Raw genomic sequence first — 57,671 nt, forward strand, 5'->3', positions numbered from 1 at the left:
GCTTGACTTCCCTGCCGAAGCCCTCGCTGCGCGTTTTGCAGATCATTTCATTGCGGTCGCCGTAGTGCGGGGTGCGGTAGCCGTAGCGGATGCCGTCGTACCGCCCGAGGTTGGAAGAAGCCTCCGCGCACGCCAGAATATAATACACCGGCAGGCTGTATTTTAAAGCGGGCATATCGAAATAGACGATCTGAGCGCCGAGCGACTCGCAGACCTTCAGCGCGTTCTGTACCGCGCCGTTCACATCGTCGCGGATGCCGTCGAAGTATTCCTTTGCAATTCCGATTTTCATGCCTTTGACGCTGTTGTTCAGGCTCTCGCTGACCGGTTTTCCGGTATTGCCGCGGCACGTCGAATCCTTTTCGTCGTACCGGGAAATCGCGTCGTAAATTAGCGCGGCGTCCTCCACCGTCGCGGTGATCGGCCCGATCTGGTCAAAGCTGGACGCGTAGGCGATCAGCCCGTACCGGGAAACGGCGCCGTAGGTCGGTTTTAAGCCGACCAAGCCGCAGAAGCTGGCGGGCTGACGGATAGAGCCGCCCGTGTCGGAACCAAGCCCGTAAACGGCAAGGTTGCCGCCGACCGCGGAGGCGACGCCGCCGGAGCTGCCGCCCGCCACGCGGGAAAGGTCGTGGGGGTTCAGCGCCCCGCCGAAGCAGGAGGTTTCGCAGGAGGAGCCCATGGCGAACTCGTCCATGTTTGTCTTTCCGAGCAGTACGGCGTTCTGCCGCTGCAGAATGTCCCATACCGTCGCGTCATAAATCGGGTAATAGCCCTTCAGAATGTTGGAACAGCAGGTGGTTTCGATTCCTTTGGTGGAGATATTGTCCTTGAGAGTCATCGGAATTCCCGCGAGGGGGGAAAGCTCTTCACCGGAAGCGATTTTTTTGTCCACAGCCTTTGCCGTTTCCATTGCCAGCTCCGCCGTGGGGTTGACATAGGCGTTGATTTTTATATTGTCGCGTTCCATCGCGTCGAGATAGTTCTGTGTAAGCTCCTGACAGCTGATCTGCCGGGACTGCATCAGCCCGTGCAGCTTTTTGATCTGACTTTCCATCCGTACCTCCTACACACGTTTTTTGACCAGAAAATATCCGTCGTCCCGGCTCTCGGCGTTTTTCAGGATCTCTTCCCGGTCGTAGGAGGGGACGACGGTGTCCTCCCGGAAGACATTGGAGAGGTTGTTGATATTGTCAAAATCGGAAGCGTCGGCGCTGGCGGCGTTGATCGTGTCGGCAAAGCCGATGATTTCGCTCATATCCTTCGTCAGTTCGTCCAGCTCTTCGTCACTGACGGAAAGCTTCGCCAGATTGGCGATATTCAATATTTCCTCATGGGTAATCATGAAAGCCCTCCTTCGGTCCGGGCCAAAAACAGGCTCCGGGCTTATTTTCTCAGCTTAATGTGAACCTCGCGCAGCTGCTGCTCGGTGACTTCTCCGGGGGAGCCCATCAGCACGTCCTGCGCGTTGGAGTTCATCGGGAACGCGATCACCTCGCGGATGTTATCCTCGCCGGTCAGCAGCATCAGCATCCGGTCCACGCCCGGGGCCATGCCCGCGTGCGGGGGCGCGCCGTACTGGAACGCGTGGTAGAGCGAGGTGAATTTGGTTTGGATATCCTCCTCGGTGTAGCCCGCAATTTCAAACGCCTTGACCATCACGGCGATGTCATGGTTGCGCACCGCGCCGGAGGAAAGCTCCACGCCGTTGCAGACGATATCGTACTGGTAAGCCAGAACCTCCTCCGGCCTTTTGGTCGTCAGCGCCTCCATTTCGCCCTGCGGCATGGAGAACGGGTTGTGGGTGAAGACGTAGTTTCCGGTGTCCTCGTCGATCTCGTACATCGGGAAGTCCACGATAAAGCACAGCTCAAACGCGTCCCTGTCGATCAGGTCAAGCCTTTCGCCAAGCTCCGTGCGGATCTGTCCCGCAAGCTTCGGTGCTGTCTCGCGGTCGTCGGCGATGAAGAAGATCACACAGCCGGGCTTCAGCCCCGCACGGCGGGCCAGCTCCCCGCGTTTATCGTCCGGCAGATATTTGTTGATCGGGCCCTTGTACTCGTTTTCAGCGGTGACGCTGATATACCCGAGGCCCTTCATGCCGATTCCTTCCGCGAATTTCAGCATGTTCTCGAAGAAGCTCTTCGGCTGGGCAACACAGTCCGGCACGTTGATCGCGCGGACGGTTTTGCCTTTGAACGGGGTAAAGGCGGTATCTTCAAACAGGTCGGTAATATCGAGAATGGTCAGCGGGTTGCGCAGGTCGGGCTTGTCGGTGCCGTATTTCAGCATGGATTCTTCGTAGGGAATGCGCAGAAACGGCGCTTTGGAGACCCTTTTATCGGAAAATTTCTCAAAGGTTGCGCCCAGCACTTCCTCCGCAACCGAAAAAACGTCCTCCTGCGTGGCGAACGCCATCTCAAAGTCGAGCTGATAGAACTCGCCGGGAGAACGGTCGGCCCTCGCGTCCTCGTCGCGGAAGCAGGGGGCGATCTGGAAATAGCGGTCGAAGCCCGACACCATCAGCAGCTGCTTGAAAATCTGCGGCGCCTGCGGCAGGGCGTAGAATTTACCCGCGTGCCTGCGGCTGGGAATCAGATAGTCGCGCGCGCCCTCCGGAGAAGAGGCGGTCAGAATCGGCGTCTGGATTTCCAGAAAGCCCATTTCCGTCATCTTGCTGCGCAGAAAAGAAATCAGCTGGGAGCGCAGGACGATATTCTGATGCACCTTCGGGTTGCGCAGATCGAGAAAGCGGTATTTCAGACGGACGTCTTCCTTGGTTTCCTTCGACAAATCCACTTCAAACGGCAGGCTGTTCAGTGTTTTGCCCAGCACGGTGAGGGCGGAGACCTTTACCTCCACCGTGCCGGTATTGATTTTGGGATTAACGGTGTCTTCGTCGCGCAGTATAACGGTGCCGGCGGCGGTAATGGTGCATTCTTTCGCTACATTTTCCAGCAGGCTTTCGTCGTGAACAACGATCTGGACCACGCCGTAGTGGTCGCGCAGATCCAGAAATTTTACGCCGCCGTGGTCGCGGATGTTTTCCACCCAGCCGGCCACGCGCACTTCGCTGCCAATGTCCTTTTCGCTGACTTCCCCGCACAGATGGGTGCGGTACTGGTTCACACAAATCATAATTCCGTTAATCCCCTTTAAGCACTTTCTTAATTAAAGCATAATTATACCATAAAATGCATTTTTCGGCAACGGGAACCCCGCCGTTTTTCCGCCGATTTGCACTTTATCACTTTACTATATCATATTCTGCAGGGAAATGCGATACAAAATTCATTCCGCCTTTACAATATTCAGGAGTACCTCCGCCATGCTGTCCATGGACTGGACCGGAACGTACTCGAACCGGCCGTGAAAATTGTGGCCGCCGGTGGAAAGGTTGGGGCAGGGAAGACCCATGTACGAAAGCCTCGCGCCGTCCGTGCCGCCGCGGATGGCTACGATCTCCGGCTCCACGCCCGCGTCCTTCATGGCTTTTTTTGCCTTTTCAATGATAAACATATGCGGCTCTATTTTTTCCTTCATATTATAATAGGAATCCCGCAGGGTGAGTTCAATGGTATTTTCTCCGTATTTTTCGTTGAGATAGCGGGCGATTTTTTCAAAACGGGCTTTTTTCTCCGTGAATTGCTTCATGTCGTGGTCGCGGATAATATAGCGCAGAACGGTTTTTTCCTCGTCGCCCTCCATGTGGCTCAGGTGGTGGAAGCCCTCGTAGCCCTCGGTACAGGCGGGAATTTCGTTCGGAGGAAGCATGGAATTGAATTCAATGCCCATCAAAAGCGCGTTCTTCATCTTGTTTTTCGCGTCGCCCGGGTGGATGTTCACCCCGTTTACCGTGACTGTCGCGGCCGCCGCGTTGAAGTTTTCGTACTCGATTTCCCCCAGCCTTCCGCCGTCCACCGTGTAGGCGTAATCCGCCCCGAAATGTTCGACGTCGAATCTGTCGGCACCGCGCCCGATTTCCTCGTCCGGAGTAAAGCCGACCGCGATTTTTCCGTGCTTTACCACGCCGCCGCTCAATTTTTCCAGAAGGGTCATGATCTCCGCCACACCGGCTTTGTCGTCGGCGCCCAGCAGGGTGGTGCCGTCGGTGACGATTAAATCCTTGCCCTTGTAATCGCGCAGGCTTTCAAATTTCGCGGGGCTCATCACGATCTGTTTTTCCTGATTGAGGACGATGTCCCCGCCGTCGTAATTTTCCACGATTCTCGGCCTGATCCCGGCGCCGCTCGCGGACGGGCTGGTGTCCATGTGGGAAATCAGCCCGATCACCGGCAGCTTTTCCGCACAGTTTGCGGGAAGCGTCCCGTAGACGTAGCCGTTTTCGTCCATGTGGGCGTCGGAAAGGCCCAGTTCCTTCATTTCCTCCACCAGAAACTTTGCCAGCGCCTTCTGTTTTTCGGTGCTGGGGCAGACGTTCTCCGGGGCGTTTTCGTCGGAGGTGGTGTCAAAGCCGACGTATTTCAGAAATCTTTCATATGCTTGCATGTTATGCTTCTCCTTTATCCGATGGAAATCCGCCGCATCGGCGGGATGCGGACTAGAGCGTGTATGCAAATCGGAAAAACGACGGATATTTCGCTGAGAAGGAGGGACTTCAAGGAAAAAAGCACACGAATACTTTCCGTATTCGGAGCATTTTTGACGACGAAGGAACCCTTCTCAGTAGAAATAGACTAGATTTTGGAGTTTGCATACACGCTCTAATTCCATTATTTGTTAATGTACCCTATTTTACTACGATAAGCCGGAAAAAACAATCAGGACCACGCGCTTTTCAGGCAGTCCACCGCCGCGCCGATCTCCCCGAGGGGAATCCCCGCGAAGCCGAGCCTGATTCTGGAGGTGCCTTCCTGCGGCGGCATGGTCCGGACGCCCTTCTCTGCCGCCAGGGCGCAGAGCTCCTGCGATGATAGCCCGGTTTTCACGTCCAGGATCAGGTACAGAAACGTCTCCTCCAGCAAAATATCGACGCTGTCGCCGAAAGCGCTTTTCAGGGCTTTGATCAGCGCGGTGCTCTTGGCGGCGTACAGCTTTCTCAGCCGGCGCAGATGGCGCTCCAGCTGTCCGCTTTTCACGTACCCGCTCAGAGCCAGCTGCTCGATTTTGGAAGCGGTCTGGTTGTAGCGGCTGGCCCGCGCGCGGTAGCGCTCCAGAAGATTTTCCGGCAGCACCATATAGCCGATACGCACCGAAGGAAGCAGAAGCTTGGAGAAGGAGCCGATGTAAACGATGCTTTCTCCGCCCGCCATGCTCTGCATGGCCGGAATCGGGCGCGCGTTGTAGCGCAGCTCACCGTTGTAGTCGTCCTCAAGGATGATCGCGCCGGTTTCCCGCGCCCAGCTCAGCAGCTCGGCCCGCCTGCCCATGGGCAGGCTCGTTCCCGTGCGGACCCGGTTGGAGGGACTGACGAACAGCAGCCTTGCGCCGCTTTTTTCCAGCGCGTCCATCCGGATGCCGCTTTCGTCCGCCGGCAGCTGCAGGACATCCAGCCCGCAGTCGGAGAAAATCTGCTCGGCCTGCAGAAATCCCGGCTCTTCCATGGCAACGCGCGTATCCTCCCTGTTTAACAATCCGCATAATATGGTTAACAGCGGCTGCGTGCCCGCGCCGATGACGATCTGCTCCGGGGAAGCGACCACCCCCCGGACGCTGTAGCTGTAGGCGGAAAGCGCTTCGCGCAGAGCGCGTTCCCCCTGATGCTCGCCGTACCCGGCGATGACCTCCTGACGGTTCAGCACGTCGCGGATATGGCGCCGCCAGGCCCTGATGTCGATATTGTCGCTGTCCACACAGTCGCTGCCGAAATTGTAGCGGATGGGAGGGGCGCTCGGCAGGGGGGTACCGACGCGGCGGGGCTTCTGGCGCCCGTCGCCGTGCGCCACGGTCAGGACAAAATAGCCGCGCTGCGGCCGGGATTGGATATAGCCTTCCACGCAAAGCTGCTGATACGCGTTTTCCACGGTCGTGCAGCTCAGTTTTAAATCCTCCGCCAGCTTGCGGATGGAGGGAAGGCGCTCTCCCTTCGCGAGATGTCCGGCCTCAATGGCGGCTTTCATGGTGAGGTAAAGCTGCTGATAAAGCGGGGTGCCCGAATCGGCGTCCAAAATCAGATAATCGTAGGTCATGGTTTCCTCCAAAAACTGTACTGGTTATTTTTTTATTAACTGTATATTTCAATACGAACAGTTATACGCTATTATTATAGCACAGCTTGAAAGCAAAGCAATCATCATTCATAATTTGGGGGCATCATCATGAAATGTAATACAAATCAGCAAAAGACGACGGTCAATGTCGCGCTGACCGGCCTGATGGGCGCGCTTGTACTGGTGGGAACATACTTGAACGTTCCGATTCCCGTGCTTGGCGACAAAACCATGATCGGTCTCGGCAACGTGTTCTGCATCCTGTCCGGCCTGCTTCTGGGGCCGGTTTACGGCGGCGCGGCGGCGGGAATCGGTTCGTTTATCTTTGACCTGATCGGAGGCTGGGCTTCCAGCGCGCCTTTTACGCTGGTTTTTAAGTTTATGATGGCGTTTGTCTGCGGCACCATCGCCTGGGGCGGGGACAGATCCGCGAAAAAGCTTTCCCGCCTGATTCTTGCGGCGGTCGCGGGTTCCTTGAGCTACTGCGCCCTGTACCTCGGCTATTCCTATGTGAAGGAGCTGCTCATCGGCTCCGCGGTGCAGGTCGTCAATATTAAAATCGCGACCAAAGCCGCCGCAACCCTCACGAACGCGGTGATTGCGGACGTGGTGGCCGTACCGCTGTTCCTCACCATTCGGAAGGCGCTCGACAGAAACCATGTCGGCGGAAAACTTCAGGAATAACCGCTGCAATATTGTTAATTTTTTGCGATCATGCTATAATATACTCCTTGTTAAAAAGTACAGCGGCAGATATTGGAGTATAGGATAGATGAAAGAAAAAAAAGACCGTAAAATCAGAAGTTCCATCGTGCGCGACGCGCTCAGCACCTTTGGCACAACCGCCTTCGGCGCGGTCATGGGGTTCGTTTCCTCCCTTGTGATCACGGGGGTACTGGACCCGGCTTCCAAGGGATATATTACGCAGCTTCAGTATGTGGGAACGCTTTTGGTCACCTTCCTTTCCCTGAGCGTCAGCTCCGCGGTGATTTACTATACGTCGCGCTACGGGCTGAAGAACGTGAAAAAAGCGCTGACAAAAATCTGCGCCGGAATCGTTGTCCTGATCGTCGTCATCGGCCTTGCGAGCGTTTTTGTACTGCGCGACAGCTATTTTGAGGACACTCCTCTTTTATACAGCGTGCTTGCGGTGGTTTACGGCGTCTTTTCCTTTTTATCCACCGTCTACACCTGCATTCTGCGCGGGGAGAACAAGTTCAGCGCCTATAACATCATCACCCTGGTTCAGCGCGTGCTGACCACCGTGTTTGCGTTCAGCGTGTTTTTCTGGAAAACGCCGCTGGTGATTATTCTTTCCAGCATTCTGATTATGGTGGCCATGATCGGGATGTGTGTTTCCGTGCTGCGCAGGAGCCCGGAACAGGCGGTCAGCGAAGAGGACGATGTGCTGGTCGGCGCCGGTACCATGGTAAAGTACAGTCTGAAATCCCATGTTTCCAACATGCTGACCTATGTGAACACCTATGCCGCCAATTTTATTGTCAAGGGATATTACAAGGTCGCCGCGCTCGGCGTGTACTCCTTCGCCTCCACACTGATGGAGCAGGTCTGGCTTTTGCCGAATGCCGTCAGTATGGTCATCATGTCGCGGATCGCCGGGATGAAGGTGCAGGAGGATAAAGTCAAGCTGACGCTGATGTCCTGCAAAATCGTTACCTACATTACTTTTGTGTGCGCGTTCCTGCTGACCTGGATGGCGCAGGTTTTCGTACCGATTGTTTTCCCGAAATATGTCGAAGCCATTCCTGCGCTGCGCATCCTGATTATCGGCTCCATCTTTATTACTTACGCGAAGGTGCTGGCAAACTCGATTGCGGCGTACGGAAAACCGGAGCTGAATATCATCTCCACGGTGATCGGCGTGGCGTTCAACATTGTCCTCAGCTTTGTCCTGATTCCCGGCATGGGCATCAACGGCGCGGCGGTGTCGACGTCCGTTTCACTGACGGCGCAGGGACTGACCTCGATCATCATTTTCTGCAGGTTTACTAAAACGCCTTTCTACAGGCTCCTGATTCCGAGCAAAGAGGAAATTTCCATCGTACAGAAAATTATCAAACGATAATGTCATAATAGAAAAAAGTCTGTGGGCCTCAGCCCGCGGGCTTTTTTCATTTAGCTTTAAAATAAAGAACATACAACCGTCACATTGCGCCAATATAATAACCATACGTCAGGAAGATATTTCCAATTTTTTAGAATGGAGATGCAAATCATGAAGGATCGTATGGTAAAACGGGTGGAAGCGGTGCTGCTGGCCGCCGTTTGTACTGTCGGACTTGCGGCATGTTCCTCACAGACAACGGCCGCGTCCGCAACGGCGTCACAGTCCGCTTCCCGGCAGAGCGCGGACAATCAGACGACCGTGTACGGAAAGGTGACAGCGGTTGACGGCAGCAAAATCACTCTTGCTCTGGGGACCTTGAACCGCGGAGAGGGCGGCGGGCGCCAGGAAAGCGGAAAAGACGGCGCTTCCGGCAGTGAACAAAAGGGCGACTCTCCGTCGAAAGACGATACCGCGTCGGGTGCCGATTCCGAAGGAAAAAATCAGGGGCAGCCGGGTTCCGGCGGCGCAGACGGATTTGAAATGCTGACGCTCACAGGCGAAACGAAAACCGTTACCATCTCTGACGAAAGCATCCTTACCAGACAAAGCATGCGGGGAAACCGGCAGGCTCCGGACGGAAAGACGGAACAGGGGGCGGGTTCCGCCGTTTCTTCCGCAGGGGATACAAGTGATACATACAGTACAAAAGGAGTAAAAAATACAAATGGTAATGAAAGCGGAACGTCCGCTTCCCTCAGCGACATCACCGTCGGCAGCGTGCTGAAGGTCACCAGCGAAACGGGAACCGATCAGCTGGTTTCCGTACAGATTCTGGGCGGGGGTACGCGCGAAAAACCGGAAGAGTCGGGCAGTTCAAGCCGGTCCTGAGGAAGCGGGACGTAAAAACTTCCTGCCGGAAGCAAATATTCCCGGCCGCCGCAAAAAACCTCTGAAAACAAAAAGCGCTTTGATACGGCCCTGAAAAGGACTGCTCAAAGCGTTTTTTTCATACAGTAAGATGGACATTCGGCAAGAGCCTTCAGACCCGGGACAAAGGCACGATTTTTTGCAGTCTGCTGCCTGAGTGTTATTGATTGCGGAAACGGGACAAAAACTCCCGGGTGCTTTCCTGCTGAGGATTGGAAAAGAGCTCTTCCGGCGTGTTTTCTTCCGCCACCACGCCGTCCGCCATAAAGACCACGCGGGAGGAAACGTCGCGGGCAAAGGCCATTTCATGGGTCACGATCACCATGGTCATGCCTTCCCGCACAAGATCGCGTATCACCTGCAGCACTTCGCCGACCATTTGGGGATCGAGCGCGCTGGTCGGTTCGTCGAACAGCAGCATTTCGGGCTCCATGGCCAGCGCGCGCGCAATGGCGACACGCTGCTGCTGCCCGCCGGAAAGCTGGTGGGGCTTCGCGTTGATGTATTCGCCCATACCGACCTTCGTCAGGTATTTCATCGCGGTTTCTTCCGCGGTTTTCTTATCCTTCTTCAGTACTTTCGTCGTGCCGGCCATGCAGTTCTGGAGCACGGTCATGTTGTTGAACAGGTTAAAGGACTGGAACACCATTCCCACCTTGGAACGGTACACGTTCACGTTGCTCCCCTTGGAGGTGATGTCTCTGCCGTGAAAGAAAATCTGGCCGGAGGTCGGCGTTTCCAGCAGGTTGATGCAGCGCAGGAGCGTGGACTTGCCGGAACCGGAAGCGCCGATAATGCAGATGACGTTCCCGTGATAGGTTTCAAAGTCGATATCCTTCAGCACCTGATGGTCGCCGAAGCTTTTGCTCAGATGGTTTACCCGCAGGATCGGGGCGTTTACTTCTTCCATGTTTGACTGCCTCCGTGCTTCTTAACAGGATTGTGGCCGCAGGGGTCGGCCATCATATCGGTCTCTACCAGAGAGTAATAGCCGGAGCCGTCGATCTTGCGCTCCATCCAGCGCAGCAGGCGCGAACAGGTAAAGGTCATGATAAAGTAGATCACGCAGATGATAAAGAATACTTCAAAATACCGGAAGTAGGCGCCGGCGGCGGAGTTTCCGGAAAAGAACAGCTCCGTGACGGAAATGATGTTCAGTACGGAGGTATCCTTGATGTTGATAATCAGATTGTTGCCGATCTGCGGAAGGATGTTGCGCAGGGTCTGCGGCATAATGACGCTTACCATGGTCTGCCAGTGCGTCATGCCGATCGCCTTTGCGGCCTCCGTCTGACCCGCGTCGATGGAGTCGATGCCGCCGCGCACGGTTTCCGCCATGTAGGCCCCGGTGTTGATGGATACGATGAAAAACCCGGCGAACATCGCGCTCATATCCACGCCGAACATCTGCTTGGAGCCATAATAGAGCACCATGGCCTGAACGATCATCGGGGTTCCGCGAAAGACTTCTATGTATACGGCTAAAATAAACTGCAGGACCTTATACAGGATTTTGACGACCGGATTGGCTTTTTTGTTGTAGGGCAAGGTCCTCAGCACGCCGACCAGAAGGCCGATCAGACATCCGATCAGGGTGCCGACCAGCGCCAGCATCAGCGTTACGCCCGCTCCGCGCAGAAAAATCATTCCGTATTTGCCGAGCAGATACAGTACCCAGCCGAAAAAATCGGTTTCGTTGGGAAGATTCATAGATTACACTCACTTCCTGCCTGCAGCCATCGTTATTGGGCCATCGGCTGCTTTGAAATCGCGTCCTGCATGATTTTGTCGCGGTCGGCTTCGCTGATTTCCGCAAGGGCTTTATTGATGGCCTCTTTTAAGTCCGCAGCGGATTTTGAAACCGCAATGCCGAGGTTGACGGCTTCGTCAGACGCTTTGAAGTCGTCTCCGCCGGCGGAAAAGTCGAGCATGACAAGATTTTTATTCGTAGAGGAAGCGGCCATGGCCGTCGGCTTGTCCGTCACAAAAACCTCGGTCTTGCCGGAGGTCAGGGCCACGATCAGCGCGGGAACATTCTTCATGGCCGGCTGGATTTTTGCGTCCGGGATCTGTTTGAGCATATCGTACCAGATGGTGTTCTGCTGGGAGGTGCAGGAAGCGCCCTTCAGGTCGGCCACACCCTTGGCGGAAGCGTATTTGCTGTCGGATTTTACAAGAGCGTAAATGGAGGCTTTGTAGTAAACATCCGTGAAATCGACGGTCTGCAGACGCTCCTTTGTAATGCTCATGCCCGCGATCGCCGCGTCCAGCTTGCCGGAGGATACGCCGGGGGCAAGGCCGTCCCATTCGGTTTTGACGATTTGCAGGTCGTATCCGATTGCGTCGGCAATCTTTTTGGCCATCATAACGTCGTAGCCGTTGGCATACTCGCCGCTGCTGTTGGAAATCGGGACCGCGCCGTTGGAATCATCCGCCTGTGTCCAGTTGTACGGGGCGAACGCGCACTCCATGCCGACCCTGAGCACCTTTTTCGAAGCGGTGCTCTGCGCGCCGGACGCGGCGGGAGCGGGGGACTGCGCGTCGCTTTTGGAACAGCCCGTCAAAGAAAACAGGCTGATCGCCATCGCCGCACAAAGCACGGCGGATAAAATCCTTTTTGTCTTTTTCATCATAATACCCCTTCCGTTAAAAAAAGCAATGCCGGAAAACCGCCGGTGAAATTCGAAATGAAGCAGATTGGCATGCAGGAAAAATGGATGAAGACTGCAGAAAAACACCAATTTATCTGTCGAACCTGCTGAATTATTGCAAATTATAATCTGATTACAGGGAAATGTCAATGGATGTTTTTTGAAAAATCATGCATCGGATCGAGCCGTTTTATGCATTTTGTATCTTGTCAGAGCGTGAAAGCAACATCTCCCCTGAAAAATGTTTTTATGTTGACGGCTCAACCCTCTCTCCTGAAACCGCACTGTTGAAAAACAAGCGCAAAAATGCGCCTTGCCGGGGCTTGAAAAAGCCTGTTCAGGGCGCATTTTTTGCTTTTCCGGATTTTCCGATTGATTCCATTTGCGCCGTCCGTTCATTCCGAAGCCTTTTCATTATGTAAAACGGATGTTCAGAACAGCTGCTTGGCCAGAACGCAGAAGAAAGGCATTGTCGCCACGGAAAACAGGGTCGTCAGCGCCACGGCCTTGGAGGCGAGCTTTGCGTCCCCGCCGAACCGGACCGCAAACATCGCGGTGACGGTAGCCGACGGAGCGGCGCAGAGCAGTAAAACGGTGGAGGCCACGGTTTTGTCAATACCGAACGGGAGCATCAGCAGAAGGGTCAGCCCCGGGATCAGGACCAGCCTCAAAACGGAAAGCAGGTAAAGGTCGCGGTCTGTAAACAGCTCCTTCAGATTGATTCCGGAAATATAGATTCCCACCACGATCATGGCGAGCGGCGTGTTCATCGAGGCGAGGGAGTCGATCGGGGACGCCAGGATTTCCGGCAGTCTGACGGAGAACGCAAAAAGCGGGAAAGCGACCGCCAGCCCGAGGATTCCCGGATTGGTGGCGATCTTTTTCCAGTCCGGGGCGCGTTGGCTGCTTACACTGGCATAACCGTGCGTCCACATGAAGAAACTGAACACGGCGTTGTACATGGCGGCGTAGGCGACTCCCGTGCTGCCGAAGACGGCCTCCACAAGCGGGATTCCCATATATCCGCTGTTGGAGTAAGCGGCCGCGAAACGCAGAATTTTTTTCTGGCCGTCGGGATGCTTCCGAAAGAAGAGCATGCTGGCCAGAATTGCCAGGATCATGGCAAAAGCCGACCAGAACACGGCGGAAATCAGCGCTTTGATCCCGATCTGCCCGATGATGCTCTGCAGCGAGGAGATAATCAGGCACGGCATGACGGCATTCAGCAGAATGGAGGTGATCTGCTGTGCGCCGCGCTTCGTAACCAATCCGGTTTTCCCGCAGAGATAGCCGATGAAAATCATAATAAACAGAATCATGACCTTCTCAAAGACGGTCAAAAAGGAGGTAAGCATCAGAAATCCGCCCCGATCTTTGTCAGATGGGTCTTTGCGCGGGCCGGTTCGGCGGTGTAGAAATGATTCAATTCAAACGTCCTTTCCGCAGAGATATGGTATTACAGCATTTCCGGTTGATTCTGCAACAAGGCTGCGTTTCTCCCCCTCCGAAGACGGGGAGGAAGGGGTTAAGGCAGCTTTTTGGCATGGAACAACTTTTCCATGGCCCTGACGACCGCGTCGCTGTCCTGGCCGCCGATGATCCGCGGCGCGGCTTCCTTCAGGCTGTCCGTCGCGTTGGCGACCGCGTAGCCGTAGTCCGCCGCCGCGATCATGCCCGCGTCGCTCTCATCGTCGCCGAAAGCGGCGACCTTTTCCATCCCGTACCGCCTTTTCAGTTCCAGTACGGCGTTTTCCTTGGAGGCTTCCACGCTGTAGATCTCCAGAAAATAGTGGCCTTCGTTGTTCCGGTCGGGGTAATAGACCGCGCTGATTTGCCCGGCGCAGCTCAGGCTCAGAATTTCTTCGCGCAGCTTCCGGACGGTTTCCAGCCGGTCAACCGCCATGATATAGACCACGTCGCGGTTTTCGGGCAGCGGGTTGCAGATATAATTTTTTAAGGGCCGCAGCTTCTGTTCGTGGTAAAAGCGCTCCTCCGCCGCGTTGGTAAAATCGCCGTAATAAATATGAAGGATATCGTTGATGATCGTGTGCACAAAGCAGTTCAGCCCGTATTTGTCAAATACCCCCAGCACCTCCTTCGCCGTCGCGTAAGGGATATTTTTGCTGTAGAGATAGGTCTTTTTCCTGATATCATACAACGCCGCGCCGTTCATGGCGATTACCGGAAGCGAAAAAGAGATTCCTTTCAGGATCGGCTCCATGGAAGAGGACGAGCGTTTGCTCGCCACCGTGATCATGGCGCCCCTTTGCAGGAGCTGGTTCAGCTTGAAACGGGTGAAATCGCCGATCTGCCCGTCGGAGTTGGTCAGTGTGCCGTCCAGGTCGCTTACGAACAGCAGGCTGCCGTTTTTCCTGCGGGGAAGATGGAACGCATTCACGCCCAGCGACACGAAGATGCCGATCAGCGTGTCTAAAATTCTGTTCAGCGCGAACAAATAAGGACTCGCGTCCTGACCGTGGGAAACGGTGATGCTCATAAAGACAACGCAGGTAATATAGGAAGCGGAAGTCTTTTTCGCCAATACGGTAAGATAGATCAGCGGGATGATGACGGCGGAAATCAGCAGATATTTCAGCACCGGCGCGTCCGGCGGGATAAAGCTCTTTTCCGCCATCATGACCAGCATGCCGGCGGTCCCTCCGATCAGGGTGCCGATGATGCGGTTAAAGGCTACCTTCCGGCTGTTGGAGACGTACGGCTGCATGCACAGGATGGCCGCGATCGCGGAATAAAACGGAATTCCGTCGCCGCGGAGGAGATAGATCGCAAAGCAGAGGAAAACCGCCGCAGAGGATTTGATGATTCGCATTCCGATTTTGGGCATTTGCAAGTACTCCTAAGTAATATTCATTTTTATTAGTTTACCACAATGCCGCAAAATTGCAATTGATCTTCCACAAATTTGTTTTCTTCCCGTCTCCCGGAAAAACCGTGATTTTCGATGCCGCATCCGGCTGCCGGACGGATTATTTTTTGCCTATTGACAAAAACTAAAAATATGTTTATAGTGGTATTACACCCCCCAGGGGTGGAGTGAGGTGAAGCGATGAATAAAAAATTCAATGTAACGGGCATGACCTGTTCGGCGTGCTCGGCCAATGTGGAAAAAAGCGTCCGGAAGCTGAACGGAGTGAACTCCGTCAACGTCAATCTGCTTTCCAACAGCATGACGGTGGACTACGACGATACGGTCGCCAATGACGCCGAGGTGATCCGGGCGGTGGAAAACGCGGGGTACGGCGCTTCTCTATATTCCCGCAGGGCGAACACGGACGCGAAAAGCCAGCCGCAGGAGAACCCGGTCCAAAAAGAACTGCAGTCGATGAAAACGCGCCTGATTGTTTCTTTTACATTTTTGATTCCTCTGTTGTATCTCGCCATGCATCATATGCTGAAGGAATGGATCGGCCTGCCGGTGCCGGAATGGATCAAAGCGGCCTTCCACGGTCCGGAAAACGGCGTGGCGTTCGCGTTTGCGCAGTTCCTGCTGCTTTTGCCGATCGTCTATGTCAACCGCAAATATTTTCAGGTCGGATTCAAAACGCTGGCAAAACGCGCGCCCAACATGGATTCCCTGATCGCCATCGGCTCCACGGCGTCGATCGTGTACGGGATCTTCGCCATTTTCAAAATCGGCTACGCGCTGGGACACGGCGATATGGAGACGGCGGACCATTTTCTGATGGACCTCTATTTTGAATCGGCGGGAACCATTCTGACGCTGATTACGCTCGGAAAATACCTGGAGGCCAGGTCAAAGGGAAAAACCTCGGAAGCGATCACCAAGCTGATGGACCTGGCGCCGAAAACCGCGGTGGTGATCCGCGGCGGAGCCGAGGTTGAAATTCCGGTGGAAGAGGTCGTCGTCGGCGATATCCTGCCGGTCCGCCCGGGCCAGAGCATCCCGGTGGACGGAATCATCGTGGAGGGTTCTTCCTCCGTCGACCAGTCCGCCCTGACCGGCGAGAGCATTCCCGTGGAAAAGCATGCCGGCGATAAGGTCATTGCCGCAACCATCAACAAAACCGGATATTTCAAGTTTGAGGCGCAGAAGGTCGGCGACGACACGACGCTGGCACAGATCATCGATCTGGTGGAGGAAGCGAGCTCCTCCAAAGCGCCGATCGCAAAGCTTGCGGATAAGATCAGCGGCGTCTTTGTTCCGGTCGTGATCGGTATTGCCATTGTGTCGGCGGCCGCGTGGCTGATCGCCGGCCAGTCGTTTGAATTCGCCCTCTCCATCGGCATCGCGGTGCTGGTTATTTCCTGCCCGTGCGCGCTGGGGCTGGCGACGCCCGTCGCCATTATGGTCGGTACGGGCAAGGGCGCTTCCAACGGCATCCTGATTAAATCCGCGGAGGCTCTGGAAACGGCGCACACCGTAAACACGGTGGTTCTGGATAAGACCGGCACCATCACGGAAGGCAAGCCGAAGGTGACGGATATCCTGACCACCGGACTGGCCGCGGAGCGGGAGCTGCTTACGGTCGCGGCTTCCATGGAAAAACCCTCGGAGCATCCGCTTGCGGACGCCATTGTGGAAAGGGCGTCCGAACTGGGGCTGGCGGTCAAAGCGGTCGATCGGTTTGACTCCGTTTCCGGCCAGGGCGTTGCCGCGGTGCTGGACGGCAAACAGTATTTTGCCGGAAACCGCGCGATGATGGAAAGCAGAAAGGTGGATATCTCCTCCCTGCAAAGCGCCTGCGACGCGCTGGCGGAGGACGGAAAAACGCCGCTGTATTTTGCGCGGGGGCAGAATCTGCTGGGTGTCATCGCGGTGGCGGACGTTGTAAAACCGACCAGCCGTCAGGCAATCGAAGAATTTAAGGCGATGGGTATTGACGTGGTCATGCTGACGGGCGATAATAAAAGAACAGCCGAAGCGATCCGCCGCCAGCTTCATATTGACCGCGTGGTGGCGGAGGTCATGCCGCAGGACAAGGAAAGCGAGGTCCGCAGGATTCAGGAAGGCGGCAAAAAGGTCGCGATGATCGGCGACGGCATCAATGACGCGCCCGCGCTCGCAAGAGCCGACGTCGGGATCGCCATTGGGGCGGGAACGGATATCGCCATGGAATCGGCCGATATCGTGCTGATGAAAAGCGATTTGCTCGACGCCGTGACCGCGGTGCAGCTGAGCAAGGCCGTCATCCGTAACATCAAGGAAAACCTGTTCTGGGCTTTCTTTTACAACAGTATCGGCATCCCGCTTGCGGCCGGCGTGTTTTTCTCCCTGCTGGGCTGGAAGCTGAACCCGATGTTCGGCGCGGCGGCCATGAGCATGAGCTCCGTGTGCGTTGTTTCCAACGCGCTGCGGCTAAAGCTGTTTCAGCCGCGCAGAATCTCTGCGGGGCAAAGACAGAACGAAACCGAAAATCCGATCAAAACAGAAGCGGAAGGAGATCTTTCTGAAATGAAAAAAGTCATCACTATTAACGGCATGAGCTGCGAACACTGCAAGGCCAGGGTCGAAAAGGCGCTGAACGCCATTGGCGGCGTGGAGGCAAAGGTGGATCTGAAAAAGAACAACGCCACGGTTTCACTGAAAACGGAGGTTTCCGACGAAGCGCTGAAGAACGCCGTGCAGGAAGCCGGCTATGAGGTGGTTTCCGTAGAGGAAAAGAAGGGCCTGTTCGGCAAATAATTTTACACGGAGGGCTGCCATGAAAGCAGACAAAGAAAAGGTGACCCGGCTGCTGAAAACCGCACGGGGACAGCTTGACGGACTTTTGAAAATGGTGGAAGAGGACCGCTACTGCATCGACATCTCCAACCAGCTGATGGCCACGCAGGCGATCCTGAAAAAAGCCAACATTGAAATTATCCACGCGCACCTTGGCTCCTGTGTCAAGGAGGCATTCGAACAGGGAGACGCCGAAGAAAAGATAGACGAAATACTGGCTGTCATGGATAAGCTTTCAAAATAACAGAATATTAGCGCTCTGAGCGGCTTTCAAACCGTTTCGGGGCGCTTTTTTCTGATTGCAGGCTGAGAATTTGAAAAAAGAGGATTTTTGCGGGAATATAGAGAACATTGACAGATTATAAGATTTGAAATATAATGATATTGTGTATAAGAAACATATGGAATGACGTAAAGAAGTAAAATTTTATCAGTTTTGAACTGAATTTTTTGATTGCTGAGGCGGTAGAAAAATGAATTTTACATCGAAACGGTCTGTCTTAATTTCTGCAATTGCAATTCTCATTCTTCATGCGGCAGGACTTTTGTTCCAATTCCACGGAGTGGGCGGCTTTCTCTATTCCGTGATCGGGAGCATCCTGATCCTGATTGCCGCCGACGCCCTGTTTGGAAAAAACGGCGGGGAACCCCGCCCTGTAAAGCAGAAGGACCATGAGCAGGACGACCTGGGGGAAAGGCTTTTTCAGGTCGCGGAAACCATGGGCTTTGATTCCCAGCAGCTGATCTGGCTTTCCAAGGACAACATGAAAACCTTTGAAAAGGTTGCAAAGATTTCTTATGAGATCGAAAAGTTCAGCGAACAGAATGCGGCCAGTTCGGAAGAGATCAATGCCAGCATCAACGAGCTTGCCGGAGCGTGTACCAATCTGAATTCCGGGATCGTAAAAATCGAGGATCATTCCAAAACCTCCATCGAAATGCTGAACAAAAACGAGCGGACCATCCGAAGCATCGGGAGCTTCATCCTCGACCTTACGTCGGTCATCCAGGTCGCTTCCGACAGCAACCTGGAGCTTCAGGAATCCTCCGCCAAAATCAATGAAATTGTGGACTATATCAGAAAGATATCTAGCCAGACCAATCTTCTGGCGCTGAACGCCGCTATAGAGGCCGCGCGGGCGGGGGAGGCCGGCAGGGGCTTCTCCGTGGTCGCCGGGGAAATCCGGCGGCTCGCGGTGCAGACGGACGACGCGATCTCCGTTATTGAAGGCGTGGTCAGAAATATTGTCGATAAAATACAGACATCCAACACGGCCATGACCGAAATCGGCGGCAAGATGAAAAATGTGGACGGCATTGTCACGGAATCGTCTCAGATCATTCAGGAAATCAATTCGATCCTGAAGGATGTTCAGAACGCGATTTCCGGACTTACCCAGGAGTCGCTGATGCAGAAGAATACGGCGGCTGAAATTGAAAAGGCAGTGGAAAATGTCGCGGAGGCGGTACAAAAGACCCACGATGTTTCCTGCTCCGCCATTGAGATGGTAAATGTCCAGCAGAAGAAAAACGAAACGATCCTTTCCTTCTGCAACAAGATCGGCGAAACCGCGGAAATGCTGCAGCAGGATGCCATGGCTTTCAAAAAGCAGGACGAAATCATCTTCGGCGTCAATCCTTTCGTCGAGCCCGACCGTATCCGGAAAACCTATGTGCCCATCCTCGAGCGGGTATGCGCCAGCGTGGGGCTGAAATGCCGCACGCTGATCGTCAGAAGTTACGACGCGCTCAGTGAAAGCGTGGAGAAGGGCATCATCGACGTCGGCTGGTTTTCTCCGTTCGCGTATGTCAACGCGCATGAAAAATGCGGGGCGAATGTGCTGGTTACGCCGAAGGTCCAGGGCCGCTGCTCCTACAACGGGTACGTTGTGGCCCGCAAGGACGGCAGGGTGCATTCCCTCAATGACTTAAAGGGAAAGACCTTTGCCTATGTCGATGAAAAAAGCGCGTCGGGGTATCTGTACGCCCGCGATATGATGAAGCAGAACCATATGGACCCGGACACCATTTTTGAAAAGGTCGTCTTTTTGGGCAACCACAATAATGTTGTCAACGCCGTTCTGGCCGGGGAGGTGGACGCGGGCGCGACCTACGACGAGGTTTACAATCAGGCGCGTGCCGACGGGCTTTTCACGGACGAGCTGATCATTGTCGCCCGTACGGAGGAAATTCCGAAGGATGCCCTGGCTGCCAGAAAGGACATGCCCGCGGCGCTTGCGGAAAAGCTCAGCGGCGCCTTTGTGGACTTCAGCGACTACAGCGGGATCGATACGACGGTTCAAGGCTTTGTCAGGAATGAAGACAAGGCGTACGATATTATCAGAAGATTAAATCATTAATTTCGAATTCATAATTTTTCCAGTATCTTCATTAGTTTACATAATTTTCAGTATTGTTTTCTTCATGCATTGGTGTTACGATAAGTGCAAGAAAAGTTACAAACCTGTAACAATTCAAAATCGAGAAGCATGAAAAGGAGATCATACATGAAAACGAAAATACTTGCGTTAATTGCATGTGTGCTGATGTCAGGTACGGCCGGCGCGATTGTAAACAGCGGCAATACCGCGGCTGCACCAAGCGAAAGCACCACCACAAGTACCGTTTCTATCGATTCTCAGGCGGAAGCCGTGGAAGTAACCAGCGAAGCACCGGCGGCGGACACACAGGAAACAGGCAGCACTGTTGCCGATATCGTTAAATCCGGTACATCCGGCGTTTGCCCCAAAACTTCCGCTTCCAACGGAACCGTGGCGGGAACCGATTCCACCAACTGCAAGGCTGGCAACAGCTGTGCCGGCAACCAGATCTGCAGCGCGGCAAACGGATGCATCAACAACTCCAACTGCAAAGCGGGCACCGCCTGCACAGTCAATTCCAACTGTCTGACCAATTCCTCCAACGGAAACAAATATCAGATCACGATTGGCGGAAAAACATACACCTGCCCCAATACGAACGCAGGCTCTAAGCCGAGCTCCAGTTCAAAACCGAGCGCAAGCTCCAAGCCCAGCTCCAGTTCCAAGCCGAGTTCCAGCTCTCAGGGCGGTACTTCCAGCACACCGTCCACTGCGGGCGGAAGCTATGCTTCTTTCCAGAATCAGGTGGTTCAGCTTGTCAATCAGGAAAGAGCCGCAAACGGACTCAAGCCCCTTACCGTCAATTCCTCTCTGACAAAGACCGCGACCTTAAAGTCGCAGGATATGGCGAAGCTGAACTATTTCGACCATCAGTCTCCTACCTACGGTTCTCCGTTTGATATGATGAAGCAGTATGGGATCAGCTACAGAGCCGCCGGCGAAAACATCGCCATGGGCCAGACATCCCCGCAGCAGGTGATGCAGGGATGGATGAATTCCCCCGGACACAGAGCGAACATCCTGAATGCTTCCTTTACCCAAATTGGCGTGGGCATTGCCCAGAACGCACAGGGCCGTTATTACTGGACCCAGCAGTTCATCGGTTAAAATTTCATTTCCCTTCAAATGATGTAAAAGAAGGCTGCCGTTTATCGGCGGCCTTCTTTTTTTGCCGCCATGGAACGTGTCAGAAAACGTTGGAACAAGATGGAGAGCAGCGTCATAAAGTGTTTACTGGAGGCCTGGACAATGACCGGAGGGCCGTTGGAAAGGTCTTCAGCAGGAGGAATGAGCATGAATAACTTTTTTACCTGGGAAACGCTGGCTACCTTTGCAGGATGCGCCGCCGCGACCGCGGTGATTACCCAGTTCGTGAAAAGCGCATCGTTTTTTAAAAACATTGCCACCCAGTGGGTGTCCTATTTCGTCGCAGTAATCCTTTTACTGGGAGCAACGTATTTTACCGGCGCGCTGACATGGTCGTCGGGCGCATTGATACCGTTTAACGCGGTCATCATTGCCCTGAGTTCCAATGGGGCGTATTCCGCTGTATTAAGGGCCACCGGGACCAAAGAAAACAAATAGATGAAGTAACGTTCCGCTGTGAAAAGAGATGTCCTTCCGGCCGGATGGCCGGAAGGATGTTCTGAAAATCCATGTGATCCCCGGGTGTACCCGCTTCCATTACACAGGCGCATACTGCACTTTTCGCGGGTCACCACATACTATATTAAAAAGCGTAAAGTGTTTGTTCATGCCAATGTTCGTAAACAAATTTGATACATGGGAGTTTTGATTATGTCCAATAGCAGAAGATGCCCGCCCTATGATGTGGGCGGCGGGTTTAATCCAGAAATGAAAATTTATCATAATGAATACCTGGATAATTGTTGCAAAGATCCGTGCGGCTGTTGCTGCCAGGGTCCTGCCGGCCCGAGAGGTCCGCGGGGCCCTGCCGGTCCCATGGGCCCTATGGGTTTTAGCGGTCCCACCGGCCCAACCGGTCCTATCGGTCCGTCCGGCAGTTCTACCGGAGGTGACACAGGTCCGACCGGCGCTACCGGCCCGACGGGGGCTACGGGTGACACCGGCCCAACTGGAGCGACTGGCCCGACGGGTGACACAGGCCCAACGGGCGCGACTGGTCCGACGGGAGATACAGGCCCAACGGGCGCGGCAAGCACCGTGACCGGCCCAACCGGCGACACCGGCCCGACAGGGGCTACGGGTGACACCGGCCCAACGGGAGCGACTGGTCCGACGGGAGATACAGGCCCAACGGGCGCGGCAAGCACCGTGACCGGCCCAACCGGCGACACCGGCCCGACAGGGGCTACGGGTGACACCGGCCCAACGGGAGCGACTGGTCCGACGGGAGATACAGGCCCAACGGGCGCGGCAAGCACCGTGACCGGCCCAACCGGCGACACCGGCCCGACAGGGGCTACGGGTGACACCGGCCCAACGGGAGCGACTGGTCCGACGGGTGACACCGGCCCAACGGGAGCGACTGGTCCGACGGGAGATACGGGCCCAACGGGAGCGACTGGTCCGACGGGAGATACAGGCCCAACGGGCGCGGCAAGCACCGTGACAGGTCCGACCGGCGCTACCGGCCCGACGGGGGCTACGGGTGACACCGGCCCAACGGGAGCGACTGGTCCGACGGGAGATACGGGCCCAACGGGCGCGGCAAGCACCGTGACAGGTCCGACCGGCGCTACCGGCCCGACAGGGGCTACGGGTGACACCGGCCCAACTGGAGCGACTGGCCCGACGGGAGATACAGGCCCAACGGGCGCGGCAAGCACCGTGACCGGCCCAACCGGCGACACCGGCCCGACAGGGGCTACGGGTGACACCGGCCCAACGGGAGCGACTGGTCCGACGGGAGATACAGGCCCAACGGGCGCGGCAAGCACCGTGACCGGCCCAACCGGCGACACCGGCCCGACAGGGGCTACGGGTGACACAGGCCCAACCGGCGACACAGGCCCAACGGGTGACACAGGTCCCACGGGCGCGGCTGTTGCTCTGCGGGGAGTTCAGGCACAGCTTCTTGGCGATGCCGTAGGAACGGTTGCCGACGGAGCCAATGTGATCTTTGATACGCTCATATCTGCCGGAAGCCCCAATATCACCTATAATGCGGTAACCGGAGTGTTTACCATCACTGCTCTCGGAAATTATTATGTAACCTGGTGGGTGGCGACGGATGGTGCGGAAGCCGCTACGACGGTATCCTTTGCAGTGGAATTAAACGGCGGCGGTGGTGTCCTTGGATCGTCCCCGATCGTAACAGGGCAGTTAAACGGAAGCGTATTGGTCACCGTAGGAGCAGTCCCGGCCACTCTTACACTTATCAATGTAACCGGAGCGACCGTTGGCTTGGCGGCGACACCTGTTCAGGCCAATATCGTTATCACAGAGGTAAGTCTGTAAAGAATGCCTCGTTGTGCAGGATAGTATTGGAGGATTTTAATTGAGCAATATAGCGCTACAGATAGAACGTACAACGGATGGTTCAGTGGCGGTCTTGGCTAATGTGGTTTTTGACAGCGTAGTTTATTCGGCAGGAAATATAAACTATAACCCGGTAACCGGAGTGATCACTTTTAATGAAGCGGGAAGATACGAGATAAATTGGTGGGTAACATCCCAATCCTCTCTGTCAGCCAATGGGACGGTGTTTGCACTTTCTTCTTCACAGGGAGATCTTCTGGAGGGCAACTCACCGCTGAAAACGGGAGAAGTCGTAGGACTGGGAATTATCGATGTAACTGAGGCGCCTGTGACAGTGTCGCTGGTCAATGCCAGCACACAGGTGGTTTTCTATTCGCCGATGGTGCCGTTAACCGCGACCCTCGTCGTAATAGAGGATGATTTTGTTACTCCCACCGGCCCGACAGGTCCAACGGGAGATACCGGCCCGACAGGTCCAACGGGAGATACCGGCCCGACGGGTCCGACGGGAGATACCGGCCCGACGGGTCCAACGGGAGATACCGGCCCGACGGGTCCAACGGGAGATACCGGTCTGACAGGTCCAACGGGAGATACCGGCCCGACAGGTCCAACGGGAGATACCGGTCCGACGGGTCCAACGGGAGATACGTTGCCACCAGTTTATGCGCAACCGGCGGACTAAAAAATTAGACGCTCACTCTGCCACAGCTTGGCGGTTGCTTTCGACAAATTCGGCGATGCGCTGGTATTGGTCGGCAAAGTTCAGCCGGATTTCGACCGAGCCGTCCCGATGCACGGAGATCATGTCGACCAAATCCACCAGTATCTCACGGTTCAGCTTCGTGATGTTTCGGTATTTCTGAAATTCCGTGAAGTAGGAATTTTCCGCCGTGACTCCTTTGGACATCATCTGGCGCTCCTCCTCGATTTTTCCGATTGCCGCCCGCAACTGCCCAATTTTATCCGTGTAATCCGCTTTCATCCGCAGGTATTCTTCTTTCGTAAGATCGCCGGTTTTCCAGTCGGCATACAGTGAATCGGAGATGCCGACCAGACTGGATAGTTCCTGCTCCCGCTTTTTCAGGGCTGTCTCCAGCCGTTCCGACTGATTCACCACAACCGGCGCGCGGTTGATTTCGTCGATCACCTGTCGCAAATTCTCAACCAGCGCAATCTGCGCCTGAATCGTACATAGCACCGCCTGCGAAAGAACATCCTCCCGGATGGAGCGGGGCTGGCATACGCGCCCGGCTTGCTTGCTGATGCGGCAGTAGTAGTATACATGGCCCTTGCACGATTTCCGGTGAAGCGCCCTGCCGCAGTCCGCGCATTTCAGGAATCCCGCGAAAAGATGCACCGCCTTTTGCCCGGGCGCGGCTCGCGTATCCCGGAGCAGCCGGTTCTGCACTTCTTCAAACAATTCCGGGTCGATAATTGGGTCGTGCGTATTCTCTTTGATAAACCATTCGCTCTCCGGCATTTTTACCTGCTTGTGGACTTTATAACTGATGACCCGCTGCTTTCCCTGCACCATGCACCCGGTAACCATCCGATTCTTGAGAATATTGGCGATGGTGGTCGGCGTCCAGATGCCGGACTTAAATTTGCTGTTCGGGTTCCGGTACTTCAACCCCTTCTGTTTTTTGTACTCGATCGGGCTGAGAATACCGCGCTCGTTCAGTTCCCTGGCAACGCCGTTAATGCTCAGGCTGCCCTGCGCGCCGTCGCCGCCAAGGCCGTACAGATACCAGTTAAAAATATCCCTGACCACCTGCGCTGCCTCTTCGTCAATGAGCAGCCGGTTTTTGTTTTCCGGGTCTTTTCGGTATCCGTAAGGGGCGAACGAGCCGATGAATTCCCCACGGCTCCGCTTCATATTGAACGTTTTACGCACTTCCTCGGATGTGGTGGCGGCAAACTGCTCGTTGAACATTCCGCGAATGGGGACTTCAAGCCCGCTGACCACGCCCGGATTCACAAAAGTGTCAATAAACGGCGTTCCCAGATTGATGAAGCGTGCCTTGTATAGCGGAAGAAATTCCTCGAGAAATTTCTGCTGATCGGCCAGATTGCGGAACGCGCGGGCAAGCGATTTCACAATCACGCAGTTGACTTTTCCGTCCACAATATCCTGCCGCATCCGCATAAAATTTTCTCGGTGGGTGTCCGTGCCGGTCAGGCCGTCGTCGATATAAGTATCCACAAGGGTATACTCCTCGTCGGCCCAGTTTTTCTGCAGATAATCGTTCAGGATTTTCCTCTGGTTCGCCACGCTGAGGCTTTCGTCATTCCCATCCTCCTTCGACAGCCGTATGTATAGGGCCACCTTCCATTCCGTCGTTTTTATGTTCTGAAGAGATTTTCGGATTCTTGCCATATTGGTTCCTTCCCTTCATAACCACGGTTTCAAGATAACTCTAAAAATGAAAACAGTCCAGTTCTATTTGCCCTTTTGCCGAATGAAATGCTCCGCCAATTTTTCAGAAAGCGGCTTCCCATTTTCTGAAAAAAATATTTTTACGGCAACGCCGCCGCATAGAAAGCAATAGGGGTTTTTAATCTGAGAAAGAAAGCTTTCCATGCGTTCTGAGGCAGGTTTTCCCGCATCTATTTTTACGCTCTGAATATCCGCTAGTTGTAATTGTCCTGTTTCTGTTTGGCTCAAGCTTTGAAGCTCAGATAGCGACAGCAAAACACCACCCCGCAAAACCTTTTTACAAAATATCTATGCGAGGCGGATTGTCCGGTATATCGGTGCGGCCTGTACGTTTTCGCGCGAAAATATTCCCGGAGCCTTTCGCTCCGGGAATAACGCATTCCGGTACTTACTTTTATTCTGCCATCTGAAGAAGCTTCACCGCGTCCGGAGAGATGAGCCTGCCGTCGATACGTTCAGAAGCGACAAAGCCAATTGCGTGTTCGGTCAACAAGTATGTTTCCCTCAGGACGACAATATCAAAGGCCTTTCTGTGGAAGATCCAGTAATAGGATAAATCACCGAACGCGACGGGCTTCGCGCCTGTGCCGATCTCGGGCATGCGGGGCGTGGTCTCCACCGGTCTGCCGAAAATCGTGTCGTCCGAGGAGCGCCACAGATAATTTTCGGCGCTGTCCTTCATCGTACGGAGAAGCATAGCGGTCTGATCATTCATCAGCCAGACAGCGTTTTGGCGGTAGTCGGCGTCCAGCGAAAAATACAGCTTGATGATGTCGTCATAGGCAATCGTATCGCTCCCAGCGACGGTTACTCCAATTTGCGCCCCGTTCTCCGGGTTCAGAATACCGGTCGGTTCGCTTACGCCGTCGCCGCCAATGAAACCGGCCTCCTCCGCTTTCCCAAAACGCTTTCCAAATTCTTTCGCCAGGCATTGAGGCAGGTCAAACTGCGCGTCCCCGACGAAATTATCTTTCAGCTTTACAATACTTGCCAGCTTGTGAGGCTCCACATGGAAATCACGAAACGCTTCGTCTATAGCCGTGATGCTTCCGTTTTCCGGAACAAACGCCGCGGTGCCCGTGAATGCTCCGGTTATCAGGCTGTTTCCGGAACCAAGGTCGAGCATGGTCGCGTATCTGCGGAAAATGTTGATCTTGGCAGCGGCTTCGGCAAATAAAGGTTCAAATCCATCGGGAGAAGTGTATACGTTGTTCAAGTTCCCATCCTGCAAAACTTCGATTTCATCCTGCGACAGGGATTGATTGCGCATCTTTTTCCAAAACATCTGATCATATAGCGCGGGATACTTCATAACTGCCTCCTCAGACGCAAAATGCGGATTTTATGATACCTTTCATGTTTATGCGGAAAACTTCACCATCTTGCCTGATTGGCGGCTAAGACTATTCGGTTACGGACAGGCCTTTCCGAGCCGCCCGCCTGTGGCCGCAGGTTAAATGGGGGAAGCAGGCGGCGTTGCCATCCCGCGACGGCTCGAAAAACGACGCTGAGGGGCTCCCAGCCGCCGGAAAAGGGGAAACGTGCGGGAGCAATCATCGACTCCCGCGCGAAGATGGTGTTAAGGACGATTTCACCGCTTTTCGTTCGCTTCTCCGGCGCTGCCCGTGCCCGTATCGCCGGCAGGGGCTTCTTCTCCCGACGGGGCGGTAACCGGCGCCGTCGTGGTTTCCGTGCCTGCGTCCGCGCCGTCAGCGGCCTCGCCGGCAGCCTTTTTTTTGGCGCTCCGTACCGCCACGCGGCGTTTCCTGTGAGATTTTTGAGCAGGAACTTCCGAGCCGGTTTGAAATCGTCTCCCGCCATACCAAGCCCGATGAGCCAAACCCGCATGGCGAAGCGCGGGTTTTCGAATTCGTCCCGCGCCTTCGCGGTCACACGTTTTTTCTCCTTCGCCGTTTTGCACAGGGCGGCGATGAACTGCGCGCAGGCCGTTACCGTATCGCCGTCGAAGTCTCCAGAAAACCATGGGAAGCGAAGGGTATCCCCGGTCGATTCGATGGGCAGGTCATCCGCGCCGAGAGCCGTTTTGATGAGCGCGGCCTTGCTTTCCACCAGCTTCGTGAGGTTTTCCAGCTTTTCCGGCGTGAAACCGTCCGCCGGCATTTCGATAGTGAGGCGGTCAGACGCTCCCGGTCCTTTGGCTGTCTCTGGCATGGCCGTGTCGGCGGCTTCTCCCGCTTCGAAGCCGCACTCGGCGAGCGCTCCCAGAAGAGCGTCGCTGCGCTCGCCGCTGAGCGTTCCGTTTCTGCCACCGTGTAGCCGCCGACTTTGTACCCGAAGCTTGGCGCGCCGAGATAGCTCACCGGCGCATTGAGGATTTCGCTGATTGCGCTTACCAGCTTTTTGCGCTCCGCGCCTGTGACGTTGAATTGAACTTGCATTGTGTTTCCCTCCGAAAAAAGTAGTCTTTGCGTTTCCGCGGCACTATTACTCACTCTTTTCGGGACAGACATCAAGGGCCAGAATGTAGAGAAAGCCGTGCGATTTATATCAACGGGTACTTTCGCGGCACCCGAATAAAGCGGGACGAAAAACCAAAAACACTTGTGAAAGTATATGCGGCGTTTTTCCAAAATGTGCCCGCTTTTCCCGCTGTTTTTGTCGTGGTTTGTCCGTTCCTATCGCGGCCTGTCCCGCGTTGTCGCCCTCGCCGCCCGTTCCCGCTTCCGCCAGATTTCCGAATTGCTCCGTGATTTTCCGGGCAGACAGCAAGTACACCTTTTGAAAAAAGCCGACTATTTGAAAAAACAGCCTGCTAGGCTCGTTTTTCAAAGCAGAGAAAGCCCCGAAACATCAGCGTTTCAGGGCTTTGTGTAATTTTTTGAATTCGCGCGTGTAGCGTACAAAGGCCTGCCGCGCTGTCCGCGAAGCGAAGCCGTAGAGATTCGACCGCCCCCTGGGGGTCAGCAGCGAATGCGGTTTTGAGTCGGGGCTAAAGTGATAACGCAGTCCGACCAACGGGCCAGGTTCTGGCAGCAGGGAAGGGCAAGGGTTTCTTCGGCTTGTGAGGCATAAGGCACCTCCTGATAGAAAAAATGGGACAGCTTATGAGCGGGATGGCGAAAGGGAGCGGGATCCTATATATTCTTTTTATTATTTTAGCTGAAATATTTTTTGGCTTCGCGTAACGCAATATGTGAGAAAAACCCGCTCCACCCGCTCCAAGGCACAGGATATCTCGACGGAAGCCGCTCCCAATCCGCTCGGGAATGCTGCAGAACCGCTCGTGTTGTCAGACATATATGTCCGTATCCGCGTGTCGAAATAGGCGATGCAACTGACTGCTTCAGTAATTCCTGCCGGCATAGCCAACGAAGAGCGGATTTGATTAAGTGCCATCCTCCGGGATAACTTCAATGGATTTCACGGGAAAAAGCATACGATTTTGATTGAATTTCGATCTAATAACACGAGATTTATCCGCGTTTTTATCCATGAAAATATGAAATCTGTAGAGAATGCAAGCCTGCTGAATAAGGAAATGCCCTCCATTGATGCTCTGGACAGCCCTAAAAGAGCGGGAAAGGAGCGACTTTGAATATGAAGCCGCTCCTCGTCTGAACACAAGTGCAATGTAGCTTTATTATTGAAAGATCGAATATATTTGTGATATAATGTGTAAAACCGTCGAGAGGGACTGGAGCATGGATGCAGTTATAAAAAGCTCTGAAAACTGTTAATTGATCACGGCTTTAAACTGCGATATCAGCGATATTATGGAAATGGTGCCAGATAGTCAATAAATAAAGCGAGGTGGTTATTCATGACCCCGGAAGAAACTGCAAGAGTCGAAATTGATGAGAAACTCGCCGCGTCAGGATGGATTGTCCAGAACCGGGACGCATTCAATCCGGCAGCCGGCATCGGCGTCGCGGTTCGTGAATACCCCCACCAGCACCGGCCCGGCAGATTACGCTTTATTTGTGGATGGGACGCCTGTCGGTGTGATAGAAGCAAAAAAAAGCGAAGCGGGAGAAAATATTACAACGGTCGAGGGGCAATCCTCCCGGTATGCGGGAAGCACCTTGAAATGGGCGCAGGCGGACACAGTGATCCGCTTCGCTTATGAAGCCACCGATGTCCTGACTCGCTTTACGGACTATGCCGATGAGAAATACCGTTCCCACCCTGTTTTTACATTCCATCGCCCGGAAACTTTGCGGATGTGGCTGGCAAGGGGAAACGCTACCCTCCGCAACAATATGAAGCACTACCCGGAATTTGACACCACGGGATTCCGTGACTGCCAAATTACCGCAATTAAAAATCTGGAGCGCTCTTTTGCGGAAAACCGGCCCCGCGCGCTGATTCAGATGGCGACTGGAGCCGGTAAAACATTCACCGCGATTACCGCCGCCTATCGCCTGCTGAAATTTTCCAAGGCGGCCCGTGTGTTGTTTTTGGTTGATACAAAAGGGTTGGGAGAACAGGCGGAGCGCGAATTTCTTGCCTATCGCCCGTCGGACGACTTCCGCACATTTTCCGAAATATACTCCGTGCGCAGGTTGCAATCTTCCCATATCCCAAAGGACGCGCAAGTCTGTATCAGCACAATCCAGCGGATGTATTCTATCCTGCGCGAGGAAGAAATGGATGAAAGCCTTGAGGAAACATCTCTCAACGAGGTAAAAATCGACGGCAAACCCAAAGAGGTCGTATACAACGAAAATTACCCTCCCGAGATGTTCGACGTTATCATCATTGACGAGTGCCACCGTTCTATCTATAACGTATGGCAGCAGGTTTTGGACTATTTTGATTCTTTCCTAGTCGGGCTGACCGCCACGCCGGACAAGCGCACCTTTGGCTTTTTTCAGCAGAATGTGGTCAGCGAGTATTCCCATGAGCAGGCCGTTATTGACGGTGTGAATGTCGGAGGCGATATCTTCACCATCGAAACGGAAGTCGGCAAAAACGGAGCGACGATTTTAAAGCAGCTGATCGAGCGCCGCGACCGTTTGTCCCGTAAAAAGCGCTGGGAGCAGATGGATGAAGACGTCGCCTATAAAAGCGTCCAGCTCGACCGCGACATCGTGAACCCAAGCCAGATCCGCACTGTCGTCAAAGCGTTCCATAACGCTTTGTTTACCGAACTGTTCCCCGGGCGAAAAGAAGTCCCCAAAACGTTGATCTTTGCCAAAACAGACAGCCACGCGGATGATATTATTCAGATTGTGCGCGAAGAATTCGGCGAGGGGAATGAGTTCTGCCGCAAAATCACCTACCAGGCCGACAACCCGGAAAGCGCGCTGTCCGCTTTCCGCAACGACTATTATCCTCGCATTGCCGTCACAGTCGATATGATCGCCACGGGCACGGACGTAAAGCCGATCGAGTGTCTGGTGTTCATGCGCGATGTCAAAAGCAAAAATTACTTTGAGCAGATGAAAGGGCGCGGCACCAGGACGCTCTCCAAGGACGATTTACAGAAGGTTACGCCATCCGCCGTGTCCGGCAAAACGCATTATGTCCTTGTGGATGCCGTGGGCGTTTCCAAGACGGTAAAAACCGATTCCCGCACGCTGGAACGCAAACCGACCGTTTCCCTGAAAGATTTAATGATGGGCGTTGCGCTGGGCGCTCACGATGAGGATACGCTCACATCGCTTGCCAACCGCCTGACCCATTTGGATAAAGAACTGACTCCAAAGGAGCAGAAGAATTTTCAGGCTCTGACGGACGGTGTAGCGGTAAAATCCGCGGTGCAGAGCCTGTTGGATGCTTTCGATCCGGACGTCATCGAAAGCCGCGCCCTATCGCTTCCCGCCGCTGAGGGAGAATCCCCCGAGCAAAAGCAGGCACGGGCGCAGGAAGCCTTGATCGCGGACGCGGTCAAACCGTTTTATCTGCCGGAGGTGCGTCAGTTTGTTGAGAATGCCCGCAAGAGCCACGATCAGATCATCGACACGGTAAATGTTGACACCGTCACATTTTCCGGCTGGGACGCGCGGCAAGCGGAAAAAGCGGAGGAAACCATCCGCTCGTTCCGTCGCTTCATTGAGGAAAACAAGGACGAGATCATCGCGCTTCGGATTATTTACAGCGAAACCTATCGAAACCGCCCCATGACCATAGAGAAAATGAAGGCGCTATACGAAAAGCTGACTGCCGCTCCCTACGGGATAACCATAGAGCGGCTGTGGGATTGCTATGCCATCCGCAGGCCGGAAGCGGTCAAAGGGAAAGGCACCATGCGGGTGCTGACCGATTTGATTTCCATGATTCGGTTTGAAATGGGGTATACCGACACTCTTTCCCCCTTTGCGGACACGGTGAACTATAACTTTATGCGCTGGACAATGGCGAAGAACGCCGGACACATCCATTTTTCCGACGAACAGATGGAGTGGCTGCGGCTCATCAAAGACCACATTGCCGTTTCGCTCAGCGTAGAGCCGGACGATCTGGAACTGACACCGTTTGATGAAAAAGGCGGGCTGGGCAGATATTATGAACTGTTCGGCAGCGAGTATCTGAATGTGCTGAACGAGATGAACGAAGCGCTGGTGGCGTAATAAGGAGATAGAGTTTTTGAAATCTGTTAAGCTTGGTACTATATTGAACATGGAAAAAGGAAAAAAGCCAGCGCATCAGGCTAAAAAAAACATACACGGTTATATGCCTTATGTTAATATCAAAGCATTTGAAACCGGAGTTGTTAATAGTTATACTGACGGAGAAAAATGTACACTTTGTGACAACGGCGACATTCTTATCGTCTGCGATGGCTCTCGCTCTGGCTTAGTTGGACGCGCTATCAAGGGAGCAGTAGGTTCAACATTGGCCAAAGTTTCTGCGAGAGGGCTTATTTCAGAATATTTTTTCTATTTTTTACAAGGACAATTCACATTGTTGAATACAAGAAAAAAAGGAACGGGAACTCCTCATGTTAACCCGGAAATTTTGAAAAACACAGAGCTTGTCGTACCAGATGAGAAACAACAACGATTGGTTGTTGCAAAAATTGAAGAATTGTTCTCCAATTTGGATGCCAGCGTCACAGAACTGCAAACGGCAAAAAAAAGGCTGAAAATATATCGGCAGGCGGTGCTGAAGCAGGCGTTTTCTTCTGTTTCGGCAAGGATGACAATACGGGAGAGCACATCTGTGGTTACCAGTGGTTCCCGAGGATGGGCTAAATATTATAGCGATCAAGGTGCAATCTTTGTTCGTATTGGCAATTTGACAAGAACAGGTATCAATATTGATCTATCAGAAACTCAACATATTTTTCTTCCAGATAATACAGAGGGAACGCGAACTTTACTTCAAGAGGGAGATGTGTTGGTTTCAATTACTGCTGATTTAGGAAGTATCGGACTAATCCCATCGAATTTTGGTGAAGCTTATATAAATCAGCATATTGCTTTGGTCCGATTCAGAAATAAAAAGCAATCAAAGCTTTTTGCATGGTATTTAAGAAGTGAGTTTGGACAGGCCGATTTACTCAAAAATAAACGAGGTGAAGGGAAATTAGGGCTTGGCTTGGACGATATAAGAGATTCACATGTTCCGAATGTTGATGATGAAGAAGCATCCCGAATTATTGAGGATATTGAATCCCGCCTATCCGTCTGCGACAAAATTGAGAAAACAGTGGACGAATCTCTGCAACAAACGCAGGCTCTGCGGCAGAGCATTTTGAAAAAAGCCTTTGATGGGAAGCTGGCGTAAATATGACAGATTGGATTATGATTGCCATTACCGTGATCTATGTCATTGCTACAATACTGATTTGTATTTTTAATTACCGCTCGGCAAAGGCGACTCGCGAGCAGGTTGCGGAATCAAAGCGTCAGTTTGAGGAAAGCAACCGGGCTTCTGTCACGGTTACATTTGAGTTGATCAGAAGCGGATTAGCTGTTCTACATATACAAAATCATGGAAAACGAATTGCTCAAGATGTAAATATCAAGGTGTCATCCGCTTTCCTTGAAAATATGGCCGATAATGCTGACAAGGAGCATATTGAAAAATTAAGCAGCTCTTCATTTGCACTCGGCATAGGCCAGAGTTGGTATATTTGCATTGGCAGTCATTTGCAATTAGAACAGATGAGCAAAGAATTACTGACTATAGACATTTCGTATACGGATAGCACCTCCCATTATCATGAATCCGCAGTAATTGATTTAAAGCAATTTTTCTGGGCTCTAATTTATGATTCTCCTGCAGAGGATACTTATCAGGAGATGAAGAACATAACTCGCTATTTAAAATCCATCGATAAATCCATAACTTCTTTGCAAAAATGCGTTTCAACAAAAACCAAAGAAAGCGAGACTCATCATGCCTGAACAAACCTCCACCATTATTTCTAAAGTCTGGTCTATGTGCGGTGTGCTGTACGACGACGGCGTGCCTTACGGCGACTACCTGGAACAGCTTACCTATCTGATATTTTTAAAAATGGCGGACGAATACGCGAAGCCGCCCTATAACAAAAGCCTCAGTATTCCCGTTGGATATACATGGTCTGATTTGAACATGCTAACCGGTTCTGATCTTGAGGAACAATATAAAGCGACACTCGACAAGCTGGGTACGATGAGCGGTATCCTTGGGGAAATATTTCAGGGAGCGCAGAATAAAATCAGCGAAGCGGCAAAACTTTCCCGAATCGTAAAAATGGTGGACGCGGAAAAATGGGCGTCCATGTCCACTGATGTCAAGGGAGAAATCTACGAGGGCTTGCTGCAAAAGAACGCGGAGGATATTAAAAGCGGCGCAGGGCAGTTCTTCACGCCGCGCCCTCTGATTCAGGCAATGGTGGAATGCCTGAAGCCGGAACCGATGAAAACCATTGCAGACCCGGCCTGCGGCAGCGGCGGCTTTTTCCTCGCGGAGCAGAAATACATTGCCACCCACTATTCTCTCGACCGTGAGCAGAAGGAGTTTTTGAAAAACAGCACGTTCCGAGGCTGGGAAATTGTACGCTCCACTTATCGCCTCAGCCTGATGAACCTTTTTCTGCACAACATCGGCGACCTTTACGGTACCGTTCCCATCACACGCAACGACGCGCTGCTCTCCGACCCGGGCGAACGGTTCGATTATGTCCTGACCAATCCGCCGTTCGGCAAAAAATCCTCCATGACGTTCACTAATGAGCAAGGGGAGCAGGAGAAAGAAGAACTTGTCTATTCCCGGCAGGACTTCTGGGCGACCGGTTCAAATAAGCAGCTCAATTTTGTGCAGCACATCAACACGTTACTGAAAAACACCGGCAAGGCCGCCGTGGTCGTGCCAGACAACGTGCTGTTTGAAGCGGGCACGGGCGAAATCGTACGGAAAAAGCTGCTGGAAACAACCGACCTGCACACCATTCTTCGCCTGCCCACAGGGATATTCTATAAGCCGGGCGTCAAGGCGAATGTCATCTTTTTTGATAAACGTCCGGCCAGCCCGGATACGCAGACAAAAGAAGTCTGGATATATGATTTCCGCACGAATGTGCATTTCACGCTGAAACAGCACCCGATGACTCGAGCCGACCTGGATGATTTCGTGCGGTGTTATCATCCGAACAACCGCTATCAGAGAACCGAAACATGGTCGGAGGAGAACCCGGATGGCCGTTTTCGTAGATTTGGCGTGGAAGAAATTTTAGCACGGGATAAAACCAGCCTTGATATTCTCTGGATCAAGGACAAGTCCCTGACCGATCTGGACAGCCTGCCAGACCCGGATGTATTGGCTTCCGATATCATTGACAATTTGCAGTCCGCGATGGACGGATTTAAGGAGTTGCTGGAAACGCTGGGCGAAACATAAAAGCAACGATGATCAAATTTAAATATGAGCACGAAAGTGAGGAAATTATATGGAACAATTAATGATCCGGGACATTATATCACAAATTTATAGTGGTGCGCTTCGCATACCATCTTTTCAGCGAGGTTTTGTGTGGGAACCAGAAGATGTAGCTTTTTTTATGGATAGCTTATATAAAAAATATCCAGTTGGCGCTATTTTAATTTGGCGTACTAAAGAACGCTTACATAGCGAACGAAATCTGGGGCGTTATTCTTTACCTGAACCTAAAGAAGAATATCCGATTGACTACATTCTTGATGGACAACAGAGAATAACATCTATCTTTTCTGTTTTTCAGACTCACTTAACACCAGCTCCGGGTTCTAATTGGATGGACATATATTATGTTATCGGCAGCAAAACGTTTCAGCAACAGCCATGTTTTATTGCTCTAGCTGACTCTGACGTTGATCCGTCAAAACACTTTCCGTTGAATGTCCTTTTCGATCCCGTAAAATATAGGAAGGCCGTGAATGCTCTAGACGATAGAATCGCTGTTGAAATAGATGAAATGTTTGGAGTTTTTCAAAGTGTCGCAATTCCTGTTCAGATTATGCATACAGACAATAAGGGCAATGTTGCTATTGTTTTTGAACGCATTAATCGGGCTGGAGTTCCTTTAGACCCATTTCAACTATTAACTGCTTGGAGCTGGAGCACGGAATTCGACTTGCAAGATAAACTTGATGAATTGTCTGCTGAACTGAGTGATTATGGCTTTGATGGTCTAGCGGAGGATCAAGATTTATTAATGAAATGCTTCACAGGTTTTATTTTAGGAAGCACATCGCCAAGTGCAATCATGGATTTGGACGGGGAAAAATTTAGAACAAATTTTGAAGCGATTACTAATGGATTAAAATCTGCAGTTGATTTTATTAGGGGAGAGTTGCATCTTTACTCTTTAGAGTTTGTTCCTTATCCTGCAATGATTGTATCGTTAGTGAAGTTTTTTGGGTCTAGTAGAACCAATGGAAATCTCTATTCAGAAAAACAGCGCTCACAACTTGTCAGATGGTTTTGGAGATGCTGCTTTTCAAGAAGATACTCAAGCGGTGTAAACAGTGCCCACGCGGCAGATCTTTTGGCAATGAACAAACTTAGAGAAAATGGAGACACTGAAATAGCAAACTTTAAGTGTGTTATTCCTGATGATTTCTTTTTAACTAACAGTTTTGCGCTCACATCTGTCAATACTAAAACATTTATCGCTCTGCTTGCATCTAGAGGCCCAAAGTCATTTATTTCAGGTTCAAATGTCGACCTTTCTGTAACGTTAAAACATGCGAGCACTAAGGAATTTCATCATATCTTTCCGGATAAGTATCTCCAGAGAAGCGGAAAAGAAAGAAAAGAGATTTATTTCCTCGCAAATTTTTGCTTTTTGAACAATTCGGACAATCAAAAAATCAAAGACAAAGCACCTAGCGATTATGTGAAAATGATCGATCAGACGAAATTAACACAAATTTTAGATGCAGCTATATGCCCGCATGATACATTTTCATTGAGCTATGAAGATTTTATTTCAGAAAGAAATAAAATGTTAAATGAATATGCCAAGTCCCTAATTAAATGATTAAATAGAGGGTTAATAAAACAAACAATCATGCCGGTTTTATTAAGCAATGAGCGCCGCGTTTCAGCGGCGCTTTTGCGTGGTTATGAAACTAAAAAATTACGGTTGCGCACAAATAGGTGTTTCCACCGGCCCGACGGGTCCAACGGGAGATACCGGTCCGACGGGTCCAACGGGAGATACCGGTCCGACAGGTCCGACGGGAGATACCGGCCCGACGGGTCCAACGGGAGATACCGGCCCGACGGGTCCAACGGGAGATACCGGCCCGACAGGTCCGACGGGAGATACCGGTCCGACAGGCGGATCGGCGATTATCCCCTTTGCATCGGGGACGCCGGTTGCCCTGACATCCATTTTAGGCGGCCTTGCCGGACTGCCCGGATTTATTGGCTTTGGTACTTCAGCCCAGGGTGTGAATGTGCTTGGAGCGACGATTGACCTTACGGGTGGTCCCGGCATTGGAATCAACGAAGCGTTCTCGGTTCCGCGTGACGGTACGATCACTTCCGTTGCCGCCTTCTTCAGCACAACGGTGGCATTATCTTTGGTGGGATCAACGGTGACGATCACCGCGCAGCTGTATGAATCGACCACCCCGGACAATACGTTCACACCGATTGCCGGTACGCTGGTTACTCTGGCACCTGCGCTGACGGGTATTATCGCCATCGGTACCGTGTCCAGTGGAATTGTGACAGGGCTGAGTATCCCGGTAACAGCGGGAACGCGTCTGCTGATGGTTTACTCTATTACCGCTGCAGGGGTCACTCTCGTCAATACGGCTGCCGGTTATGCAAGTGCCGGCGTAACCATCGCTTAAACCCGGCCCGCACGGAAAAATAATGGGTAGGATGATCGTTTGGCCTCCTCGAAAGAGGGGACCAAACGATTTACATAATTATTGGGAAGAGGGTGCGGAATTGAACCGGTATAAAATCTGCGTTTATGCCATTACAAAGAACGAGGAAAAGTTCGTCGACCGCTGGATGGACGCGGTCAGCGAGGCGGACCTGGTAGTTGTAACGGACACGGGCTCCACGGACAGAACGGTGGAAAAGCTCCGCGAACGGGGGGCCGTCGTCTATGTGGAAACCATCAGCCCCTGGCGGTTCGACACGGCGAGAAATCTGGCCATGGACCATATCCCCGAGGACGCGGACATCTGCGTTTCCAACGATCTGGACGAGGTGTTCGAAGCGGGGTGGAGGAAAAAGCTGGAAGACGTCTGGCTTCCTGTCTATACACGCGCAAGGTATCTGTTTACCTGGAGCCATAACAGCGACGGGACATACGGCAAGCAGTTCACAATGGAGAAAATTCACCGGCGGCACGGCTTCCGGTGGGTGCATCCGGTCCACGAGATTCTGGCCTACAGCGGCGGGGATCCGGACAGAACGGTGTGGGTTCCCGGCCTGGTGCTGAACCACTATCCGGATACCGGTAAACCCAGAAGCCAGTACCTGCCCCTGCTTGAGCTGTCCGCCAAAGAAAATCCGCAGGACGACCGGGTCGCCTTCTGGCTGGGCCGGGAATATATGTATCAGGGAATGCCCGACAAAAGCATCGAAACATTGAACAATTACCTGAAGATGCCCACCGCCCTCTGGAACGAGGAACGGTGCGCCGCCATGCGCTTTATCGCGAACTGTTATCAGGAAAAGGGAGATGAAAACGCGGCCCGCCTGTGGCTGTTCAGGGCGATTGCCGAATGTCCGGCGATCCGGGAGCCCTATCACCAGATGGCCCGGCTCGGGTACCGGACGAACGACTGGCCCCTTGTCTTTTTTATGGTCGGCGAGGCGCTGAAAATCACGGAAAAATCGGGCAGCTATCTGTTTGAGCCGGCCGCGTGGGGATATTCGCTGTACGACCTTGGGGCGATCAGCGCCTACCGGCTGGGACTGTACCGGTTGTCCTGCGATTACGCTGCAAGGGCGTGCGAACTGCAGCCGGACGACGAGCGCCTGAAAAAGAATCTGGAACTGATTCAGCTGAAGCTTCCCGATGCGCAGCCAGACCCGAAGGTTTGAGGTGATCCTTTGAAAAAGTATCGAATTTGCGTGTATGCGATCTGTAAGAATGAGGAAAAGTTTGTCGACCGCTGGATGGATTCCATGGGGGAGGCGGACGTGATCGTTGTGACGGATACGGGCTCCACCGACGGCACTGTTGAAAAATTGAGGGAGCGCGGCGCGGTGGTCTGCACGGAAGAAATAAAGCCCTGGCGGTTCGACGCGGCGCGCAACCGGTCCCTCGAGCATGTCCCGGAGGACGCCGATATCTGCGTGTGCACCGATCTTGACGAAGTATTTACCAAGGGGTGGCGCGAGTGTGTGGAAAAAGCGTGGCGGTCCGGCACCACCATGGGGAAATACCTTTACAACTGGAGCCTGAAAGAGGACGGCACGCCCGACGTGCAGTTCAGCTACTTCAAAATCCACGACAGGCACAGCTATCAATGGGCTTATCCCGTTCACGAGTGCCTGAAATATGTCGGCGCCGGACCGGAAAAAATCATCTACATTACCGGGATGGAGCTGAATCATTACCCGGACGCCACAAAATCCAGGGGGTCCTATCTGCCTCTGCTGGAGCTTGCGGCGAAGGAAACGCCTCAGGACGACCGCGTGGCGTATTACCTTGGACGGGAATATATGTACAAGGGCATGTGGAAGGAATGCATCGCGGAATTAAAACGGCATCTGGCGCTGCCGTCCTCCGTCTGGAAGGAAGAACGGTGCGCGTCCATGCGCTGGATCGCAAAATCCTGCTTCCGGCTTTCCAATCCGACGGAGGCTTTCAACTGGTACTGCCGCGCCATCGCGGAAGCGCCCCATCTGCGTGAACCCTATGTGGAGTGCGCCCAGATGGCCTATCAGACATCAAACTGGCCCATGGCGTACTATATGGCGGCGGAAGCGCTGAAGATCGAGCAGAAGTCCATGGTCTATGTCAACATGGGATACGCGTGGGATCATACGCCGGATGACCTGTGCGCAATCGCCTGTTACCGGCTCGGCCTGTACGGGGAATCCCTTGCCCACGCAAAGGCGGCGCTGGCGTTCAGCCCCAGGAACGAAAGGCTGAAAAACAACCTCAGGCTGATCGAGCTGAAAGCAAATCGTTAAAAGGGCTGTCAGCTTTTCAGCAGTGGTAAACGCTCCGGTATTTGCATATATAAAGAAACAGGGCATCGGTGAAGGGAAAGCGCGGTTTTGTACAGAAAGAGCAGGGCACGGGCCTGCCCTTGCCCACAAGCTTGCCGTTTACAGGCACGGTCCGGACGGCGATTGATACTGAAAGGATGTGGAAAAGGTCAATATGTTTTGCGAAACGGGGGAGACGCCATGGAAGATATGGAAATAGACCTGAGCAGAATGTTCGGGGGCTTTTACCGCGGGAAAAACGTGCTGGTGACCGGCCACACGGGCTTTAAGGGCTCCTGGCTCTGCCTGTGGCTGTATTTGCTGGGCGCAAGGGTGGTCGGCTACGCGCTGGACCCTCCGGCGGAAAACGGCAATTTCAGCCTGTGCGGGCTGCGGCACAGAATGGCGGATATCCGCGGGGATATTCGCGACGGGGCAAGACTCAAACAGATTTTCGACCTGTACGAGCCGGAAATCGTGTTTCACCTTGCCGCGCAGCCCATTGTCCGCCGTTCCTATGAAATCCCGGGCGAGACGTTCGAGATCAATGTCATGGGAACCGTGGAGGTGCTGGAAAACATCCGGCTTTCCCGGACCGTAAAAACGGGCGTGATCGTTACGTCCGACAAATGCTATGAAAACAGGGAGCAGCTCTGGGGCTACCGGGAAGGGGACGCGCTGGGCGGATATGATCCGTACAGCGCCAGCAAGGGCTGCGCGGAGCTTGTTACGGCCGCGTACCGGAGCTCCTTTTTCAGTACCCGTCCCGGGAAATTCGTCTCTACCGCGCGGGCGGGCAACCTGTTAGGGGGAGGGGACTGGGCGGAAGACAGGCTCGTTCCCGACTGTATCCGCGCCCTGCAGTCCCACAGCCCCATTATGCTCCGGAATCCCGAGTCCGTCCGGCCGTGGCAGCATGTTCTGGAGCCGCTTTACGGCTATCTTCTGCTGGCGTATCAAATGACGGAGAAGGGTTCGCGGTACACGGGGGCATGGAATTTCAGTCCGGATCCGGACTCTGCTGTCACGGTCAGCCGGCTGGCCGACGAGCTGATCTCGCTCTGGGGAAGAGGAGAGTGGGTGGACTGCTCGGAATATACGTCCCTGCATGAGACCGCTATGCTGAGCCTTGACTGCACCAAAGCGAAGACGTTTCTCGGGTGGAAGCCCCGCATGAATCTGAAGAAAGCGTTGGAATATACCGTGGAGTGGTACCAGAATTACCGCAGGGAGGACGTTTACACCCTCTGCAAAAAGCAGATCGCCTCTTACTCCGCGGCGTGCATGGACGCTTTTCGGGAGTCTGGGGATGGCTAAAACTGCCGGGGCTGGCATTGTTTTTTCAATCAAAAGACGGAGGTCTGAAAAGCGTTTCGCTTTTCAGACCTCCTTTACAAATGTTTCAGGAATTACTCCATGCTACATGACTCTGACTGGAAAGACCGCATCGACAATGCCGATGACCAAAGCGCCCAGAATGGCGCCGATGATCGAAACGCTCATGCCGGGGACCAAAAACTGCGCGGCGTAAATGATAATTGCGGATATAATAAATCCTTTCAATCCTTTCCCAAAGGGGGCCGCGTCCACTTTCATCATCTTTTCCACCAGATAGTCAATCACGCTGATGACTACTGCAGCAAGCAGAAATGACCATAATCCTCGGATGGAAAAGCCCGGGGTCAAAAACGATACGACTGCAAGAACGACTGCTGTAATAATCATTCGTCCAAACCAGCGGAGAAATTCCGAACCGGCTGACTGCGCTGAATGCTCGGTATCCATATGCCCTTCGTGTGTCATTTATTCATCCCTCCTGTACCGCACGCAAAATGGATTTGGTACGGACAGGTATAGTTTTGACGAAATACCGCCGCGATATCCTTTACGAAAGCTGACAGTTATTGTTAGCCGTGCTTCGTTTAAAAATTCAATCACATAAATTTGCCGCCGACATTATTATGGTAGAAATAATGTTTTGGCGGTGAGTGAATTTGTATCTGATATCCGTATTATTATTTGCGCTGTCGGCAAACCTTGACAATTTTACCGTGGCAATTACCTTTGGAATGCGGAAGATTAAAATGAATTTTTTTATTAATTTTCTGATTGCCGTTATCACGGGGGCCGGCACCTTTCTTTCCATGTGGATCGGCGGGATCATCGGCCGTTTTTTTCCCGCGTCGGTATCCAATATGCTTGGCGGCATCCTCCTGATCCTCATCGGGCTTTGGTTCCTCAGGGATTTCTTTAAAAAGCCGCGGGAAAAAGAGGAAGCCGGGCAGAAGGAAAAGGGGAATCTCAACACCGTGCTCAAAGACCCCGGAAAAGCGGATCTGGACAGCTCGGGAACAATCGATGTCAGAGAGTCCGCAATCCTGGCCCTGGCGCTGACCGTCAATAATTTCGGCATGGGCGTCGGCGCGAGCATCTCGGGGCTGAACATATGCGCCACGACGATTTTTACATTTCTGATCAGTATGTTTTCTATTACCCTGGGGTACCGTGTGGGAAGAGGCTGCATTCCAAAGTCGCTTTCCCGGTTTGTCCCGCTGATTTCGGGAGGGATCGTCATCGCGCTCGGAATTTTTGAGATGCTGGTCTGATGCGCTGCCGAAAATCAGCCGCCGAGGGTGACATCCTGGTCCTGATACCACGCGAGGGCCCGATAAAACTGCTCGGGCCTGAAATCCGGCCACAGCTCGTCCAGCACATAAATGTCCGCGTAGATGGACTGAATGGGCAGAAAACCGCTCAGGCGGCGTCTTCCTCCCCAGCGGATGATCAAATCGATTCTTGAGATGTCGCAGGACGCGATCGTATTTGCCATGCTGCCGCCGAAGCCCGCTTCGCTGTTTTTCAGGGAGCAGCTTAAGTCCCAGTTCCATCCGTAGTTCACCAGAAAATTGACTTTCATAAGGCCGCGGCCGAAACGCACCCTTTTGGAATAAGGCAGAAGCTCTTTCGGGAACAGCGGCGACTCCGTATTGCCGACGATCAGGAGGTCGGCGTCCCGGTTGGCCAGGTTCCTGACCGCGTCCACACAGGCGCTCTGAAAGGCTTTTGTCTGAACGGACGGGCGCTTCGTATTGTCGATGGTAAAACCGTAGAAAGTCATTTCCTGAATCCCGAGTTCAAGGCAGGCTTTGTAGAGCTCAAATCCCGGTTCAATGCCGAATTTATAGCCGTCCTGTTTTTCATACCCGTTCTTCTCAGCCCATCGCCTGTTGCCGTCCGGAATAATCCCAATGTGCCGGGGCAGTCTGCCGAAAGATAACCTGTTCATTTTTCTCTCCGATTCATTTGATTTTCAGAGAATAGTCTGCATAAAACAGAAACGATTATACTCAGAAGGACAGGGCTTTGCGGAACTTCGATGCCATTTACATATTTTCTCGGCGATGATGCAATAATAAAAATAATTGTTTCACGCGGGGGGTCAAATATGTTCCATTTTTCAACGAGACGAAAAAAAGAAATCGTAAACGAGCAGGTTGAGCATTTCAACAGGGAACTGAATGAAAACAGTTTAAGCCGTTCCATGAAAAGCAATGTGGAAATCATCAAAAAGCTTTTTACCGATGTGGACATCCTGATTGTCAGGTATTTTCAGAACAACCGCGACAAGGACCTGAAATACTGCATCGTCTATTGCGACGGCGTGGTCAATTCCGAGATCATCAACGAAAATATCATCAGGCCGCTGATGCTCTCCGACGCGGTCGGCCGGCATCCGGACGGGCGTCTTGCCGACGAGCTGATCGAAAGCGTCGTTTTCATCGACGAGATCAAAAAGACGAAGGAAATCAAAGAAATTGTGGAGTCCGTCACCTACGGCGACACCATTTTATTTGTGGAGGGCGTGGAGGAAGCCGTCATTCTGAATTCCAAAGGATTTAATACCCGCTCGATGGACGAGCCGGAAAATGAAAAAATCCTTTCGGGACCCAGGGAGGGGTTTAACGAGTCCCTGATCCAGAACCTTTCGCTGGTCCGCCGCAAGGTGAGAACCAATGAGCTGAAAATGAAATTTACCACGATGGGAAAAGTTACAAGGACCAAAGCCTGTATCTGCTATATCGACAAGATTGTCAACAAAAATATTCTGAAAGAGCTTTACCGCCGTCTTGAACGGATCGATATCGACGGAGTTCTGGACACCAACTATATTACCGAGCTGACCAGGGATTCCCTGTGGTCCCCCTTCCGCACGACGGGGTATACGGAGCGCCCCGACGTCGTCGTGGGAAAGCTTCTGGAAGGCAGGATCGCCGTTTTTCTGGACGGAACGCCGGTCGTCCTGACCGTCCCTTACCTTTTCATCGAAAACTTTCAGAGCAGCGAGGACTACTACCTGAGCTTTTATTATACCTCTTTGTCGCGGTTTGTGCGCATCGTGGGATTTTTCCTGACGGTCGGCGTTCCGGCGCTTTATGTCGCGATCGTGGCGTTCCAGAAGCAGATGCTGCCCACCCAGCTTTTGATCAGCATAGCCAGCTCCAGAAGGAGCGTGCCGCTGCCCGCCGCCGCGGAAGCGTTTATTATGCTCGCCGTTTTTGATATTCTGCGTGAAACCGGAATCCGTATGCCGTCCAATATCGGACAGCCGCTCAGCATTGTCGGAGCTCTTGTCATCGGACAAGCCGCGGTGGACGCCAAGCTGGTGTCCGCTCCCATGATCATTGTCGTTGCGCTCACGGGGATCACCGGCCTGCTGGTTCCCAAAATGAACGCGCCGGTGATTTATATGCGTCTGTTCCTGCTGGCGATGGCTACCTGCTTTGGGTTATTCGGGTTTGTTCTGGGCTTTTCGGTCGTGCTTATCCATATACTGAACCTGCACTCGTTTGGGATTCCCCAGCTCACCTTCAGCGGGTCGCTTCAGTTCCAGGAAATCAAGGATACCTTTATCAGGGCGCCCTGGTGGGAAATGCTTACGAGGACAAAGTCGATGACGAACGATCTTGTGCGGATGAAGAGCCCTCCGGGAGAAAGCAACGGAGGAAATCATGAGTAAGAGAATCGCCTGCGCGATGCTGAGCCTTGCGCTGCTGATTTCCCTGCCGGGCTGCTGGAGTTACCGGGGACTGAACGAGATCACTTTGGTTGCGGGAGTGGGAATAGACCTGGATCCGGCCACCCAGGAGTATTTGCTCAGCTGTGAAGTCATCGATATGACCACTTCCCAGACAGAAGCGGGAACCAAGGCCAAACTCGTGGAATCGCGGGGAAAAACGGTGATGGACGCGGTCAGGAACGCAAAAAAGAAGCTGCTCAACAAGCTGTATTGGGGCAATAACGAGATCCTGATCGTAGGGAATGAACTTGCCAAAAGCGGTAAGCTGGACAATGTGCTCGTCTGGTTTTTATCCGATGCGGAATGCCGTGAAACGGTAGATGTTATTGTTTCGGAGGAAAGAACGGCGAAAGATGTTCTGACGATCGACGGCCTTGACAACTCGGTTGTCGCCTATGAAATCAAGAAGATTCTTGACGATGACCAAAGCACCGTGGGGACCGTCGAAAGCGTCCAGCTGTACCGCGCGTTCAGCACGCTGAAAAGCGAGGGACGTTCCCTCGCCCTTCCGGTTTTCCGCACCGTGGAAAACGATGAGGAAACGGTCGTGGAAGCAGACGGCGAAGCGGTCTTCAAAGGGAATAAAATGGTGGGGCGCCTGTCCCCGGAGGACAGCAGATATTATTTGGCTGCGGTGGACGGCCTTCACGGCGGAATCCTGACCGTATCCTCTGCGGAGCAGAGCGACCCGGACGTATCGCTCGAAATTTCAGAGAGCACAACGAAATCTTCCTATTCTTATTCAGAGGGGAAGCTGAAGGTGACTCTTCAGACGGACACCGATGTCTTTGTGGATGAATCTGAAGCGGATACCGATCTGCTGGATGAAAAAACGACCGGCAAAATTGAGCAAAGAGCACAGAAAATGATCAAAGAAAAGACCGAGGGCGTGATTCACAAAGTTCAGACGGAGTACGATTCGGATATTTTTGGATTTGGCGAAATGATCTATAAAAAGGACCTGAAGCTTTGGAAGCAGCTGAAACCGCAATGGGACGAAATCTTTCCGACCGTACAGGTAGAGGTGCAGTCCAAAGTGAATATTGTCAATACCGCTTTTCTCAAGCACAGTTGAAAGTGGGTGTGCCCCTTGATGACCTTTATCGTAATCGCGTTGTATCTGATCATTGTCCTCACCGACTTTATCCCTGTTGCCAAAAGCGGTGAAAAAAAGATAACGTGGATTTATTCCATCCTGCTCACGGTCAGTTTTTGCGTCCTGATCCTGTATACGTTCGACGTCGTGCTTCCCGGTCCTTCCGGTCCCATCCGGCAGATTGTTGAAACCTTTTATAAACCGTAAAATACCCAATGACATGGAAAGGAACAGGTTCCGATGAAGAAACAGTATCTCTCAATGCGTCAGGCCATATGCGTGCTCACCGTTTATATCTGCGGGAGCAGCGTCGTGCTGGGAGGAAACTCCGAGGCGGGACAGGATTCCTGGATTTCTCTGCTCCTGTCTCAGGTCATTACCATTCCGACGGTTCTGGTTTACGCAAAAATCATCAAACTGTTTCCTGAAAAAAATATCTTTGAAGCGGCGGAAATCCTGTTCGGTAAAATTGGCGGCAAAATCATCACCGCACTGTTTACCTGGTACGCGCTTCACCTGGGCGCATTGGTCCTGCGGAATTTTTCCGAGTATGTCGAAATAACGGCGATGCCGGAGACTCCTCAGCTCGCACTGATGATTGTTATGATTCTGGTCACGATCTATATGGCGAGGAGCGGAGTGGAAACGTTGGGGAAATGGTCTTTGCTGAGCCTGGTATTCATTGTTTCCTTTATGTTTCTTACGGTCATCCTGCTGTATAATCAGTTGAACATGAATAATTTCCTGCCCGTTATGGAACACAGCACAAAAACGATTCTGACGAGCTCCTATGGGGTTTTCAGCTTTCCGTTTGCCGAAACCGTGCTGTTTCTGGCTCTGGCCGATTCCATTAAAAAAGAGGACAGCCCTTTTAAAATATATGTATGGGCGGAAGTGCTGGGGGCCCTCATCATGCTGATTGTCGCGCTGAGAAATATCGCGGCGCTGGGCGCGGCCATGCTGAAGGTGCAGCTTTTTCCCTCTTATTCTGCCGCCAGAATCATCAGCCTCACCGACTTCCTTGCAAGAGTGGAAGGCTTTATCTCAACGAACTTTATTTTGGGCGGAATCACCAAAATTACCGTTTGTCTTCTGGCGGCGTCCAAAGGGCTGGCCGGACTGTTCAATATACAGGACTGCCGGAAGCTGGTGCTCCCGGTCAGCCTTTGCACGCTTGCCCTGTGCAGCATTCTTTACCGAAACACGATGGAAATGACGAACTTTCTGGAGATCTATAAAATTTATGCCGTTCCTTTCCAGCTCGTCATCCCGGTCATGATCTGGACGGGCGGTGAAATCAGGGCGCGCATGCAGAGGAAAGCGGCGGAAAAGCCCGCGTAAACGGAACCGGCGGCGCCCCGCGCCGCCCGCTTTCATATCTGAAGGAAAAGGAATCCGATCCTCCGCTGTACGCAGCCGCACCGCGGAGGATCGTTTAGGGATGGACTGTTTTTCAGAGGGCTTTTTCAGAGGAATCGGGTGGGAATTAAAAAAAATTTTTTAAGAGTTAAATTTTTATCGTATGTCTCACACTGTGAAAGCGATTTCAGGGAGGCAACAATTTTACCTATGATTTTCTTAATAAAATAATATTAATTCCTATTATTTACATTCATAAATTTGTCTCATTCGATTGTATTCCCTTGTTTTTCCAACAATATGGCGGCTTTATTTGTCAATTTACGCATATTGACTTATTGAAATTGATTGTTATAATATTGTCGAGGTATGTTTTATATATATTAGGATTCTTGTCAGGTTTCCCTGTGAATTATTCTTTATTTTGAAAGAGGATTGCTATGGAGAAAAAAATCGTTATTATCGGCGCGGGTTATTCGGGGTTGCTGACCGCGAAAAAATTAGCCAAACGGCTGAAAAAGCAAGAGGATGTCAGCATTACCATTATTGATAAAAATCCGTTCCACACCATGCTGACCGAGCTGCACGAGGTGGCTGCCGGACGGGTAGATGAAGACAGTATCAAGATCAGCCTCAGCAGGGTGTTTGCCGGAAGAAAGGTAAACGTCAAGCTGGATACGGTTCAGTCCATTGATTTTGAGCAGAAGTCCGTAGCCGGAATCAGCGAAAGCTACGGCTACGATTACCTTGTGCTTGCGGCCGGCTCCAAACCCACTTTCTTCGGCATCCCGGGGGCGGAGGAATACGCCCACACGCTGTGGTCGTACGAGGACGCCGTGCATCTGAAGGAACATATCCACGAGTTCTTCAGGAAAGCCGCCCGCACGGCCGATCCGGAAGAAAAGAAAAAGCTGCTCACGTTTTATGTCGTGGGCGCGGGCTTCACGGGAATTGAAATGGTGGGGGAGCTGGCCGAGTATGTGCCGGTCCTCTGCGACAAATACGAAATAGACCGTTCCCTCGTCACGATTTACGACGTGGATGTCCTTCCGCGCATCGTGCCGATTTTACCTGACAAACTTTCCAACAAAATAGAAAGACGCCTTTCCAAAATGGGCGTTGGTCTCAAGCTGAACGCCGGCGTTGTCAGCATTGGCGAAGACTATATCGAAATCAAGAGCGGCGAGACGGTCACCCGCGAAACTGCCGGCACCGTGATCTGGACGGCGGGAATCGAAAGCGCCGAAATCGCGGGCGAGGCGGCAAAGGTGCTCCAGTCGGCCCGCCGCGGAAGGATCCAGACTGACGCTTACCTGCGCTCCGTGGATAACCCGAACGTCTATGTCGTCGGCGACGATATCCTTTATACGCCGGAAGGCGAAAAGACGCCGGTCCCGCAGCTGGTCGAAAACTGCGAGCAAAGCTCCGGTGTCGCCGCGAGAAATATCATCGCCGCCCTTACCGGCACGGGCGAAATGGAAGAGTACAAACCGAAATTCCACGGGGTCATGGTTTGTGTGGGCGGCCGTTACGGCGTCGCCCACGTCGGCCTGCCGAACCATATGTTCAGCCTTCCGTCCTTCCTCGCCATGTTCGCGAAGCATTTTATCAACATCATCTATTTCATTCAGGTTCTTGGCTGGAACAAGATTTTCAGCTATATGAAGCATGAGTTCTTTACGGTGCGCCACGACAGAAGCTTTGTCGGCGGCCACTTCTCCAATAAGACCCCGAGCTTCTTGCTCGTCGCTCTCCGGATCTGGCTGGGGATGGTCTGGCTGTATGAAGGCGTTATGAAGATTGTGGAGGGCTGGTTCCATTCTCCCCAGCTGACCGGCTTCTTCGGCGGCGCGAACACATGGTACAACACCATTCTGAGCGGTGCGGCCGCCGGCGGCGCCGCGCCGGACGCGACAAGCAGCGCGACCACCACTGCGGCCGCCGGTGCGGTGAATGTAGTAAACGCGGTAGCCGGAGCGGCTTCCGCTGCGGTAGACGCGATTTCCTCCGCCACGTCGGGCGCCGCGGGCGCGGCCGGTCAGGCGTCGGGCGCCGCTGCTGCGGCTGTCGGGCAGGTCTTGATGAATTTCAGCTTCCTTGGCTGGTTCCAGGTGATCTTTGTAAGCGGCAAGGAGCTGGCAAAATCCACTCTGAACGATCTGGCGTTCAAGCTTGACGTGCCGCTGATGAACTGGTTTGTCAATACGTTTATTCTTCCCAACCCCAAAGTGCAGCTTTTTATGCAGATCTTTATTGTGGCTGCGGAAATCCTGATCGGCCTGTCGCTGATCGGCGGCCTGTTTACCACGCTGTCCTCCGGACTTTCGCTGGTTCTTCAGGTCATGTTCGTCTGCACCACGGGCCTGTACCTCAACACCTTCTGGATGATTTTCGCGGCAATCGCGGTCCTGATCGGCGGAGGCAGGGTCTTTGGACTGGACTATTACGCGATGCCGTATCTGAAAAAGCACTGGAAAAATGTAAAATTCGCAAGAAAGTTATATATTTACAATGATTAATGAACACACTGCAGAAAATGCCGCGGCTGAATTTCTTACTTTTGACGATGCGGCGGAACAGGTAAAACAGGAGGTGGGCAGATTGCTGTCCGCCTCTCCCAAACCCATCCGCAATTATACGCAGCACCTGACGCTTTCCTGGGGCAAGTTTCTCCGTTCCCGCTCGCTGCTTGCCTGTGCCGAAAACAGGGAAGGGCTGCTTCATCCCAACGCGGTGAAGCTCGCTTCCGCGATAGAGGTTCTGCATCTGGCCACGCTGGTGCATGACGACGTCATTGACAACGCCGATCTCCGCAGGGGCTTTGTCACTCTCCAGAAAAAATACGGAAAGCGCACCGCGGTTATCTGCGGGGATTACCTTTTCTGCCTGGCTCTGGAACAGGCTGCTTCCATACCGAACAAGAGGGATTATCTGGACTTCAATATTCCCGATTACATGACCAGGATCTGTCTGGGCGAGCTGCGGCAGAACCAGAACAATGATAATCTGGACCTTTCCATTGCGGGCTATCTCAGGATTATCTCCGGAAAAACCGCGGCCCTCTTTGAGGCTTCCTTTTACGCGGGGGCGATCCTCTGCGAGGAGGAGAAGGATGCGGTGGAGAAATACATGCGTCTCGGCCATCTGATCGGCATGATCTTTCAGCTTACCGACGACTGCATCGACTTTGAAGCGCCGCGGCAGCTGGCCAAAAAGCCGGTCCAGTCCGACTACGAGCAGGGCGTCATCACCCTTCCGCTGATCTACGCGTTTCAGACGCGCGCCGCTTTCAAGGAAAAGGCGAGGGCGGAAAAGCTTTCCCGGGAGGAGATCAATGCCGCCGTGGCGGAAACGGGCGGCCTGAGCTACACGAAGGCGGTTTCAAAAAAGTATTACGACAAGGCCTTTCAAATCATCCGGAAGCTGGGCGCTTCCGAAACGAAAAAAGAAAGGCTTCAGTCTGTTTTGGATAAAGCTTACCGCGGGTTATAAAACAATGCTGAAAAGGTTTTTTGATTTTGTGGAGCTGCGGACGAAAATCACCAGCGTCTTTGCCTTTTTGACGGCGCTTGCGTATCTTTTTTACAAAAAGCAGCCGGTAAACTGGACATTGACTTTGCTCTTTTTCGGTTCCATGCTTCTCTTTGATTTAACCGCTACGGCGATCAATAATTATGAGGGAGCCAAAACGGCCGGAGAGGTTCTGCCTTTCCGCCGCCCGACGGCGAAGGCGGTCATTTTTCTGCTGCTTTTGGCCAGTACGGCTCTGGGGCTGACTCTGGCCTTTCTGACGGACGCGGTCGTGCTGCTTTTGGGCGGGCTGTGCTTTCTGTTCGGGGTGCTCTATTCGTGGGGCCCGATTCCCCTTTCCCGTCAGCCGCTGGGAGAGCTTTTTTCCGGCGTGTTTTACGGGCTGTTTATCCCTTTCCTGTTACTGTACATCAATATGCCCGCGGGAACCTTCCTTACGTTGGCGCTTGATTTTCAAACGGTTCATCTGGATTTGAATCTTTTTCCGCTTTTTTCGCTCGCGCTGCTTTCGGTAACGCCGGCCTGCGCGACCGCAAATATTATGCTCGCCAACAACCTGTGCGATCTGGAAAAAGACATCCGGGCAAAGCGATACACGCTCCCGTATTATCTTGGCGAAAAAGCCCTGTCCGTATTCGCGGGGCTGTATTCCGTTTCGTATCTCTCGGTTGTCGGGATGGTGCTTTTGAAAATCCTGCCTTCTGTCTGCCTGTTGTCCCTGCTGACGATCGTTCCCGTCAGGAACAATGTTAACCGGTTCAAAAAGAAACAGCAGAAAGAGGAAACGTTTGTCCTTTCGGTCCAAAATTACATCCTCCTTGTGGGTACCAACTGCCTGCTGATTTTTGTCGGCGGTTTTTTTAACTGAGACGGGGTTTATCGATGAAATTTGTCAAAAAAAGCGATTTTGTGATTCTTGCCGTTGCGCTTGCGGTCTGTGCGGCCGCGTGGTTTTCCTATCAGTCCATCGTCGGGAAGAGAGCGGCGAAAGCCGAAATCTATTACAAATCGGAGCTGGCGGACACGGTCGATCTGACGGCGGGAGTGGATAAGCGCTTTTCAATTGCGCAGAATAAGAACGTGATTTTTCACGTTTTTCAAGACGGCAGCATTTGCTTTGAGGAATCCAATTGCCCGGATAAAGTCTGTATCCACGCGGGCAGGCTCCACACGGTCGGGGAGAGCGCGGCCTGCCTTCCGAACGGCATCGTAATGAAAATAGTGGCAAAGGATCAGCGCAGTTCGGACGACCTGGACGCTGTGATTGGATGAGGAAAACAAAAATGGCTGAAGACAAAAATCTGACGAAACGCGAGATCAACTCCCTGAGGATCAGACGGATGGTTCTGACGGGCCTTCTTTTTGCGGTGATCCTCGTGCTGTCCGTCGTCGAAAACCAGCTGCAGATTCCCGTGCCGGTTCCCGGCGTCAAGCTCGGGCTGTCCAATATTGTGGTGATGTATTCCCTTTTTTTCGTTGAAAAAAAGGAAGCGCTGCTTCTGGCGGTGCTGAAATCCGTCTTTGTGTTCCTGACCAGAGGCGCGGTCGCGGCGCTGCTGAGCTTTTGCGGCGGCCTTCTTTCCGTATTGGGCATGATCCTGTTTCTGTTTCTCTTCAAGGAAAAAATCTCTTACCTGATGATTAGTATTCTGGGCGCAGTCTTTCACAATATCGGGCAGATGGCTGCGGTTTCCCTTTTATATACGAATCTTTTTCTGTGGGCGTACGCCCCCGTGCTGTTGCTGTCGGGCGTGATAGCGGGCGCGGCGACATCCGCCTTGCTCAAGGTTACTCTGCCGGCTTTAAAAAAGGTCGGCTTCAGTAAATAAATTGAAATTTTGGAGGAAAATATGAAAAAAGCAATAGCAGCGTTTTTAGCCGCAGCAATTACCGCAGTCAGCTTTGCGGGATGCGGCAGCAACACCGCGGCCAGCTCCGCAGCGGCTTCCCAGCCCGCCGTGAGCTCACAGGCCGCTGAGTCGGCCCCGGCGTCCGGTACATGGAAAACAGGTCTTGCCGTCGTTACCTCTGTCGCGAAATCCACGGATGTCAAAGACGGAAAGGGCCTTGCGGAGACGGATTCCACCGTTGTGGCCGTCGCGGTAGACCAGGACGGCAAAATCGCAAAATGCCTGATCGACGCGGTCCAGAGCAAAGTCGAATTCTCCGACGCCGGCAAAATCCTGACCCCGCTTGATACCGTCGTGAAGTCCAAGCAGGAACTCGGCGCGGAGTACGGCCTTGGCAAAACTTCCGGCATCAAAAAGGAATGGAACGAGCAGGCCGACGCGTTTGCAGGCTATGTAGTCGGCAAAACAGCGGATGAGGTCAAGGGCATTGCCGTCGACAGCGAAGGCAAAGCAACCGATAAGGAACTGACCGCCTCCGTTACCATTCATGTCGGCGACTTTATCGCCGCCGTTGAAAAGGCAGTCGCCAATGCAGCCGATAACGGCGCAAAGGCTGGCGACAAGCTGGGCCTCGGCATTGAGACCGGCATTGCCAGCTCCAAGGACGCCGGTGCCGAGGACGGCCTTGCGCAGGTTGATTCCTACTACACCGTTACCACCGCCGGCGCCGACGGCAAAATCACCAGCTGCATCATCGACGCTTCCCAGACCAAAGTCAACTTCTCCAAAGCGGGCAAGATCACGTCCGACCTGAAAGCGGAGCAGAAGACGAAGGACGAGCTGGGCGAAGCTTACGGCATGAAGAAGGCGGCTTCCAAGATCGGTAAAGAGTGGAACGAAGAAGCCGCCGCGTTTGCGAAGTATGTAGTCGGCAAAACGCTGGACGAGGTCAAAGGCATTGCCGTTGACTCCGAAGGCAAAGCGACCGATAAGGAACTGACCGCCTCCGTTACCATCCATGTCGGCGATTTCATCAAGGTTATCGATCAGGCTGTTTCCGGCGCAAAATAAAGGGAAAGCCCCATTCACAAAGTGATTCGCGAGAGGTAGATTCATTTCTACCTCTCCATTTTTTGAGGTGGAAAACGGGTGAAAAAACTGATTTCGGCGATTCTCGCCATGGCGCTGATCGTTCCGCTTCCGGCTTGCGATACCAGTAAGAAAACACGCTATGAAGCGCAATTTTTACAGCTTTTCGACACCATGACGGAAATTGTGGCTTATACGGAAACCAAAGAGGAGTTTACAAACCTTTCCAATTTGATTTATAATAATCTAAAGGTTTACCATGAGCTTTACGATATTTATCATGATTACCCCGGCGTCAGCAACATCAAAACGATCAATGACAACGCGGGGAAGAAGCCGGTCAAGGTAGATAAGAAGATTATCGATATGCTCCTGCTGGGTAAAAAAGAAAGCGCGGACAACAGCTCCGCTTTCAATATCGCGCTGGGTTCGGTGCTGAAAATATGGCACCAGTACAGGGAAGCGGGGATAGACGACCCGGAAAACGCGGCCCTGCCCCCCATGGCCGACCTGAAAGAAGCTATGAAGCATACGGATATCAGCAAGGTCGTCATCGATGAAAAAGCTTCCACGGTATATTTAGAAGACCCGGAGATGAGTCTGGACGTCGGCGGAATCGCAAAAGGCTACGCGACGGAGCAAGTGGCGAAAATCGCGATGGAACACGGCTATCAATCCGCACTTCTCAGTGTGGGCGGCAATGTGCGGGCCATCGGCGACAAGGGCGTCAATCAGGAGGATTGGAATATCGGGATTCAGAACCCGGATAAGGAAAGCGAGAAAAAATCCCTCTGCACGATCAATATCAAGGATGAATCCGTTGTGACCAGCGGGATTTACGAGCGGTATTACACGGTGGACGGCAAGACCTACCACCATATCATAGACCCGAAAACCCTGATGCCGTCTACTTATTTTAAAGCCGTCACCATTATCACGCCGGATTCCGGTATGGCGGATATCTGCTGCAAGCTGATTTTCAACGTCCCTTACGAGCAGGGGCTGGCTTATATCAGGACGCTGCCGGATACGGAAGCGCTTTGGGTGCTTCCCGACAACGAGATCAAATACAGCGACCATTTTCAGAAATATATCAAGAGCTGAATTTCACGGATTCAAAAAGTATGGAGCAAATGGGGAATGCGCGGATGGCATACAAAGGCCTTCAGGGTTTTATCAGAAAACTGGAAACGAGCGGGGAACTGAAAAAGATCGACGCGCCCGTGTCGCCCGAGCTGGAAATTACGGAGATCACCGACCGCGTTTCCAAAGCCAACGGTCCTGCTCTGCTGTTCCAGGAGGTAAACGGGTCAAGGTATCCCGTCCTGATGAACGCGATGGGCAGCTATCAGAGAATGAGCATGGCTTTGGGCGTGGAAAAGCTGGACGACATTGCGGACGATATCCAGAAGTATCTGGATATCGTCAACCGCCTGTCCGTTCCCCGGCTGATCAAAAGTGTTCCCCATCTGTTCCGCCTGCTGAGCGCGTTTCCGCGGAAAAGCCTGTTTCGGGGAGAATGCCAGCAGGTGGTGGAACGGTTCGTGGATTTGTCCTCCCTGCCCGTTTTGAAGTGCTGGCCGCAGGACGCGGGACCGTTTATTACGCTTCCCGTCGTCTTTACAAGGGACCGGAAAACGAAGCGGCAGAACGCCGGAATGTACCGCCTTCAGGTCCTTGACAGCACCACCACCGCGATGCACTGGCACAAGCATAAGGACGGCTCCGAAATCTACCGCGGCTACGCGGAGCAGAACCTGAGGATGCCGGTTTCGGTCGCGCTGGGGTGCGACCCCGCCGTTACCTACGCCGCCACCGCGCCGCTGCCGAAAATGCTGGATGAAATGATGCTGGCCGGATGGCTGCGCAGGAAAAGGGTCAAAATGGTCAAATGCATTACGAATAACATCTATGTTCCCGCGGACGCCGAATTTGTGCTGGAAGGTTACGTCGACCCCGCGGAAGAACCGGTGCTGGAAGGGCCGTTCGGCGACCATACGGGCTATTATTCCCTTGCGGATTATTATCCGAAATTTCATGTGACCTGCATCACCCATAAAAGGGAAGCCGTCTATCCCGCCACGGTTGTGGGCAAGCCGCCGATGGAGGACTGCTATATGGCGAAGGCGACGGAGCGTATTTTCCTCCCGCTGCTGCGGATGCAGATTCCGGAGCTGGTGGACCTGAACCTGCCGCTGGAAGGGGTTTTTCACAACTGCGCCATTGTTTCGATCAAAAACAAATACCCCGGCTGCGCGCGCAAAGTGATGAACGCGATCTGGGGCATGGGGCAGATGATGTATACGAAGCTGATTGTCGCCGTGGACGAATCCGTGGACGTTCAGAACCTGGCCGCCGTGCGGGACGCGGTGCTGAAAAATGTCAGCGGGCCGCAGAGCCTGCTTTTTTCGGAAGGTCCGCTGGACGCGCTGGATCATTCCTCCAACCGCGCGCTGTACGGGTGCCGGCTGGGAATCGACGCCGCCAGCCCCGCAAAGGGCTTCAACGACGAGGTTACCGATACTTTCAGGATCCTGCCCGTCCGCAAGGACCGCCCGGGAAAGGGCAGGGAGCTGGTCGAGAATTACCTCTGGAACCACCCGGATAAGTTTGTGATCGTGGTGGACGAGGATGTGAATACGAGGGACCTTTCCACCGTTATGTGGAAGGTGTTCAATAATATAGACGCCAAAAGGGACATTGCGGTCATCGATTTCAAGATCGGGGTGGACGCTACGAAAAAATGGAAGCAGGAGGGCCTGACCCGCCCCTGGCCGGATGACATCGTCATGACGGACGCGATGAAACGGCAGGTCGACAAAAGGTGGAACGAATATGGGATTGACTAAAATCATCGATAAGATTCAATCATACGGCAAGCTGGTCATGTTTTCGCACACGATTTTTTCTTTCAGCTTTGCGCTGGTTTCCATGGTGCTGGCCGCGAACGGCCTTCCCGGCGTTTCCACCGTCTTTTGGATCGTGGTCTGCTTTCTGGGGGCGCGCACGGGCGCGAACGCCGTCAACCGCGTGATCGACGCGAAGATCGACGCGAAAAATCCGCGCACGGCCGGCCGCCAGATTCCAAAGGGAGAAATGAAAAAAGGCGAGGTCGTTGTTTTTACCGCGGTCTGTTTCCTCGTTATGCTGTACGGAGCGTACCGGCTGAACTGGGTCTGCTTTGCCCTGTCCCCGGTCGCTTTGTTTTTGCTGATTATTTACTCCTACTGCAAACGTTTCACTTTTCTGTGCCATCTGATCCTCGGCGTTACCTGCGCCTGCGCGCCGGTCGGCGCGTGGCTTG

General features: G+C 53.0%; 50 protein-coding genes (2 of these 50 cut by a window edge). 34 read left to right on the plus strand and 16 right to left on the minus strand.

Annotated elements, in window-relative coordinates; all coding sequences use genetic code 11:
- The 5 genes from gatA to pdxR all read right to left on the minus strand — a co-directional run.
- Window positions 1–1,057 carry the 5' portion of an Asp-tRNA(Asn)/Glu-tRNA(Gln) amidotransferase subunit GatA gene (gene gatA, locus ACQGQ5_RS06335; protein WP_455735714.1) on the minus strand. Its footprint begins 407 nt before the window's first position, so 1,057 of the gene's 1,464 nt are visible here — the first part of the coding sequence; the start codon lies at window positions 1,055–1,057; the stop codon falls past the left edge of the window.
- A gap of 9 nt (window positions 1,058–1,066) precedes the next feature.
- A complete protein-coding gene (gatC, locus tag ACQGQ5_RS06340; protein WP_038324946.1) occupies window positions 1,067–1,345 on the minus strand; it encodes an Asp-tRNA(Asn)/Glu-tRNA(Gln) amidotransferase subunit GatC in 279 nt (92 codons plus the stop codon).
- Between the two features lie 41 nt (window positions 1,346–1,386).
- A complete protein-coding gene (gene aspS, locus ACQGQ5_RS06345) occupies window positions 1,387–3,138 on the minus strand; it encodes an aspartate--tRNA ligase (protein ID WP_455735715.1) in 1,752 nt (583 codons plus the stop codon).
- A gap of 153 nt (window positions 3,139–3,291) precedes the next feature.
- Complete coding sequence (gene pepT, locus ACQGQ5_RS06350; protein WP_455735716.1) at window positions 3,292–4,509, minus strand: peptidase T; 1,218 nt, start codon at window positions 4,507–4,509, stop codon at window positions 3,292–3,294.
- A 272-nt stretch (window positions 4,510–4,781) separates the two neighbouring features.
- Window positions 4,782–6,149, minus strand: a complete 1,368-nt coding sequence (pdxR, locus tag ACQGQ5_RS06355) for a MocR-like pyridoxine biosynthesis transcription factor PdxR (protein WP_455735717.1) — start codon at window positions 6,147–6,149, stop codon at window positions 4,782–4,784.
- 129 nt (window positions 6,150–6,278) lie between these two features.
- Here pdxR and ACQGQ5_RS06360 point away from each other — a divergent pair, with 129 nt between their 5' ends.
- The 3 genes from ACQGQ5_RS06360 to ACQGQ5_RS06370 all read left to right on the plus strand — a co-directional run bounded on the left by ACQGQ5_RS06360 (window position 6,279) and on the right by ACQGQ5_RS06370 (window position 9,126).
- Window positions 6,279–6,854, plus strand: coding sequence for an ECF transporter S component (locus tag ACQGQ5_RS06360; RefSeq protein WP_455735718.1), 576 nt, complete (start codon window positions 6,279–6,281; stop codon window positions 6,852–6,854).
- Window positions 6,855–6,942: 88 nt separating this feature from the next.
- Window positions 6,943–8,256: a lipopolysaccharide biosynthesis protein gene (locus ACQGQ5_RS06365; RefSeq protein WP_455735719.1), complete on the plus strand. Its 1,314-nt coding sequence runs from the start codon at window positions 6,943–6,945 to the stop codon at window positions 8,254–8,256.
- 150 nt (window positions 8,257–8,406) lie between these two features.
- A complete protein-coding gene (locus ACQGQ5_RS06370) occupies window positions 8,407–9,126 on the plus strand; it encodes a hypothetical protein (protein ID WP_455735720.1) in 720 nt (239 codons plus the stop codon).
- A gap of 199 nt (window positions 9,127–9,325) precedes the next feature.
- Here ACQGQ5_RS06370 and ACQGQ5_RS06375 read toward each other — a convergent pair whose 3' ends face one another.
- Genes ACQGQ5_RS06375 through ACQGQ5_RS06385 form a run of 3 tightly spaced genes read right to left on the minus strand, consistent with a single transcriptional unit; the run spans window position 9,326 to window position 11,798 of the window.
- On the minus strand, window positions 9,326–10,075 hold the full coding sequence (locus ACQGQ5_RS06375) for an amino acid ABC transporter ATP-binding protein (RefSeq protein ID WP_455735721.1): 750 nt from the start codon (window positions 10,073–10,075) through the stop codon (window positions 9,326–9,328).
- A complete protein-coding gene (locus ACQGQ5_RS06380) occupies window positions 10,063–10,875 on the minus strand; it encodes an amino acid ABC transporter permease (RefSeq protein ID WP_455735722.1) in 813 nt (270 codons plus the stop codon). The genes ACQGQ5_RS06375 and ACQGQ5_RS06380 overlap by 13 nt, the downstream gene beginning before the upstream one ends.
- A 32-nt stretch (window positions 10,876–10,907) precedes the next feature.
- On the minus strand, window positions 10,908–11,798 hold the full coding sequence (locus tag ACQGQ5_RS06385) for a transporter substrate-binding domain-containing protein (protein ID WP_455735723.1): 891 nt from the start codon (window positions 11,796–11,798) through the stop codon (window positions 10,908–10,910).
- 188 nt (window positions 11,799–11,986) lie between these two features.
- On the opposite strand from ACQGQ5_RS06385, the gene ACQGQ5_RS06390 reads away from it, so the two are divergent.
- Complete coding sequence (locus ACQGQ5_RS06390) at window positions 11,987–12,238, plus strand: hypothetical protein (RefSeq protein WP_455735724.1); 252 nt, start codon at window positions 11,987–11,989, stop codon at window positions 12,236–12,238.
- Window positions 12,239–12,247: 9 nt separating this feature from the next.
- On the opposite strand, the gene ACQGQ5_RS06395 is transcribed toward ACQGQ5_RS06390, so the two are convergent.
- Window positions 12,248–13,171 carry an AEC family transporter gene (locus ACQGQ5_RS06395; RefSeq protein WP_455735725.1) on the minus strand — a complete coding sequence of 308 codons (924 nt, stop codon included), beginning with the start codon at window positions 13,169–13,171 and terminating at the stop codon, window positions 12,248–12,250.
- A 170-nt stretch (window positions 13,172–13,341) separates the two neighbouring features.
- Window positions 13,342–14,661, minus strand: a complete 1,320-nt coding sequence (locus ACQGQ5_RS06400; RefSeq protein ID WP_455735726.1) for an HAD-IIB family hydrolase — start codon at window positions 14,659–14,661, stop codon at window positions 13,342–13,344.
- A 222-nt stretch (window positions 14,662–14,883) separates the two neighbouring features.
- Between ACQGQ5_RS06400 and ACQGQ5_RS06405 the strand changes: the two genes are divergently transcribed.
- The 7 genes from ACQGQ5_RS06405 (at window position 14,884) to ACQGQ5_RS06435 (ending at window position 24,048) form a co-directional block, all read left to right on the plus strand.
- The gene (locus tag ACQGQ5_RS06405) at window positions 14,884–17,481 is read left to right on the plus strand and encodes a heavy metal translocating P-type ATPase (RefSeq protein WP_455735727.1); all 2,598 of its coding nucleotides are present in this window, start codon (window positions 14,884–14,886) and stop codon (window positions 17,479–17,481) included.
- Between the two features lie 19 nt (window positions 17,482–17,500).
- Window positions 17,501–17,764, plus strand: coding sequence for a metal-sensing transcriptional repressor (locus ACQGQ5_RS06410; RefSeq protein ID WP_455735728.1), 264 nt, complete (start codon window positions 17,501–17,503; stop codon window positions 17,762–17,764).
- Between the two features lie 229 nt (window positions 17,765–17,993).
- The gene (gene phnD / locus ACQGQ5_RS06415; RefSeq protein WP_455735729.1) at window positions 17,994–19,880 is read left to right on the plus strand and encodes a phosphate/phosphite/phosphonate ABC transporter substrate-binding protein; all 1,887 of its coding nucleotides are present in this window, start codon (window positions 17,994–17,996) and stop codon (window positions 19,878–19,880) included.
- 147 nt (window positions 19,881–20,027) lie between these two features.
- Window positions 20,028–21,008 (plus strand): CAP domain-containing protein, encoded by a 981-nt coding sequence (locus ACQGQ5_RS06420; RefSeq protein ID WP_455735730.1) that lies wholly within the window; start codon window positions 20,028–20,030, stop codon window positions 21,006–21,008.
- Between the two features lie 186 nt (window positions 21,009–21,194).
- Window positions 21,195–21,485 (plus strand): hypothetical protein, encoded by a 291-nt coding sequence (locus tag ACQGQ5_RS06425; RefSeq protein ID WP_455735731.1) that lies wholly within the window; start codon window positions 21,195–21,197, stop codon window positions 21,483–21,485.
- A 387-nt stretch (window positions 21,486–21,872) separates the two neighbouring features.
- On the plus strand, window positions 21,873–23,342 hold the full coding sequence (locus tag ACQGQ5_RS06430) for a hypothetical protein (protein WP_455735732.1): 1,470 nt from the start codon (window positions 21,873–21,875) through the stop codon (window positions 23,340–23,342).
- Window positions 23,343–23,382: 40 nt separating this feature from the next.
- Window positions 23,383–24,048, plus strand: coding sequence for a collagen-like triple helix repeat-containing protein (locus ACQGQ5_RS06435; RefSeq protein WP_455735733.1), 666 nt, complete (start codon window positions 23,383–23,385; stop codon window positions 24,046–24,048).
- A 12-nt stretch (window positions 24,049–24,060) separates the two neighbouring features.
- Here ACQGQ5_RS06435 and ACQGQ5_RS06440 read toward each other — a convergent pair whose 3' ends face one another.
- From ACQGQ5_RS06440 to ACQGQ5_RS06455, 4 genes are all read right to left on the minus strand, one after another.
- The gene (locus tag ACQGQ5_RS06440) at window positions 24,061–25,743 is read right to left on the minus strand and encodes a recombinase family protein (RefSeq protein WP_455735734.1); all 1,683 of its coding nucleotides are present in this window, start codon (window positions 25,741–25,743) and stop codon (window positions 24,061–24,063) included.
- 63 nt (window positions 25,744–25,806) lie between these two features.
- Window positions 25,807–26,058 (minus strand): DUF6870 family protein, encoded by a 252-nt coding sequence (locus ACQGQ5_RS06445; RefSeq protein ID WP_455735735.1) that lies wholly within the window; start codon window positions 26,056–26,058, stop codon window positions 25,807–25,809.
- Between the two features lie 139 nt (window positions 26,059–26,197).
- Window positions 26,198–27,115 carry a phage major capsid protein gene (locus ACQGQ5_RS06450; protein WP_455735736.1) on the minus strand — a complete coding sequence of 306 codons (918 nt, stop codon included), beginning with the start codon at window positions 27,113–27,115 and terminating at the stop codon, window positions 26,198–26,200.
- Between the two features lie 62 nt (window positions 27,116–27,177).
- Window positions 27,178–27,975, minus strand: a complete 798-nt coding sequence (locus tag ACQGQ5_RS06455) for a hypothetical protein (protein WP_455735737.1) — start codon at window positions 27,973–27,975, stop codon at window positions 27,178–27,180.
- A 1,643-nt stretch (window positions 27,976–29,618) separates the two neighbouring features.
- On the opposite strand from ACQGQ5_RS06455, the gene ACQGQ5_RS06460 reads away from it, so the two are divergent.
- From ACQGQ5_RS06460 to rfbG, 9 genes are all read left to right on the plus strand, one after another.
- The gene (locus ACQGQ5_RS06460; RefSeq protein WP_455735738.1) at window positions 29,619–32,336 is read left to right on the plus strand and encodes a type I restriction endonuclease subunit R; all 2,718 of its coding nucleotides are present in this window, start codon (window positions 29,619–29,621) and stop codon (window positions 32,334–32,336) included.
- A gap of 16 nt (window positions 32,337–32,352) precedes the next feature.
- Window positions 32,353–33,495 carry a restriction endonuclease subunit S gene (locus ACQGQ5_RS06465; protein ID WP_455735739.1) on the plus strand — a complete coding sequence of 381 codons (1,143 nt, stop codon included), beginning with the start codon at window positions 32,353–32,355 and terminating at the stop codon, window positions 33,493–33,495.
- Between the two features lie 2 nt (window positions 33,496–33,497).
- On the plus strand, window positions 33,498–34,118 hold the full coding sequence (locus ACQGQ5_RS06470) for a hypothetical protein (protein WP_455735740.1): 621 nt from the start codon (window positions 33,498–33,500) through the stop codon (window positions 34,116–34,118).
- A complete protein-coding gene (locus tag ACQGQ5_RS06475) occupies window positions 34,111–35,595 on the plus strand; it encodes an N-6 DNA methylase (RefSeq protein ID WP_455735741.1) in 1,485 nt (494 codons plus the stop codon). The genes ACQGQ5_RS06470 and ACQGQ5_RS06475 overlap by 8 nt, the downstream gene beginning before the upstream one ends.
- Window positions 35,596–35,644: 49 nt before the next feature.
- On the plus strand, window positions 35,645–37,216 hold the full coding sequence (locus tag ACQGQ5_RS06480) for a GmrSD restriction endonuclease domain-containing protein (RefSeq protein ID WP_455735742.1): 1,572 nt from the start codon (window positions 35,645–35,647) through the stop codon (window positions 37,214–37,216).
- 85 nt (window positions 37,217–37,301) lie between these two features.
- Window positions 37,302–38,039 (plus strand): exosporium glycoprotein BclB-related protein, encoded by a 738-nt coding sequence (locus tag ACQGQ5_RS06485; protein ID WP_455735743.1) that lies wholly within the window; start codon window positions 37,302–37,304, stop codon window positions 38,037–38,039.
- Between the two features lie 100 nt (window positions 38,040–38,139).
- Window positions 38,140–39,249 carry a tetratricopeptide repeat-containing glycosyltransferase gene (locus tag ACQGQ5_RS06490; RefSeq protein WP_455735744.1) on the plus strand — a complete coding sequence of 370 codons (1,110 nt, stop codon included), beginning with the start codon at window positions 38,140–38,142 and terminating at the stop codon, window positions 39,247–39,249.
- 9 nt (window positions 39,250–39,258) lie between these two features.
- The gene (locus ACQGQ5_RS06495; protein ID WP_455735745.1) at window positions 39,259–40,347 is read left to right on the plus strand and encodes a tetratricopeptide repeat-containing glycosyltransferase; all 1,089 of its coding nucleotides are present in this window, start codon (window positions 39,259–39,261) and stop codon (window positions 40,345–40,347) included.
- Between the two features lie 219 nt (window positions 40,348–40,566).
- Complete coding sequence (rfbG, locus tag ACQGQ5_RS06500; protein ID WP_455735746.1) at window positions 40,567–41,682, plus strand: CDP-glucose 4,6-dehydratase; 1,116 nt, start codon at window positions 40,567–40,569, stop codon at window positions 41,680–41,682.
- 102 nt (window positions 41,683–41,784) lie between these two features.
- Here rfbG and ACQGQ5_RS06505 read toward each other — a convergent pair whose 3' ends face one another.
- A complete protein-coding gene (locus ACQGQ5_RS06505) occupies window positions 41,785–42,168 on the minus strand; it encodes a phage holin family protein (RefSeq protein WP_455735747.1) in 384 nt (127 codons plus the stop codon).
- A gap of 185 nt (window positions 42,169–42,353) precedes the next feature.
- On the opposite strand from ACQGQ5_RS06505, the gene ytaF reads away from it, so the two are divergent.
- The gene (ytaF, locus tag ACQGQ5_RS06510) at window positions 42,354–42,971 is read left to right on the plus strand and encodes a sporulation membrane protein YtaF (protein WP_455735748.1); all 618 of its coding nucleotides are present in this window, start codon (window positions 42,354–42,356) and stop codon (window positions 42,969–42,971) included.
- A gap of 14 nt (window positions 42,972–42,985) precedes the next feature.
- Here the strand turns inward: ytaF and ACQGQ5_RS06515 are convergent, their stop codons facing one another.
- Window positions 42,986–43,651, minus strand: coding sequence for an undecaprenyl diphosphate synthase family protein (locus ACQGQ5_RS06515; RefSeq protein ID WP_455735749.1), 666 nt, complete (start codon window positions 43,649–43,651; stop codon window positions 42,986–42,988).
- A 159-nt stretch (window positions 43,652–43,810) separates the two neighbouring features.
- On the opposite strand from ACQGQ5_RS06515, the gene ACQGQ5_RS06520 reads away from it, so the two are divergent.
- The 13 genes from ACQGQ5_RS06520 to ACQGQ5_RS06580 all read left to right on the plus strand — a co-directional run.
- Window positions 43,811–45,382: a spore germination protein gene (locus ACQGQ5_RS06520; protein ID WP_455735750.1), complete on the plus strand. Its 1,572-nt coding sequence runs from the start codon at window positions 43,811–43,813 to the stop codon at window positions 45,380–45,382.
- Entirely contained in the window at window positions 45,375–46,517 is a 1,143-nt protein-coding gene (locus ACQGQ5_RS06525; RefSeq protein ID WP_455735751.1) for a Ger(x)C family spore germination protein, read from the plus strand. The genes ACQGQ5_RS06520 and ACQGQ5_RS06525 overlap by 8 nt, the downstream gene beginning before the upstream one ends.
- A gap of 18 nt (window positions 46,518–46,535) precedes the next feature.
- A complete protein-coding gene (locus tag ACQGQ5_RS06530; RefSeq protein WP_455735752.1) occupies window positions 46,536–46,745 on the plus strand; it encodes a hypothetical protein in 210 nt (69 codons plus the stop codon).
- Window positions 46,746–46,778: 33 nt separating this feature from the next.
- A complete protein-coding gene (locus ACQGQ5_RS06535; RefSeq protein WP_455735753.1) occupies window positions 46,779–47,879 on the plus strand; it encodes a GerAB/ArcD/ProY family transporter in 1,101 nt (366 codons plus the stop codon).
- A 458-nt stretch (window positions 47,880–48,337) separates the two neighbouring features.
- The gene (locus ACQGQ5_RS06540; protein WP_455735754.1) at window positions 48,338–50,416 is read left to right on the plus strand and encodes an NAD(P)/FAD-dependent oxidoreductase; all 2,079 of its coding nucleotides are present in this window, start codon (window positions 48,338–48,340) and stop codon (window positions 50,414–50,416) included.
- Complete coding sequence (locus ACQGQ5_RS06545) at window positions 50,409–51,389, plus strand: polyprenyl synthetase family protein (RefSeq protein WP_455735755.1); 981 nt, start codon at window positions 50,409–50,411, stop codon at window positions 51,387–51,389. The genes ACQGQ5_RS06540 and ACQGQ5_RS06545 overlap by 8 nt, the downstream gene beginning before the upstream one ends.
- 4 nt (window positions 51,390–51,393) lie before the next feature.
- Window positions 51,394–52,296 carry a UbiA family prenyltransferase gene (locus ACQGQ5_RS06550; RefSeq protein WP_455735756.1) on the plus strand — a complete coding sequence of 301 codons (903 nt, stop codon included), beginning with the start codon at window positions 51,394–51,396 and terminating at the stop codon, window positions 52,294–52,296.
- A 14-nt stretch (window positions 52,297–52,310) separates the two neighbouring features.
- A complete protein-coding gene (locus tag ACQGQ5_RS06555) occupies window positions 52,311–52,700 on the plus strand; it encodes a NusG domain II-containing protein (RefSeq protein WP_455735757.1) in 390 nt (129 codons plus the stop codon).
- Between the two features lie 11 nt (window positions 52,701–52,711).
- Window positions 52,712–53,257, plus strand: coding sequence for a Gx transporter family protein (locus ACQGQ5_RS06560; protein WP_455735758.1), 546 nt, complete (start codon window positions 52,712–52,714; stop codon window positions 53,255–53,257).
- Window positions 53,258–53,278: 21 nt separating this feature from the next.
- Complete coding sequence (locus ACQGQ5_RS06565; protein ID WP_455735759.1) at window positions 53,279–54,349, plus strand: hypothetical protein; 1,071 nt, start codon at window positions 53,279–53,281, stop codon at window positions 54,347–54,349.
- 78 nt (window positions 54,350–54,427) lie between these two features.
- Window positions 54,428–55,471 carry an FAD:protein FMN transferase gene (locus ACQGQ5_RS06570; protein ID WP_455735760.1) on the plus strand — a complete coding sequence of 348 codons (1,044 nt, stop codon included), beginning with the start codon at window positions 54,428–54,430 and terminating at the stop codon, window positions 55,469–55,471.
- 44 nt (window positions 55,472–55,515) lie between these two features.
- Window positions 55,516–57,216 (plus strand): menaquinone biosynthesis decarboxylase, encoded by a 1,701-nt coding sequence (locus ACQGQ5_RS06575; RefSeq protein ID WP_455735761.1) that lies wholly within the window; start codon window positions 55,516–55,518, stop codon window positions 57,214–57,216.
- Window positions 57,203–57,671, plus strand: the 5' portion of a protein-coding gene (locus ACQGQ5_RS06580) for a UbiA-like polyprenyltransferase (protein ID WP_455735762.1). Its footprint extends 401 nt past the window's final position; the window shows 469 of its 870 coding nt (coding positions 1–469); it begins with the start codon at window positions 57,203–57,205; its stop codon lies off the right edge, out of view. The genes ACQGQ5_RS06575 and ACQGQ5_RS06580 overlap by 14 nt, the downstream gene beginning before the upstream one ends.

The organism is Caproiciproducens sp., from assembly GCF_053840905.1.

Coding starts and splice junctions, on each gene's coding strand:
- ACQGQ5_RS06565 (WP_455735759.1), top strand. CDS start 53,279: ATGAAAAAAGCAATAGCAGCGTTTTTAGCCGCAGCAATTACCGCAGTC.
- ACQGQ5_RS06380 (WP_455735722.1), bottom strand. CDS start 10,875: ATGAATCTTCCCAACGAAACCGATTTTTTCGGCTGGGTACTGTATCTG.
- pepT (WP_455735716.1), bottom strand. CDS start 4,509: ATGCAAGCATATGAAAGATTTCTGAAATACGTCGGCTTTGACACCACC.
- ACQGQ5_RS06515 (WP_455735749.1), bottom strand. CDS start 43,651: ATGAACAGGTTATCTTTCGGCAGACTGCCCCGGCACATTGGGATTATT.
- ACQGQ5_RS06470 (WP_455735740.1), top strand. CDS start 33,498: ATGACAGATTGGATTATGATTGCCATTACCGTGATCTATGTCATTGCT.
- ACQGQ5_RS06360 (WP_455735718.1), top strand. CDS start 6,279: ATGAAATGTAATACAAATCAGCAAAAGACGACGGTCAATGTCGCGCTG.
- ACQGQ5_RS06525 (WP_455735751.1), top strand. CDS start 45,375: ATGAGTAAGAGAATCGCCTGCGCGATGCTGAGCCTTGCGCTGCTGATT.
- ACQGQ5_RS06425 (WP_455735731.1), top strand. CDS start 21,195: ATGAATAACTTTTTTACCTGGGAAACGCTGGCTACCTTTGCAGGATGC.
- ACQGQ5_RS06440 (WP_455735734.1), bottom strand. CDS start 25,743: ATGGCAAGAATCCGAAAATCTCTTCAGAACATAAAAACGACGGAATGG.
- ACQGQ5_RS06550 (WP_455735756.1), top strand. CDS start 51,394: ATGCTGAAAAGGTTTTTTGATTTTGTGGAGCTGCGGACGAAAATCACC.
- ACQGQ5_RS06545 (WP_455735755.1), top strand. CDS start 50,409: ATGATTAATGAACACACTGCAGAAAATGCCGCGGCTGAATTTCTTACT.
- ACQGQ5_RS06400 (WP_455735726.1), bottom strand. CDS start 14,661: ATGCCCAAAATCGGAATGCGAATCATCAAATCCTCTGCGGCGGTTTTC.
- ACQGQ5_RS06505 (WP_455735747.1), bottom strand. CDS start 42,168: ATGACACACGAAGGGCATATGGATACCGAGCATTCAGCGCAGTCAGCC.
- ACQGQ5_RS06485 (WP_455735743.1), top strand. CDS start 37,302: ATGAAACTAAAAAATTACGGTTGCGCACAAATAGGTGTTTCCACCGGC.
- ACQGQ5_RS06410 (WP_455735728.1), top strand. CDS start 17,501: ATGAAAGCAGACAAAGAAAAGGTGACCCGGCTGCTGAAAACCGCACGG.
- gatC (WP_038324946.1), bottom strand. CDS start 1,345: ATGATTACCCATGAGGAAATATTGAATATCGCCAATCTGGCGAAGCTT.
- ACQGQ5_RS06420 (WP_455735730.1), top strand. CDS start 20,028: ATGAAAACGAAAATACTTGCGTTAATTGCATGTGTGCTGATGTCAGGT.
- ACQGQ5_RS06460 (WP_455735738.1), top strand. CDS start 29,619: ATGAGAAACTCGCCGCGTCAGGATGGATTGTCCAGAACCGGGACGCAT.
- ACQGQ5_RS06480 (WP_455735742.1), top strand. CDS start 35,645: ATGGAACAATTAATGATCCGGGACATTATATCACAAATTTATAGTGGT.
- ACQGQ5_RS06370 (WP_455735720.1), top strand. CDS start 8,407: ATGAAGGATCGTATGGTAAAACGGGTGGAAGCGGTGCTGCTGGCCGCC.
- pdxR (WP_455735717.1), bottom strand. CDS start 6,149: ATGACCTACGATTATCTGATTTTGGACGCCGATTCGGGCACCCCGCTT.
- ACQGQ5_RS06390 (WP_455735724.1), top strand. CDS start 11,987: ATGCATCGGATCGAGCCGTTTTATGCATTTTGTATCTTGTCAGAGCGT.
- ACQGQ5_RS06520 (WP_455735750.1), top strand. CDS start 43,811: ATGTTCCATTTTTCAACGAGACGAAAAAAAGAAATCGTAAACGAGCAG.
- ACQGQ5_RS06375 (WP_455735721.1), bottom strand. CDS start 10,075: ATGGAAGAAGTAAACGCCCCGATCCTGCGGGTAAACCATCTGAGCAAA.
- phnD (WP_455735729.1), top strand. CDS start 17,994: ATGAATTTTACATCGAAACGGTCTGTCTTAATTTCTGCAATTGCAATT.
- ACQGQ5_RS06385 (WP_455735723.1), bottom strand. CDS start 11,798: ATGATGAAAAAGACAAAAAGGATTTTATCCGCCGTGCTTTGTGCGGCG.
- ACQGQ5_RS06430 (WP_455735732.1), top strand. CDS start 21,873: ATGGGTTTTAGCGGTCCCACCGGCCCAACCGGTCCTATCGGTCCGTCC.
- ACQGQ5_RS06395 (WP_455735725.1), bottom strand. CDS start 13,171: ATGCTTACCTCCTTTTTGACCGTCTTTGAGAAGGTCATGATTCTGTTT.
- ACQGQ5_RS06530 (WP_455735752.1), top strand. CDS start 46,536: ATGACCTTTATCGTAATCGCGTTGTATCTGATCATTGTCCTCACCGAC.
- ACQGQ5_RS06535 (WP_455735753.1), top strand. CDS start 46,779: ATGAAGAAACAGTATCTCTCAATGCGTCAGGCCATATGCGTGCTCACC.
- ACQGQ5_RS06560 (WP_455735758.1), top strand. CDS start 52,712: ATGGCTGAAGACAAAAATCTGACGAAACGCGAGATCAACTCCCTGAGG.
- ACQGQ5_RS06450 (WP_455735736.1), bottom strand. CDS start 27,115: ATGAAGTATCCCGCGCTATATGATCAGATGTTTTGGAAAAAGATGCGC.
- ACQGQ5_RS06540 (WP_455735754.1), top strand. CDS start 48,338: ATGGAGAAAAAAATCGTTATTATCGGCGCGGGTTATTCGGGGTTGCTG.
- ACQGQ5_RS06475 (WP_455735741.1), top strand. CDS start 34,111: ATGCCTGAACAAACCTCCACCATTATTTCTAAAGTCTGGTCTATGTGC.
- ACQGQ5_RS06455 (WP_455735737.1), bottom strand. CDS start 27,975: ATGCCAGAGACAGCCAAAGGACCGGGAGCGTCTGACCGCCTCACTATC.
- ACQGQ5_RS06575 (WP_455735761.1), top strand. CDS start 55,516: ATGGCATACAAAGGCCTTCAGGGTTTTATCAGAAAACTGGAAACGAGC.
- rfbG (WP_455735746.1), top strand. CDS start 40,567: ATGGAAGATATGGAAATAGACCTGAGCAGAATGTTCGGGGGCTTTTAC.
- ACQGQ5_RS06555 (WP_455735757.1), top strand. CDS start 52,311: ATGAAATTTGTCAAAAAAAGCGATTTTGTGATTCTTGCCGTTGCGCTT.
- ACQGQ5_RS06405 (WP_455735727.1), top strand. CDS start 14,884: ATGAATAAAAAATTCAATGTAACGGGCATGACCTGTTCGGCGTGCTCG.
- ACQGQ5_RS06365 (WP_455735719.1), top strand. CDS start 6,943: ATGAAAGAAAAAAAAGACCGTAAAATCAGAAGTTCCATCGTGCGCGAC.
- aspS (WP_455735715.1), bottom strand. CDS start 3,138: ATGATTTGTGTGAACCAGTACCGCACCCATCTGTGCGGGGAAGTCAGC.